We start from the raw sequence: 56,451 nt of genomic DNA, 5'->3' as shown, positions 1-56,451 counted from the left end.
CCTCAAAGGCCTGATCGGTGAGTTTTGAGATTACCTCGTCATTCAGGGCAATCATGCGGCGCGCGTAGGCCAGCAGCTGCTCACCGGATGCGGTCAGGGCAATTGTCCTGCCGCTTCGGTCCAGCAACTCCAGGCCCAGCAGCTCCTCCAGCCGCTTCAGCTGCATGGACACCGCAGACTGCGTCAGGTGCAGAAATCCGGCGGCGCGGGTTACACCGCCCTGATCCGCCACCGCCACAAAGGATCGCAGGGTTGTAATGTCCAGATTTCGCATCTTCACGATTCCTTATGCGTTCCATCAAAAATATTCGTTTTTAAAATGTGTCACACTCACCCATATCAATCAAGGAAATTGATAACAGCCAGCAAAACCATCGAGAATACAGAAAGGACAAGCTATGACGCAACTCGCAATCCATAATCCCTGCAAACCGGCCAAACGTTCCCTGGTGTCCCTGATCTCTCAAGCGTTCGAACTGTCCAGACAGCGGCGAAATCTGGCACAACTGGATGCTGCCGTGCTGGACGACATCGGAGTCACCCGCGAGGAAGCATCCGCAGAAGCAAAACGCTTTTTCTGGGACGCACCTCAATTCTGGAAAAGGTGAATGTGACTCTCATATTTTTATGGCGATGGGCGACCTTGAGTCGCCTGTTGGCATTTTTGTTGCGTGTTTTAGTCGGTTTTCGCTCGGAATCTCTTGAAACACAGCCCCTTGTTGCCGATATTTAGATGGAAAACCGCCCCGCTCTGCCGGGGCGCTCTAACTTGACGACTAGGGAGACCCTTTGATGGCACAATTCGACACGATCCGGACGGCATCCGGCGCGCGCGCCGCCGAGATTGATCAGGGCCTGCGCGCCCACATGAACAAAGTCTACGGCACCATGTCCGTCGGCATGCTGATCACGGCACTGGCGGCATGGGCTATTGCCGGTCTGGCAGTAACCAGCGATCCAAGCAACGCGGTTGCACAGATCGGCGCTGACCGCTATCTGACGAGCTTGGGCGGCGCGCTGTTCCTGTCGCCGCTGAAATGGGTGGTCATGTTCGCTCCGCTGGCCTTCATCTTGTTTGGATGGGGTGCCCTGATGCGCCGTGGCTCAGCCGCGACAGTTCAGCTTGGCTTCTTCGTCTTTGCCGCCGTGATGGGCATCTCGATGAGCTCGATCTTTTTGGTCTTCACGCCCTACTCGATTACCCAGACCTTCCTGGTGACGTCGATCGCCTTTGCTGGCCTCAGCCTTTATGGCTACACCACAAAGCGGAACCTCAGCGGAATGGGCACTTTCCTGATGATGGGCGTGATCGGTCTGCTGGTTGCGATGATCATCAACCTGTTCCTGCAATCCGGCGTAATGATGCTGGCCATCTCGGCCATTGGCATCCTGATCTTTGCCGGTCTGACCGCGTTCTATACGCAGGACATCAAGAACACTTACGTCGCCCACGCTGCACATGGCGATCAGGAATGGCTGGACAAAGCCGCCTTCGACGGCGCGCTGAGCCTGTATATTTCGTTCCTGAACATGTTCCAGTTCCTGCTGATGTTCATGGGTCAGCAAGAATAAGCCTTGCCGACAACCGAATTGGTTCAGGGCCGGTCCACGACCGGCCCTTTTCTTTTGCGCGACGGATTTCTTTTGCCCGGAAATGAAAAACCCCGCCGTCGAGGCGGGGCTTTGAGATACTGGAACGTAATCGGGATCAGCTACAGTTCAGCGGTATGGCGAAGCCGGAACTTTTCTCGGAGGTTCCTTTGCGGAATACACCGCCAGCTGGCAGACAGCCGGTAAAACGCTCTGTTTCTTCCGCAAAGCCTACACCGATCGAATTGTCGACCTTCACACTGTTCGAACTCGTGCGCAGCACACCAAATATGGTGCCGTTGACACTGACAGTGCTGAGGAACAAGTTTGTGTCGCTTCCTTGCAGTTGAACAGCAGTGTTTGGCGTCTGCCCGCCATTGTCTATTGCAACCGAAGCCACCTTGGACGGCTCAACCTCATCACTCAAAAGCGTGACTGTCCGCAGTTCCGCCAGCTCTGCCGGAACGTTGGTCGCGTCTGGCAGAAAGGCGACGGCACCGGGTACGTCCGAAATCGTGCGCGGTTCGCCATCGATTCCAGTAAACCCGACACCTTCGCGGTTAAACGGGTCTTCACAGGCCGCTAGGGTCAGAACGGCAATTGTGGATAACAAGATTTTTTTCATGGCGGTCAACATTTTGTGGCGGTTTGCTGAAGCGTACTTGCAGGTTCCCATAAAAAGCAAGCCGCAGGGGATGCGATTGTCCCAAACGCTGATGCGCCACTGCAACGGACTGCCGCAGCTTGCCATCCGCTGAAATCAGGAAACCGGAACTGAAAAAGGGCTCTGTGCAACAGAGCCCTTTTCCGGAATTTCCATATGGAATGGCAGATTACTTGATCTTGCCTTCCTTGTACTCGACATGCTTGCGAACGACCGGGTCGTATTTACGAATGGTCATTTTCTCAGTCATGGTGCGCGCGTTCTTCTTGGTCACATAGAAGTGGCCCGTGCCCGCGGTCGAGTTCAGACGGATCTTGATTGTCGTCGGCTTCGCCATGGTTATCTCCTGCGTCCGAAAAGGCAGGGGCCTTTCGGTTGAATTCCTATGAGCGTGCGCTTTTACGCGCTGCACCGCCTATGTCAAGGCCAATCGGATCATACAGGCACAGGAATCTGGTGCAGGTTCAACTAGGCAGGGTTGGCGCGCCCATATACGTGTGAATCTGGTCTCTTTCCGCGTCGGAAAGACCCAGAGCGGTGGACAATTGCCGCAGGTAAGATGCCTCGCGCGCGTTGTCCAGACGGATCGCAGCCAGGGAAGTTGCATAGATCTGCGTCTTGAGCGGCGCACCAGAATCAGCCGCCAATCCCATGACGTCAATCGGTGCGTTCAGCTGCTCTTGCACGAATGCGCGCTCTTCCTCGCTGACATCATCGCCCAATTCACCCAGGATGATTTCCTTTTCCTGTTCGTCCAGTTCACCATCTGCCTTGGCAGCCTGAATCATTGCGCGCAGCATGAGTTTTGCCTGCTCTTCCATCGCTGCACCCGCGGGCGTGCCGCCGAACACGGTTTCCATCATGTCACCTGTGTGTTGATTGGCAGTTTTGGCGGCCCCTTGCATGGCGTTCAACAACCCACCCAAACCAGCGGCTCCGGCTGTGCTGCCGCCAACCCCCATCTTGCTCATCATGTCCTGCAAGCCTGACGCGCCACCGGGCAGGCCAAATTGTTCTGCCATTTTGCCCAGCTGATCCGCGCCAAAACCACCGCCGGCGCCTTGCATCATGTCTTGCAGCCTAGCCATGCCGCCCATCTTCTGATATTTTTCCATACCCTTGGCCGCAGCAAAACCAATGGCTACGGACGCCAGTGTTTTCATAAAGCTCATAATCAACCTCCCATATCTTCAAATTGGTTCCGAAAGTCTAACAGCCGAATGCAATCCCGAATACCGTGCTCAACCTGAACGCGACCGGCCCATAGCCCGGCACATGATAAAGCTCAAAGATGGCATGTAATTTGCGGTCTTGTTTGTACATATCACGGATTCGTGATAGGTTCGCCCATCCAAGAAGCCGAATTCAGGCTCGAAGGCCGAGGCAGCGTGAATGGGTTCAACCCGCAACGAGCAGAGTTGTTTTATGCGACTTTTCTTGGGGGGCTATCATGACAGAATGGGCTATTCAGGCCGAAGAACTGGCCAATTGCAATTGCAACTTTGGTTGCCCGTGTCAGTTCAGCGTACTTCCGTCACACGGCAATTGCGAGGCGGTTGTGGTCTTTGACATTCAAAGCGGTCACTACGGTGACACTGATCTGGGCGGTCTTCGGGCGGCAGGTGTCTATTATTGGCCGGGACCAATTCATGAAGGTAACGGTCAGATGCAGCTGATCATTGATGAAAGCGCAACAGCTGAACAGCGTGCCGCGTTGCAAGCGATCATGACCGGTCAGGATACGGATGAAATGGCCACGTTCTGGTATGTCTTCAGCGCCATGGCGCCTTTGAAACATGAAACGCTGTTTGTTCCGATTGAACTGGACTGGAACCGTGACGAGCGCAGCGGATACGCCAAGGTTGCCGGAGTTTTCGATGTTGAGGTCAATCCGATCCCTCATATCGTATCGGGCGCACCTCACCGCGCGTCGATACAGTTGCCGAACGGCTTTGAATACCGCCACGCCGAGGCGGCATCGGGCAGTGCGACTACAACGGGTGGTCAGATCCGGCTGACCTTTGACGCAACCCATGCTCATCTGGCGCATCTGAACATCTCGGGCCATGGCGTCTTGGGCGCATAAGCAGAGAACACCCATGACCAAGCAGAACGCATCGCCCCGGGGCGGGACGGTTGAGTGGTTGCTGAGACAGGACAGCGCGATTGTTCTGGGAAGCGTTCTTCTGATCATCCTCGGTGCAACCTGGTACACGATAGCTGGCGTCGGGATGAACATGTCCGCGGTCGAGATGACCCGGATGGCCGGCCCTGTCGGAGATCCCATGCAAATGGGCCCGGCAGCAGCGTGGAGCGCAAGCTATGCCTTGCTGATTTTTCTGATGTGGTGGGTCATGATGATCGCCATGATGACCCCAAGCGCTGCGCCTGCCGTTCTTCTGTTCATCGCGGTCAAGCGGACAGGGCCTGAAAAGCACCGGACGGTTGCGTTCAGCCTGTGGTTTTTATCCGGCTATCTGGTGGCCTGGGGGGCGTTCAGCCTGATTGCAACCGCATTGCAATGGGGGTTGGAACAAATCGGGTTGTCCGACGGGCCGATGATGACGATCAGTTCGGGTGTCTTCGCAGGCAGCGTTCTGCTGGCGGCTGGCGCCTATCAGTTTTCAGCTTTGAAAAACGCATGCCTGCGCCACTGTCAGAGCCCCGCACGTTTCCTGGCCAATCACAACCGGCCCGGAACACTCGGTGCATTCCGAACCGGTATCCTGCACGGCACGTATTGTCTGGGATGCTGCTGGGCACTGATGCTGCTGCTTTTCGTCGGAGGGATCATGAACCTCTACTGGATTGTCGGAATTGCCGCCTATGTCGCGCTGGAAAAACTCCTGCCCGGGGCCCGGTGGCTTGTGCCGGTGACAGGTTCTGCGCTGATCGGTGCGGGCCTCTGGTTCATCACGGCGCCGTTGTTTTCTGGCACCTGATTTTCGACGGCCCGGGGTCGGCTGACTTGAAGACCCAAAAACGATTTGATGTAACAGGAGGTATCCATGCCCATTTTCATTACTTACGCATCTTACTCGCAAGCCGGTGTCAAAGGCATGTTGCAAAAGCCCGAGAACCGCACCGGTCCGGTGAAAGCTCTGCTGGAAAAAGTAGGCGGCAGGCTGCTGTCCTTCTACATGACAACCGGCAGCAACGACGTGGTTGTGATCAGCGAAGCCCCAGATGGGACAGACGCCGTGGCCGTTGGCATGGCTGTCGCCGCGTCGGGTGCAGTGACGAACATCGAAACCGTTCGCGCCTGGACCGCAGACGAGTTCACGTCGATAACAGAGAAAGCGGCGGCGCTGACCGGTTCCTACACGCCGCCCGGAGGATAGGAGGATACGCGCGGAGGGCCTGTAAGCCGGATCTTGTTCCGGGGTTGCCCCCTTCGATGACCATTCCTCTAGGCCGTGCATTGCTGCGCGGCTCAAGCTGCCAACCCGGTCCCTCTCGGCCAAGACGCGCTTAGCGGCGGTATCGGCTTGCGCCGACCGGCCCGCGCGGGGACCCTATTTGGCATTGCTCCCGGTGGGGCTTGCCGTGCCGCCCCTGTTGCCAGGGGCGCGGTGGGCTCTTACCCCACCGTTTCACCCTTACCCTGAACCAAAGTTCCGGGCGGTCTGATTTCTGTGGCGCTTTCCGTCGGGTTGCCCCGCCCGGGCGTTACCCGGCACCGTTGTCTTGTGGAGTCCGGACTTTCCTCTCGGGCCTTGCGACCCCAGCGGCCATCCGGCCCTCCGCGCGTGGGTTGGGTAGGCTCTGCGGTCGGCGGCGTCAAGGGTGGATGGTTCAGAGAAGGGGCCAGCCCCTTCTTGGCCTGCGGCCAATTCAACCCCGGGATATTTTCAGCCAGATGAAGGGCGGATCAGGAGTGCGGGATCAACGGTGCAAGGTCGGCTTGCTGCAAAGGCCCCCTGCCCCATGGGCGGTATCGAAGGCGGACGGCATGCAACAGCGTATCATCGTCTACATCAGCGCTGAAACCGGCAGCCTGAGCCAGATTTCGGAACTGGCCCTTTGATGCAGTTTGCGGACCAGCGGCATATCCGCGGGGCGTGGCCAGCAAGTTGCGCTCGAGCCGCAACCAGTCAAATCGCGGACCGGGGTCAAATTTGCGCCCAGGCGCCATGTCCGAATGGCCGATAACACCGTTTGGCAAGATGGCCCAACGGTGCATTATCTGGCGCAACAGCTGTTCCAGCCGATGCATCTGGGGTTCGGGGAACGGATGCTTGCCGGCGTTGTCCAGCTCGATGCCTATGGAACGAGAGTTGATGTCGGTCTGACCGTGCCATTCTCCGGCACCCGCGTGCCAAGCCCGGTCTTCTTCGCGCACCATCTGCCACAGCGTGCCATCATTGCCGATCAGGTAATGGGCCGAGACCTCGGCCTTTGGGTCGCACAGACGATCCAAAGCCGCCTGCGCGCTGTCCATCGCCGTGTAATGGATCACGATCAAGGATGGTGTCAGACCATCTCGGCGCTCACCAAAATTGGGTGACGGATGCCAGATCGGGTTCAGGGGGTCAGTTGCTGACGGCACTGCGGAACGGGCTCGGGTCCCAGCCACACGCATAGCCATCCCCATCCGGGTCCAGACCTTTGCGGTCGCGCTGGGGGCCGCCATTGGACAGAAACTCGATCTGAGCCTGATCAGGGGATGGGAATTGCGCGCAGTTCCTCTGAGCCTTGGCCTGAAGGTTGAAACCGGACCGGCTGTAAAGTTGCACACCTACCGGATTGGACGTGCTCAGCGCGTATTGCACAATGTTTGTCTGGCCGCTCGCCGTGCGCTCGGGCACTGCCGTCGGGGCCACGAGTTCATACGTCTGGCGGTTCTGCTCGATCCGGGCGGCGTCGGATTCGATGCTACGGCGTTCGGACACGGCGGCAAAATCCTGTTCATCCGAAATCGCGCCAGTGTTCGCCACGGGAACCGCCGTAACCGCGGCTGAGTTTTGGCCAGATGTGCTGGCCAATGCCGCCGCGGCCTGGTTGGCGATATCCGCGTTTTCACCCGTGGCAACAGGCGCCGTACCCGGGGCGCCCAGCGGTTGTTGTGAAACTTCGACCGGGGCCAGCAGAGGGTTGCCGGCCACGCCCTGACCTGCCAATTGAGCCTCGCGCTGCGCCTGGTATTCAGGCGTGTTGAAACCCGTACTGGTCAGCGGCGCGACATCCGTGCACGCAGCTGCCAGTGCAAGAGCGGGGACCAAAAGCAAAACGCGCATTGTTTGGCTCCGTGTCTAGTGCTTCAGTTGCCCGAGGCTTACCACCATTTCCCGGGCTTGGCCACAAAACCGGCCGCGTTTTCCAGCGCATAGGCGGTATTGAGCAGGTCGCCTTCTTCCCAGGGACGCCCGATCAGCTGCAATCCCAGCGGAAGACCTTGTGTGTCCAGCCCTGCGGGGACCGAGATACCGGGCAGTCCGGCCAGGTTCACGGTCACGGTGAAGACATCGTTCAAATACATTTGAACAGGATCTGCTTCGGTCATTTCGCCCAGACCGAAGGCCGCCGATGGGGTTGCCGGGGTCAGTATGGCGTCGACACCGGCCGCGAACACGTCTTCGAAGTCTTTCTTGATCAGCGTGCGCACCTTGCGGGCACGATTGTAATAGGCGTCGTAGAAACCAGCCGACAGAACATAGGTGCCGACCATGACCCGGCGCTGCACTTCGTGGCCAAAGCCCTCGGCGCGGGTCTTTTCGTACATCTCGGTGATGCCATCCCCCTGCGCCAACTGTGCACGATGCCCATAGCGGACACCGTCATAGCGGGCGAGGTTCGAGGACGCCTCGGCCGGGGCGATCACATAGTAGGCAGGCAGCGCATACTTGGTGTGCGGCAGCGAGATATCGACGATCTCGGCCCCCGCATCCTTCAGCATCGCGGCACCATCGGCCCAGAGCTTTTCGATCTCGGCGGGCATGCCGTCCATGCGGTATTCCTTGGGGATACCGATCTTCTTGCCCTTGATGTCGCCAGTCAGCATCGCTTCGAAATTCGGAACGGCCAGATCCGCACTGGTCGAATCCTTGGCGTCATGGCCGCACATGGTTTCCAGCATGATCGCGGCGTCGCGGACATTCTTGGTCATCGGACCGGCCTGATCCAGCGAGGACGCAAACGCCACAATGCCCCAGCGCGAGCAACGACCATAGGTCGGCTTGATGCCGGTGATCCCGACTAAAGCCGCGGGCTGCCGGATGGAACCGCCGGTATCGGTACCCGTTGCTGCAAGGCACAGATCGGCAGCAACGGCGGCCGCAGATCCGCCCGACGAACCGCCCGGCGTCAGCTGCGCATCATCGTTGCCACGACGCCACGGGCTGACCGCGTTGCCATAGACCGATGTTTCGTTGGACGAGCCCATGGCGAATTCGTCCATGTTCAGCTTGCCCAGCATCACCGCGCCTGCGTCGGCCAGTTGCTGTGACACGGTGGATTCGTATTCCGGCTTGAAGCCTTCAAGAATGCCCGACGCGGCTTGCGACGGCACGCCCTTGGTGCAGAACAGGTCCTTGATGCCGATCGGCAGGCCACACATTGACGGAGCGTCCCCACCCTTGATCCGTTCATCCGCGGCCTTGGCGCGCTCCATCGCGATCTCGGGCGTCTTGTGGACGAATGCGTTCAGCGCATCTGCTTCATCAATGGCTTTCAAGCAGGCTTCTGTCAGCTCAACAGAGGTGACGTCGCCGGCTCGCAACGCGTCGCGGGCCTCGGCCAGGCCCAATTTGTTCAGATCGCTCATGTCTTACTCCACCACTTTGGGGACTGCGAAGAACCCTTCGCGGGCGTCGGGGGCGTTGGCCAGAATCTTGTTCTGCTGATTGCCATCGGTGACTTCGTCCTGACGACGCTTGAGGCGCATGGGTGTAACCGAAACCATCGGCTCGACACCTTCCACATCCACTTCGTTCAGCTGTTCGATGAACCCAAGGATGGTGTTGAACTCGGATGCCAGCGCCGGCAGCGCGTCATCCTCGACCTTGATCCGGGCCAGTTTGGCCACTTTGGCGGCGGTGCTTTGGTCAATCGACATCGGCTTCCCTCATCTACGTTAGGGGGCGTTTACCCGTCTGTAGCGGCAGTCGCAAGACCGGGGTGCCTTGGGCAGGTCCGAGTTTGGAACTCCCCCCTCTTCTGAGGCCATTCAAAACTGAATGACTGGTATGCAAAAAAGTAAACCGAATAGTTCATTATCGATCTTGAAAACTAAACTGTACTGTTCATTTTATTTATGCGACATAACGCAAACCGGAGAAAAAACATGAAACCCCTGATAACAGCCGCAGTCTTGTCCGCCACGATTTTGGCCGCACCGGCCATGGCTTTGGGTATCGACACAAGCAACCTGACACGCACGTTGACCTTCCCGTCCCCTATCGCGGAACCGGTCACGCAGGATCAGGTTAAACCTGCCAAATAACGCGCAGGTCCTAGCCGGGTCAGATATCCCCTCTCTGACCCGGCCGTTTTTCATTTTCGAGGATGCACATCCCAGGGCAAGCCGTTAGCATAACGTCGAATACAGAACAGAACTGCGCCGAGGTTTCGTAGTTCAGGCAAGCCAGTGGAGCAGATGATGAGCGCGCAAAAACAAGCGGTTCTGGACGCAATCGACGCAGCCAATGCAAATGACCCCAACCAAGACGATGGCCGCCCCGCGGCACTGTTGTATGGCGAACGCATGAGTGCCGAGCTGGGCCGCCTGTTTCCGGACGCTTCCGACGCCCTTCAAATCGCCGCGCGCGGGCAGCATGTGGAACGTTGGAAACTTGCCCGCAGTGAATATCCCGAAGGCCGGGTTGGATATCTGTCATGGCGCAAGGCGCAGGGCGAACACCATGCCGACGTGGTCATGGGGTTGATGACCCGCGAAGGTTACGATTCACAACAGGTCGAGGCCGCAGGGCGCATGTTGCGCAAACAGGGCATCAAGCGGGACGCGGAAGTGCAGGCGTTGGAAGACGTGATCTGCTTTGTGTTTCTGAAATGGTATTTCCAGCCCTTTGCCGCAAAACACTCGGCCGAGAAAATCCAGAGCATCGTTGAAAAAACAGCCCGCAAGATGTCGCCCGAAGGCCGCGCTCGGGTGTTGAACGAATTTGATCTGCCCGACCATCTGGCCGCAGCCTTTCAGAACTAGGAGCGGACCAGGGCGGTTTCGTTGACCTACTTGTCACGAGGCTCGGAGGACACAAGCGATCCTCCCGCGCCTCAAGGCGCCGGGCCTTTATCGAAACGGCCCCTGACAAGAGCTGCGCGATACACCTCGATCATCCATCCCAGCATGATGGCATTCAGGATATGCCACATGAAATGCGTCCCCATTGGCCATTGCCTGCAAATTGGCAAATCCAGCGCCCGGAACGTGATCGACAGAATCAGGATCAAGGCCCCGATTGTCATCCCTTTGGCCAAGATCATGTCTTGGCCCCGCAGCAGGAACGCATAGATCAGGATCAACAAAGGGACCGGCGCATAAGCCGCCGACCCACCAATCCCCGGCACAAGCTGGAACAGGGGCGCAACGGCCGCCGCATAGGGAAGAAACAGAAGCGTACCGCAGATCGCCAATCCAGACGACATGCGACAGATGTCGCGGTTCACCGCATATATATAGACCAATATGAACAGCAGGATCGGCGCCACATCCGCCAAAGCCGCCCAAACCCGGGCATGGGTGTGAAACAGATAGCTTCCGATCCCGATCATGGCCAAAATCACGACCAGACCCTTGGCCAGCGGCATGTCCTGATCGCGCACGCGCCGCCACATGATCCATGCGGCAATCAGAAAAGCAGCGTTCGTGATCGCATTGATCGGCTCGGCCCAATAGTCCGCCGACACGCGTTCGCAATAGCCATCAATTTCTCGAATCCAGTCCATGGAATTTTACATAGCCGATGCTAGGCTGCTGCCAAGAGACCTTATGGGAGGAAAACCGGAATGAACATTATCTGGCTGGGCCATGGCAGTTTTCGCATTGAAACGCAGGGGCAGGTTCTGTTGATCGACCCGTGGCTGACCGGCAACCCGGTCTTGCCCGAAGATCGGCATGATGCCGTGCTGGAAGGGGCGACCCACATTCTTTTGACCCACACGCATTTTGACCACGTGGCCGATGTACTTCCCCTGGCAAAGCACCTGAAAATCCCCGTTGTCGGACAGTATGACCTGATGGGATACTGGAGCGAAGCGGAAGGAATCGAGACCATTGGTTTCAACAAAGGCGGCACCGTTGACCTGAACGGCGTCATGGTGACAATGGTACCGGCCTCTCACAGCTCGACTTTTTCAACACCGGACGGTCTGCGCACCGGCGGCAGTGAAGTCGGCTTCATGATCGCGGCCGAGGGGCGTATGCTCTACGTCTCGGGCGATACCGACATCATGGCCGACATGGAATGGATGGGGGATTACTACAAGCCCGATATCGGCATCCTTTCGGCCGGCGGGCATTTCACTATGGATATGAAAGCCGCCGCCTATGCCGCGAAACGGTTCTTTGACTTCAAGACGGTCATCCCATGTCACTACAAGACGTTCCCCATTCTGGAACAATCCGCACAGGCATTGATCGACGGGTTGCCCGGGGTCGACGTGATCGAACCTGAGGTTATGAAAGCCATCACCGTCTGACGACAGCGCAGCGCGTCAGCACGGCTTGTCCTGGCGGCGCGCTTCGAAGAAGGCCTTCAAAAGCGCGGCAGCCTCTTCGCCTGCAATCCCGTCATAGACTTCGGGCACGTGATGCGCCTGTGCATGCGAAAACACGCGCGCGCCATGCGCCACGCCCCCGGATTTGGGGTCTGCCGCACCGTAATAGATCCGCCGGATGCGCGCGGCCGCCAAGGCCGCGGCGCACATCGCGCAAGGCTCCAACGTGACGTAGAGATCATGATCCGGCAGCCGTTCAGAGCCCGCCAGCGCACAGGCTGCACGCAAGGCCATGATTTCCGCATGGGCCGTGGGGTCATTCAACTCGCGCGTCCGGTTTCCGGCCACGGCCACGACCGCTCCGTCCGGTCCGACGACAACGGCCCCCACGGGCACCTCGCCGCGGTCAGCGGCTGCGCGCGCCTCGGCCAGGGCCTGTTGCATATGCGATTTGAATACCATGCCCCCTGACTGCCGCAGAAACCCGCCTTTCGCAAGCGCCCGGGATGCGGTATGGCCCTGACATGAACACGACCCCACCCCCCGGCGATCGGATCGCCAAAGTCCTGGCCCGCGCTGGCGTAGCGTCCCGGCGCGAGGCTGAACGCATGATAGAAGCGGGCCGAGTGGCAGTGAATGGCAAGACCATCGACAGCCCCGCCCTGAACGTGACCGCGAAAGACAAGATCGCAGTCGACGGCAGGCCGGTCTCGGAACCGGAACCGTCGCGTCTGTGGCTGTATCACAAACCCGCCGGGTTGGTGACGACGACCCGCGACGAAAAAGGACGAGAGACAATATTCGACAAGCTGCCCGACGACATGCCACGGGTAATGAGCGTCGGTCGGTTGGATCTGAATTCCGAAGGATTGCTGCTGTTGACCAACGATGGCGGCATCAAGCGCAAGCTGGAACTGCCCTCGACCGGCTGGTTGCGGAAGTACCGCGTACGGGTGAACGGTCGCCCGAAGGACGAAGATTTCGAACCGCTGCGCAAGGGGCTGGTAATCGAGGGAGAACGGTTCCAGCCAATGACCGTCTCATTGGATCGCCAGCAGGGCGCAAATGCCTGGCTGACGATCGGTTTGCGCGAAGGCAAGAACCGCGAAATCCGCCGCGCGATGGAAGATATCGGTTTTACCGTGAATCGTCTGTTGCGGGTGTCCTACGGCCCCTTCCAGCTTGGGACGTTGAAACAGGGCGAGGTCGAAGAAGTCCGTCGCAGGGTGATGCGGGACCAGCTGGGTCTGGACGCCGAAGACAAGCCCGGCAACCCGCCCAAACGCCCGTCACGGCCCAAAAGAAAACGGCCTCTGGTCGGCAAGAATCCCCGTAAGTGATGTGGGTTCGGCAACCTTCCCCCTAGCGCTAAGCCCGCGCATACCCTAAATTTTCAGTGAAAGCTGCTATTTGGGGGGCGTGATGTCCGGAAGCGGAGTGCAAAAACTGGCCTACGCTGTGCTGTTGGTGCTGTTGTTTGGCGTCTGCACTGGTTTGCTCGGAGGTCTGTAAGCCATGGCAAAGCGGTTTGGCGGCAAATACAGCCCACAGGGGGATGAATCGGAAAACACCCCACTGCCGAGGGGTCAGTTTGACGGCGCACGGGTCGAGCCCGCTGGCGCACGTGCGAATATTCTGTTTCTACCCGCCATTCCTTTGGTGTTTCTGTCCTTGAACGACGGCGCGATTGGTATGACGCTGGGGCTGGTCGCCGCTGGTTTTCTGACGGCGGCCGCATTCTTGCTGCGAGAAGGTCTGAGAGCCGAAGCCGCGTACAATGCCCGCAAAACCGCCCGACGCCCTGCTTTTCCGCGGAAGATATTTGCCAGTGTTCTCACCGGTCTTGGTGCTGGCCTTGCGTCTTACAGGTCCGAGTTTCTGGACGCTGAAGCGGCAGCGCAGGTCAGCCTGTTAGCCCCCGTGCTGTTTGGTGTCGCAGCGACCGCTCTGCATTCTGTCTCATTCGGGCTTGATCCGATGAAGAACAAGGGCATGGAGGGGGTCGACACCTTTCAGCAAGACCGAGTGGCGCGCGTGGTCGATGATGCCGAGAAACACTTGTCGGAAATGACGGATGCCATAAAACGCGCGGGCGATCGACGTGTCGAAGCCCGAGTCGAGCGATTTCAGGACACCGCACGTGACCTGTTCCGCACGGTCGAGGAAGACCCCCGCGATCTGGCCGGCGCAAGAAAATATCTGACTGTGTATCTACAGGGCGCGCGTGATGCGACTGTCAAATTTGCTGATGTCTATGCGCGCACCCGCGACGCGCAGGCACTGGCCGACTATTCCGCCCTTCTGGACGATCTGGAACAGAATTTTGCCGCGCGTACGCGGAAAATGCTATTGGATGACCGCAGTGATCTGACGGTCGAAATCGGCGTGTTGCGTGAAAGATTGCAGCGCGAAGGCGTCCGGCTGGACTGACCGGCCATATTTGAGCGAGGAACATACCCATGTCCGATGAGATCAAGAACAAGGCAGTTCAGGCCGAGACTCTGGTACAGGAAGTCACCGCAGTTGCCCTACCCGAACCGCAAGCCGAAGTCGTGTCGTTGGAGGAAGCCGACGAACCCGTCAGCGCCGAAATTCGCAAGCGGATGAATGAAATCGACATGGACAACACCAATTCGATTGTCGCGTTTGGCTCGTCCGCTCAGGCCGAGCTGCAGGAAATCAGCCAGGCCATGCTTGCGGATGTGCGCAACAAGGATGTCGGCCCGGCCGGAGACAGCCTGCGTAATATCGTGACCACAATCCGCGGTTTCTCGGTCAGTGAACTTGACGTGCGGCGCGAGCGCAGCTGGTGGGAGAAACTGTTGGGCAGGGCTGCACCGTTTGCAAAATTCACAGCGCAATACGAAGAGGTTCAAGGCCAGATCGATCGCATTACCGACGATCTTCTGGGGCATGAGCATACGCTGCTCAAGGATATCAAATCTCTGGATCTGCTTTATGAGAAGACCTTGGGCTTTTATGACGAACTGGCGCTGTACATCGCTGCGGGCGAAGAGAAGCTGACCGAGCTGGACAGCCACGACATCCCTGAAAAGGAAGCCGAAGTTCAGGCCGCTCCGGAAGACCAGCAAGTGATGAAGGCACAGGAACTGCGTGACATCCGTGCGGCGCGTGACGACCTAGAACGCCGGGTTCATGACCTGAAACTGACACGACAGGTCACGATGCAGTCGCTGCCGTCGATCCGTTTGGTTCAAGAAAACGACAAATCGCTGGTCACCAAGATCAACTCGACGCTGGTGAACACGGTCCCGCTGTGGGAAACACAGCTGGCCCAGGCGGTTACGATACAACGCAGCGCCGAAGCCGCCGCCGCGGTGCGGGATGCCAACGATCTGACGAACGAGCTTTTGACTTCGAATGCAGCCAACCTGCGCGAATCGAACAAGATGATCCGCCAAGAGATGGAGCGTGGCGTGTTCGACATCGAAGCGGTCAAGCAGGCCAATGCCGACCTGATTGGCACCATCAACGAAAGCCTTGCCATTGCGGACGAAGGCAAGGCCAAACGCGCCGCAGCCGAAGCTGAGTTGCAGAAGATGGAAAAGGAACTGCGCGACACTTTGGCGGCCGCCAAAGCGCGCCGCGACGGAACCGGCGACAATGCCGGTACGGCGGTTCCCGGCTAAGGGCTGGATCGGCGTGCGGGCCTTGGTTTACTTGAAAGGGACCTTGGGGATGGTATCGCTTTTGGCTCTGGCCAATTGCGATGAGACCCTGACGTCATCCGTTGTTCCGCAACCTCGCCCGACACCCGCCCCCGTGGCAGCCAATGCCTATGTGCCGCCGTCGGCCGCAAGTCAGGATCTGGCGCGTTTTTATCAGCGGGTTGAACGGGATTTGCTGGTGCGGGGGCTTTTGCGCACCGATGGGGGTGGCCCGGACACTCCCTATGATGCCGACGATCTGGCGCGAAATTTCGAAGCGATTGCGTTCTACAGCGAGTATCCGACACGAAGCGTCGCGGTTGGCTCGCGTCAGACGGACGGGCAACTCAGCCGATGGTCCGGCTCTGTCCGCATACAGACCGAGTTCGGGCCCTCCGTGCTTCCCTCTGCACGGCAGAAAGATGCAGATCAGGTGCGGTCCTTTGCAACCCGACTGGCCAGATTGACCGATCATCCGGTTTCCGTTGTCTCCCGCAACGCCAATTTCCATGTCTTTTTTGCAGGCAAGGATGACAGCGCCTATGTCGTGTCCCGCCTGAAACAGCTGATCCCGAATATCAGTCAGGACTCGCTGAATCTGGTGGCCAATCCACGTGCTAATTTCGACTGTCTGGTGTTTGCATCGGCAACGACTTCATCACCACACAGGTACGTACGTGCCGTGTCCCTCATTCGGGCCGAACTGACGGATCTGGGTCGCCAAAGCTGCATTCACGAAGAAATTGCTCAGGGTCTTGGTTTGTCCAATGACAGCCCGGCAGCGCGACCTTCGATTTTCAACGATGATGACGAATTTGCCTTGCTGACCAGTCACGACGAAAAGCTGCTGACGATGTTGTATGACCCACGGTTGCAGCCCGGCGTAGGCGTTGATGAAGCGCGGCCCATCGTACGAATTATCGCACATGAATTGATGGGGCAGTCGCTCTGACCCCAAGGACAGGAGAACCCAAATGGGAATATTCGATTTTCTGACCGGAGAATTCATTGATGTCATTCATTGGGTGGACGACACCCGTGACACGATGGTCTGGCGGTTCGAACGTGAGGGCCACGAGATCAAGTATGGCGCCAAGCTGACCGTGCGCGAGGGCCAGGCGGCCGTATTCGTGCACGAAGGCCAGCAGGCCGACGTGTTCACGCCGGGCCTCTACATGCTTGAAACCAACAACATGCCGATCATGACGACGCTGCAACATTGGGATCACGGGTTCCAGTCGCCGTTCAAGTCCGAGATCTATTTCGTCAACACGACCCGGTTCAACGATCTGAAATGGGGCACCAAGAACCCGATAATGCTGCGCGATCCCGAATTCGGCCCCACCCGGATCCGCGCCTATGGCACCTACACGATCCGGGTGAAGGACCCGGCCAAATTTCTGGTCGAGATCGTGGGCACCGACGGTGAATTCACGATGGACGAGATCAGCTTTCAAATCCGCAACATCATCGTGCAGGAATTCAGCCGGGTGATCGCGGGCTCGGGCATCCCGGTTCTGGACATGGCTGCAAACACCGCCGATCTGGGCAAGCTGATCGCGGCCGAGGTCTCGCCCGTGCTCGACGGTTATGGGCTGGAAATGCCGGAATTCTACATCGAAAACATCTCACTGCCGCCGGCGGTCGAGGCGGCGCTGGACAAGCGCACCTCGATGGGGCTGGCGGGGGATTTGGGCAAGTTCACCCAGTATTCCGCGGCCGAGGCGATGACGGCGGCAGCCAGCAACCCAAGCGGTGGCGGCGGCATGGGCGCTGGCCTTGGTATGGGAATGGGCATGGCGATGGCGAACCAGATGTCGAACATGGCAGCGGGTCAGTCGTCAGGCCCGTGGGGCGCGCCCGCGCCCGCTGCCCCGCAACCATCCGCGCATGTGGCCCCGCCGCCTCCGCCGCCGGTGGAGCATGTGTGGCATATCGCGGTGGACGGACAGACCAGCGGCCCGTTCTCGAAGGCCAAGATGGGTCGCATGGCCAGTGAGGGCGAGATCACACGCGACACCTACGTGTGGACGCCCGGTCAGGACGGCTGGAAGAAGGCGGGTGAGGTGCAGGAACTGGCGCAGCTGTTCACGATCCTGCCGCCGCCCCCGCCCGGCGCATGAGGGCACCGCATGGCCGGCCTTGGAAAGCGTTCGAAAAAGGGCAGGCGCAGAACGCGGCCCGAACCGCATTTCGTCTGCCCCTGCTGCGACTATGTCACCCTTTCGGAACGTGGAAAGTACCTGATCTGCCCGATATGTTTCTGGGAGGATGAGAACATCCGATATGACACGAACCTGCGCGAGCCTTCGGCGGCCAATCACGGCCTGACATTGGCTGAGGGGCGTAAAAACTTCAAGACGATTGGGGCCTGCGAGGCCGCGATGCTGCCGCATGTCCTGCCCGAGGAAGACCGCGCGGACTATCTCTACTTCCCTCTCAAAGACTGAGCGTATCATGACGGATACCCCTACCCCATTGCCTGATTTCGCGGAACATCGTTTCCCGTGTGACCAGTGCGGCGCGGATTATCGATTCGACCCGCTATCCGGCACTCTGACCTGTGACCATTGCGGCCATTCCGAACCGATCGGTGCCGGCCCCTGGGGCGGCGCCAGCCTGCGCGAGCTGGATTTCGACGCTGCCATCGCCGACCGCCTGCCCGACAGCGAAATCGAAGAGACGCGGGTTCTGTCCTGCCCGAACTGTGCAGCGCAGGTTGAATTTGATCCCGACACCCATGCTGCGGAATGCCCGTTCTGCGCCACCCCGGTCGTGACGGACACCGGGGTGAACCGGCATATCAAACCGAAAGGCGTTCTGCCCTTTGCGCTGGACGAACGCGCCGCCCACAAGGCCATGAGCAACTGGCTGGGAAGGTTGTGGTTCGCGCCGAACGGGTTGAAAGATTATGCCCGCAAGGGTCGCAGGATGCAGGGCATCTATGTGCCCTACTGGACCTTCGACGCCGATACGAAGTCGGCCTATCGCGGAGAGCGCGGCATAGTCTACTATGAAACCCGCACCGTCATGCGGGATGGCAAACGGGTACAACAACAGGTGCCCAAGGTCCGCTGGACGCCCAAGTCCGGCCGGGTGGCGCGGTTTTTTGACGACGTGTTGGTGTTGGCCTCAAAGTCCCTGCCCAAGGCTTACACGGATGCTCTGGAGCCTTGGGATCTCCCGGCTCTGGAACCTTACCAGCCAGAGTACCTCGCCGGTTTTCGGGCCGAGGCCTATACGGTCGAGCTGAAAGATGGATATGCCGAAGCACGCGCATATATGGCCCGCGTGATCGAGCGGGACGTGCGTTTTGATATTGGGGGCGACAGGCAACGCATCCATGCAGTGGACACCGATGTGCGCGATGTCACGTTCAAACATATCCTGCTGCCGATCTGGTTGGCGGCGTACAAGTATCGCGGTCAGACGTATCGTTTCGTGGTGAACGGCCGGACCGGCCGGGTTCAGGGAGAACGCCCCTGGTCGGCAATCAAGATCACGATCGCCGTTGTGCTTGGCCTGCTGGTTGCCGCAGGCATCGGATACCTGATGGCGACCGGACAGCAATGACCTTCAGGGGCTCTAGCCGAAAACTCTGCGGCGGAACCCCTTGAACATCCCCGGCTTCTCACCCATCCTGCCGCCGGCTGCCCCGGAGGAGAAGACGACGTGACCCTGGCCGACCTGAACACGCTTCTGACCGCGCGCCATTCCTGCCGCGCCTTTCGGCCCGACCCGGTGCCACGTGGTGACATCGAACAGATCGTGGCCAGCGCGTCGCGGGTGCCAAGCTGGTGCAATGCGCAACCTTGGCAATTGGTCATTACCAGCAAAGACGAAACCGACAGGTTCCGCGACGCGATGTCAAACGAAGCCAGGAACGGCACGCCGGCCCCCGATCTTCCTTTTCCCGTTTCCTACTCCGGCGTGTATCAACACCGCCGCCGGACGTGCGGCTGGGCGCTCTACAACGCGGTTGGCGTAGAACGGGGGGACCGTAAAGGATCGGCGCAGCAAATGATGCAGAACTTCGCCCTTTTTGGCGCACCACATTGTGCCATCATCTCAAGCCCGGCAGAGCTGGGACCTTATGGTGCAATGGATTGCGGCGGCTTTGTCACGGCTTTTGCGCTCGCCGCTCAGGCATTGGGCGTGGCAACCATCCCGCAAGCGGCATTGGCGGCGTACAGCCCTTTTTTGCATCAGTATTTTCAGATCCCCGATGACCGGTTGATCCTGTGCGCAATTTCCTTTGGCTATTCGGATATGGATCATCCTGCAAACAGCTTCCGTACGGAACGCGCGGCATTGGGTGACTTTGTGGACTGGCGCGGCTAAACCGTCGCTCAGGCAGGGTCAACGTTTCGGGGGGAGGAACCAAGTGCGCGCATTGCTGCAAAGGGTGACACAGGCCAAAGTGTCGGTCGAAGGCACCGTCATCGGCAAAACTGGCCCCGGGCTCATGATTCTTGTCTGCGCCATGCAGGGCGACAGCAAGGCACAGGCAGAAAAACTGGCCGAAAAAACCGCGAAACTGCGGATTTTCAAGGATGACGCCGGCAAGATGAACCGCTCGCTTCTGGATGTTGAAGGCTCTGCTTTGGTGGTCAGCCAGTTCACACTGGCGGCGGACACCTCCAGCGGCAATCGCCCCGGATTTTCAAACGCAGCCCCGCCCGAGTTGGGAGAGCAATTGTACAAGGTCTTCGCAGAGCACCTTGCCGCGCAGGGTATCGCGGTGGAAACCGGGCAGTTCGGCGCGGACATGGCGGTTGAGCTTGTAAATGACGGGCCGGTCACGATCTGGGTGGAGAATTGATGGATATTGAAAAGCAAGCTGTCAGGTTGTGGCAGGCCGGTGTTGATGCCGTCGGCGGGTATAAGGCCACCCTGGCCGCCTTGCCTGATGTCCCGAAACCAGACCGTATTCTGGCCGTGGGCAAACCCGCCGCAGCCATGGCGCGGGCTGCGCTGGAGCATTTCGGCGCCATCCCCACGCTTGTGGTCACCAAAGACGGGCATGGCCACGACCTGCCGGCCGGGGTCGAGGTGATCGAGGCGTCACACCCCGTTCCGGACGACCGCAGCCTCGCGGGCGGACGGGCACTGCGCCTGGCCATGGAACAGATGGGGCCCGGATCACATGTTCTGCTGCTGGTCTCGGGTGGCGCGTCATCCCTGGCCGAGGACCTGCTTCCCGGAACATCGCTGGCGGATCTCGAGGCGTTGAACCGCGAACTGCTGTCCAAAGGGCTGGATATCCGCGCAATGAATGCCGAGCGGCGCAAGCTGTCACGTATCAAGGGCGGCGGCCTGCTATCCCATTTCGCCGGAGACCGCGCCACGGTTCTGGCGATTTCGGATGTGCCCGGAGACGATCTGAACGTCATCGGTTCCGGGATCGGAGCATTGCCCGACAAGCATTCCTTTGCCGCCAGCAACCGGATCGTCGCTTCGAACGCGCATGCCCGCAATGCCGCCGCCAAAGCAGCGGAAACAATGGGGCTGAGGATTTGGACCAATGATGAGGCCCTGCACGACGACTATTTGCAGGTCGCGGCGCGTCTTGGGCCCATGCTGCGTGGAATGGAAAAAGGCGTGATGATCTTTGGCGGAGAACCGACCGTGGTCTTGCCTGATTACCCGGGACGTGGTGGTAGAAATCAGGCCCTTGCGCTTGCCTTGGCAAAAGAGATCGCGGGGCAGACGGATCTTGCGGTGATCGTGGGCGGCACCGACGGCACGGATGGCCCGACAAATGCGGCGGGTGGAATCATAACCGGAGCAACCTGGGGTGAGGGCGCCGAACGCGCCCTTCAAGACGCCGATAGCGGGTCTTTCCTGGAAAAAGTCCAAGGCCTGCTGACAACCGGGCCAACCGGCACCAATGTCATGGATCTGGTTGTCGCGATACGTGGATGAATTGACGCTTCTCATGCCGCTTTGGCCCGCAATCGACCAGAAACTACCCGAAAATGCAGAATGTACCTGAACACCCACTCAGCAATTGCCGCACACCGGACAACAAAGCGAAGGCTTCGGCCTTCGGCATTTAGGAGAAATAACCTTGCCCGGTTCGCGGAAATAAGCCAACGTTGACTCATGCGTCAACAAAAAGTCCCCCAAGGGGCTGGAACCACTCAATAGGGAGAACACTCAATGAATGAACAAATAACGCATATGGCCGGTCAGGTCACAGCCGGGAAGATGACTCGCCGCGAATTCATGGGGAAAGCCGCGGCCTTGGGTGTTTCGGCGGCGGTGGCCAGCACGATGTTCGCAGACGCAGCACGCGCAGCAGGCCCGAAAAAAGGCGGTGACCTGAAGCTGGGCTTGCAAGGGGGTGAGTCAACAAACTCTTTGGATCCCGCGACTTATGCAAGTTCGGTTCCATACATGAACGGGCGCCACTTTGGCGACGGCTTGGTCGAAGTTGCTGCCGACGGAACAATCGAACCCAGATTAGCCGAAAGCGTCGAAGGCAGCGCGGATGCCAAGGTTTGGACCTTCAAACTGCGTCAGGGTGTCGAATTCCACAACGGCAAAACCATGACCAGCGAGGACGTGCTGAAGACAATGCAGCGCCACTCGAACGAAGACTCAAAGTCTGGTGCCCTTGGTATCATGAAGGGCATCGAGTCGATGAAAGCCGATGGCGACAATTTCCAGGTTACTCTGTCCGAGCCAAACGCTGACCTTCCGTACCTGATGGCCGACTACCACCTGATCATCCAGCCCGATGGCGGCATGGACAATCCCGGAGCAGGTATCGGAACCGGACCATACAAGGTGGAAGTAGACGAACCCGGTGTGCGTCACTTGTTTACAAAGTTTGCGAACTATTGGAATGATGACGGTCATTTTGACAGCGTCGAAAATATCGTAATCAATGACGCAACTGCGCGTACCGCAGCACTACAATCAGGACAGGTTCAACTGATCAACCGAGTAGAACCAAAAGTCGCCGATCTTCTCGGCCGGGCCCCAAACCTGACGGTCCATTCCACGCCCGGACGTGGCCACTATGTCTTTGTTATGCATGTGGATACTGCACCTTTTGACAATCACGATCTGAGGATGGCGCTGAAATACGCAATCAATCGCGAGGAAATGGTAGATAAGATTCTGCGTGGATATGGTTCGGTCGGGAACGATATGCCGATTAACGCAGCCTATCCTCTGTTTGACGAAACAATTCCTCAACGCGAGTTCGACCTTGAAAAGGCGGCAGAACACTACAAGAAGTCGGGACATGACGGATCGCCCATCGTTCTTCGGACATCCGACGTCGCGTTCCCAGGGGCGGTGGATGCGGCAGCTCTATTCCAGCAAACAGCCGCCCAAGCTGGTATTACCCTTGATATCAAGCGTGAACCCGGTGACGGCTATTGGAATGAAATCTGGAACGTTCAGCCGTTCTGCGCATCATATTGGAGTGGACGTCCTGTCCAGGATCAGATGTATGCCACGACCTACCTTTCCAGCTCAGACTGGAACGATACGCGCTTCAAGGTTCCAGCTTTTGATGATCTCTTGTTTGCGGCTCGTGCTGAATTGGATCCCGCAAAACGCAAGGAGCTGTACTCGCAGATGGGTATGATGATCAGGGATGATGGCGGCTTGATTTGCCCGATGTTTAACGACAGTGTCGAGGGCATGAGCAACCTGTTGGATGGATGGGAATCGAACCCGGGGCTTGAGTTGATGAATGGCCAAGTTTCGCGTCAATTGTGGTTCGTCTGATACAGGCATCGGATAATGCATCCTATCATAAAACTGGTTTCCCAGCGCCTCGCGCTGGGAATTCTATTGCTGTTCGGCGCTTCGGCCTTGATTTTTGGCCTGACCGAAGCTCTTCCCGGAGACGCCGCGCAAGCCGTCCTGGGGCAGTCCGCAACCCCCGAGGCCTTGGCCAACCTTCGCGAAGAAATGGGCCTGGATCGCCCGGCCCTGACCCGTTATTTTGAATGGCTGGGCGGCATCGTTCAGGGCGACCTTGGCCAATCGCTGACCAACAAGCTTGATATTGCCGAGAGCATCGGAAAACGCCTCGGGAATACGTTGTTCCTGGCTTGTGTCGCGGCAATCGTATCCGTCCCGCTTGCGATTTTCCTGGGGCTACTGGCCGTCCGGTACCGCAATCGCTGGCCCGACAAACTGATTTCCGCCGTCACGCTGACAACGGTTTCTATCCCCGAGTTCCTGATCGGCTACGTCGTGATCTACTACATCTCGGTCAAACTGGGATGGTTTTCCTCGCTGGCGATGATCAACGACTCGATGTCGTTCTGGCAAAAGCTGAACGCGATTGCGCTGCCTGCCTTCGTTCTGACACTGGTGGTCCTGGCGCAGATGATGCGGATGACCCGCGCTGCAATTCTGAACCTCATGCAATCAGCTTACATCGAAACCGCCGAACTCAAGGGCCTGAGCACGTTTCAGGTCATCGCGCGGCATGCCTTTCCCAACGCAATTTCGCCCATCGTGAACGTTGTCATGCTGAACCTCGCCTACCTCGTTGTCGGCGTCGTCGTGGTCGAAGTCGTGTTCGTCTATCCCGGCATGGGGCAGTACCTTGTGGACGCCGTGACCAAGCGTGACGTGCCGGTTGTTCTGGCCTGCGGCGTGGTGTTCGCGGCTGTTTACATCGGCCTGAACATGGTCGCGGATATCGTCTCGATCCTCGCCAACCCAAGACTGAGGCATCCGAAATGAAAAACATCCCTATTTCGGCTCTGATTGGCCTCATATTCACCGGCGCCTATTTCTTCGTGGCCATTGCTGCCCCGTTGATCGCGCCTTACGGGATGGCGGAAGTGGTCGGCGATGTATGGGAACCGGCCAGCGCCGAGCACCTGCTGGGCACCGACAATATCGGCCGCGACCTGCTGACCCGCATGATCTATGGCGGTCGCACGACGATCTTCATTGCCGCCGCAGCGACATTGCTCAGCTTCTTGACCGGTACATCGCTTGGTCTTCTGGCCGCCGTTCTGGGCGGTTGGGCGGATCAGGCCCTCAGCCGGACGGTCGATCTGATCATGTCGATCCCTACGCTGATCCTTGCGCTGGTCATTCTGGCCATCGTTCCGGTCACTGTTCCGATCCTGATCCTTGTCATGGGGCTTTTGGATGCGACACGCCCTTATCGCCTTTCGCGCTCCGTCGCCGTGGATATCAACGTGATGGACTATGTCGAAGCCGCCAAATTGCGTGGTGAGGGGCGGACATGGATCATCTTCCGGGAAATCCTGCCGAACGCATTGTCACCGCTGGTGGCCGAGTTCGGCCTGCGGTTCATTTTCATGGTGCTGTTCATCTCTACCCTGTCCTTCCTGGGTCTCGGCGTTCAACCGCCGCTGGCCGACTGGGGTGGCATCGTGAAGGAAAACAAGGACGGCATCGTGTATGGCATCGGCGCGGCCCTGTACCCCGCGGTGGCCATCGCGACGCTCGCAATCTCGGTCAACCTTGTGGCTGACTGGATCCTCAACCGTACTACATCGCTGAAAGGAGGTCGGGGATGAGTGATACCCTTCTCAAGGTCCGTGACCTCAAGATCGGTGCGACCGTTTACCCACCGGGTGAGAAACCCCATGACATCGAAATCGTGCACGGGGTTAGCTTTGACCTCGAGCGCGGCAAGGTATTGGGTCTGATCGGTGAGTCCGGCGCTGGGAAATCCACCATCGGTCTTGCCTCGATGGCCTATGGCCGGGGTGGCGTTGAAATCACCGGCGGCGAAGTCTGGGTCAACGGGCGCGACATCCTGAAATCATCGCATGGCGATATTCGGAATCTGCGCGGGGGTGAGGTTGCCTATGTCTCGCAATCTGCCGCCGCGTCGTTCAACCCGGCCAAGAAGATCATGGATCAGGTTGTCGAAGCGGCTGTCGAGCACAAGAAGTTTTCGCGCAAAGAGGCCGAGGCCCGCGCGCGTGAGCTGTTCGCAAAGCTGGGCTTGCCTGACCCTGACAACATCGGCAACCGTTATCCGCACCAGGTTTCGGGCGGTCAGTTGCAGCGTTGCATGACCGCATTGGCACTGTGTCCTGAACCCGATCTGGTGGTGTTCGACGAACCGACCACGGCGCTGGATGTTACCACCCAGATCGATGTTCTTATGGCGATCAAGGATGCCATACGCGATACCGGCGTTGCCGCTTTGTACATCACGCATGACCTGGCGGTTGTTGCGCAGGTCAGCGACGATATCATGGTTTTGCGGATGGGTGACACAGTCGAATACGGCAGCACCGATCAGATCATCAACAACCCGCAGGAAGAATATACTCAGGCTTTGGTCTCGGTGCGTTCGATCGAGCACGAAGAAAAGCAGCCCACACCTGAACCGCTGCTTACCGTTGACGGGATCACCGCGCGCTACAAGGGGCTGAACTTCGACGTGCTGCATAACGTCAATGTCGAGCTTCATCCGGGGCAGACGCTGGCGGTCGTGGGCGAATCCGGTTCGGGCAAATCCACGCTGGCCCGGGTGATCACCGGCCTGTTGCCGCCGCGCGATGGCGAGATCCGTTTTGCCGGTCGCACGCTGTCGCCGGACCTTGCGGGGCGTTCTCGCGAGGATCTGCGCGAGTTGCAGATGATCTATCAGATGGCGGACGTGGCAATGAACCCACGCCAGACCGTCGGCACCATCATCGGCCGCCCGTTGGAGTTCTATTTCAACATGCGTGGCGTTGAAAAGCGCAAGCGGATCATCGAGCTGTTGGATGAGATTGAGTTGGGCGAAAAGTTCATCGACCGCTATCCTGCGGAACTGTCCGGAGGTCAGAAACAGCGTGTCTGTATCGCCCGGTCACTGGCAGCCAAGCCCAAGATGATCATCTGTGACGAGGTCACTTCGGCTCTGGATCCGCTGGTGGCAGACGGGATCCTCAAGCTGCTGCTGGACCTGCAAAAGATCGAAGATGTGGCCTATCTGTTCATCACCCATGATCTGGCGACGGTCCGCGCGATCAGCGACAGCATCGCGGTGATGTATCAGGGTCGCGTGGCCCGTTATGGCTCGAAGAGCCAGGTGCTGAGCCCGCCCTTCGACGATTATACCGACCTGCTGCTCAGTTCGGTGCCTGAAATGCATCTGGGCTGGCTGGAAGAGGTTGTCGCCCATCGCAAGATGGAAAGCGCCGGCAACTGATCCGGTTCGTGAAATTTCGATGAAGGTTTGAAATCCCGGCACCTTGTGTGAAGACAGGTGTCGGGATTTTGCTATTGGGGGCGCAAAGTGGCAGCCCGAGGACGTCAAATCTCTTAGGGTCGCCGGAACGCAATGTCTCTCAAAGGGCCTCGACATGGACCGCAAGCTACTTCTCATCATTCTGGACGGTGTCCCCTATCGCAACTTTCGTCGCCTGTTCGGCAATCTCGAAGGCTGGGTCGACAGCGGAGAAGCACGGCTTTGGAAACTGCGCGCGGTGCTGCCTTCGACATCGGCCAGTTGCTATGCGTCGATCCACACGGGCGTGACGCCGCAAGAGCATGGCTGTACCGGAAATGGAAATGTCTTCCGGCTGAGCCACAAGGACGTATTCAGCCAGGTGCGTGAAGCCGGTGGGGTGACCGGGGCGGTGACACACAGTTATTGGTCGCAGTTCTTCAACCGTCATCCCTTCGACTACGTCCGCGACATCGAATATGACGAACCCGAAAGCGCGACGATCAACCATGGCCGTTTTCACAGCATGACGGGCTATGGCAAAGCCAATCAGATGACGCCATCCGATGTCGACCTGTATGCCACTCTGACCAATCTGTGCCTTCGTTTCGGGCTGGACTATGGCATTCTGCACACCTGCACGCTGGACAGTATGGGCCACCGTTTCTTCCACGATTGTGAAGAAATGGATCACGCTTGCTTTGTCGCCGACGAGATGCTGGCCCCTTTCATCCCCCGCTGGCGCCAGTTGGGATATGAAGTGATCGTCACCGCGGATCACGGCCAGGACGAGCGTGGGCACCACGGCGGGCGCGGCCCGCTGCAACAGGAAACGGCGCTGTATTATTTCGGCGACGCCGAAGGGCCGGACTCCGAAACCGTCATAAGCCAGTTGCAATTGGCCCCGACCATCCTGAGCCGAATGGGCGCCCCCATTGCTGAGACAATGAAGGCCGAACCGTTTCTGCGGTAATGCGCACGCAGCTTCGGGGCCGCTTATGCGGCCTTCGCAGCTACCACTGTCGCAAACACCTGATATCCATAAAGAGACCCGTTTCGAGCACGTCTTTCGTGCTCGGCCACAAGCCCTTCTGCCAGTTCTTTTCCGATATCACCCCGCTCGTACATTTGCTTGGTGGTCAGGGCGACCCAAGGCAACATCTGCTCGGCTGTCGAGACAACTCTGCTCTGCACGTCAAAATGTTGCACGGAAAGTCCGGCATCGGAAATCAATGACCTGAGTTTTGCGACGATAAAAGGATCGGTCACAAACTCGCGCACAAACTCCTTTGCGCATATATCCAGTGGATCATTTGGAAAGGCACTGAAGGTCGCTTTTGAGAAATCAGCGTCACAGACGATCAAGATCCCATCGGGTTTCAGCACTCTGAAGGCCTCGGCAACCAACGATTTGGGGTCTTCTACATGCGTGAGCACCGTGTGCATGATAACCGCATCGACGGCATCATCCTCCAGCGGAAGCGCGGCACCGTCGGCAACCTTGAAAGTCAGGTTCGAATATTCCTTGGCCCGCGTGCTGGCTTCCGAGACAAATCCTTTTGAAGGCTCGAAACCTATGACCTTCGCCGGGCGGCAGTGTGATGCGATGCGACGTGTGACGGCGCCTGCACCGGCGCCGACCTCGACAACCGTCGATGCATCCGTGACGTTCAGATGACCCAGATACGCGGCCACGATCCGCTCCATCGTCGGGTCCGCTTGCCGCTGGTCCATCGAATCCGCAAACAGCTTGATGAATTCAGGCCCTGCGGCATCGACGTTCTGAAAGGGGTCGGCCATTAGGTAAGATCTCCTCGGAAAATTTGAGTGAGCTTACCACAGCCAGCCGGTTTTCGGCATACAGGCCCCAAAAGGACCAGAGCCTTCAATTCACTGCATCAGTCGTAGGACCAGATCCCCTGCCCCAGCGCTTCTATCGCAACCGAGATACGCTCAAAACTGTCGGCCGCACGTTTCACCGAAGTTCGTGCGCGCAGATATCCGTGCACAAGACCGAATTCATTGATCCAGTGGGCCTGCCCGCCCGCCGCATTGATCCGACTGCAATAAATTTGCCCGTCGTCACGCAGCGGATCGCAATCAGCCGTTACAACCACGGTCGGTGGCAGGTTTGAATAGTCACTGTCCTGCAATGGCGCATAGGTCGGATCGCCCTGGGGCGGATCGCCCGCGCATCGGACGGTTTCATAGAACCTGATTTCATCCAACGTCAGCAAGGGGGCCTGGGCATGTTCCTGGTAGGACCCCTGACTGCGGTCCCCTCCGAGGCCCGGATAGATCAGCACCTGCCCCAGGATCCCGTCCAAACGCCCGCGCGCGTAGTGGGATACGGCAGCAGCCAGATTTCCACCGGCGCTGTCGCCGGCCAAAATCAAAGGGTCTCCGAATTCGTTTGCGGCCCAGTTCGCAGCGCTCCAACAGTCGTCAAACTGTGCCGGGTGCACATGTTCAGGGCACAGCCGGTAATCGACGGCAACGACCCGGTACCCGGTTTGGGCGCATAATTCAGCGCAAACATCGTCGTGACTTTCCAGACCACCAACAACGAAACCGCCACCATGAAAATAGATGACGGTTCGGGTTGGTTGCCCGGCAGAGTAAATTCGAACCGGAACACCATCGGCCGCCCGGTCCTGAGTTTCCACGCCAGCCGGGCGTGGTTGGCGAAAGTCCTGACACATGGTGTCATAGACACGGCGCTGATCCTCGATCGACAGCTCGACCGCGTCATCGGGATAGCTTTCAGCCGTGCGACGTATGAACGCCCAGGTTTCTTCGTCGATCAGGCGTTCATAGTCCATTGTCCCTCCGGCTTATTCAGACCACTCCCATGGCCGGGTGTATACGCCCAGCACTTTTGCGACATCGTCTTCCGAAGATCCGTTCGCGTCAAGCTGCGCAACGAGGCCGCGTTTCTTGTCATCAATGACGGAAACCACCCGCGCCGCCAAACCGGCATCCTCGAGGGCGCCGTTGTAGATACGAGTGATGGCCTGTTTCCGAAGTTCAGGCTTGAACACCTTGCCAACGGCCGTTTTGGGCAGTTCATCCAGAATGGTCATGTGCTTGGGTTGCGCCGCGCGTTCATGCACGTGAACCTTGCAGTAATCCATCAGCTCTTTTTCGGTGACAGACGCACCCTCGACCAGTTCGACAAAGGCGCAGGGAACTTCACCGGAATGCGCATCCGGCTGGCCGATGGCACCGGCAAAAGCAACGGCCTCGTGACCCAGCAAAGCCTCTTCGATCTCGGCAGGGTCGATGTTGTGACCGCCACGAATGATCAGGTCCTTGGCGCGACCAGTGATCCATAGATATCCATCTTCGTCGAAGCGCCCCAGATCGCCCGTGCGCAGGTACTTGTCGAAGTGATACAGGTTAACGTTTTTGTCGGCCTCGGTATAGGTATTGCCCGCATAGACACCCGGGTTCGAGATGCAGATCTCACCGATTTGATCAGTTTCGCACTCGGTCGGTCCGTCTGGCCCATCCTGCAAGATCTTGACGTCTGTATAGGGGAACGGAATACCGATCGATCCGATCTTTTTCTCACCATCCACCGGGTTGCACGAAACCAGACATGTGGCCTCTGTCAGACCGTACCCTTCGACAATGGTGACGCCAGTCGCTTCTTCAAAGCGGCGGAACAGTTCCACCGGCAGCGGGGCCGAGCCCGAGAAGGCCGTTTTTACGCTTGAGATATCGGCATCGACTGGGCGCTGCATCTTGGCTGAAATCGCGGTTGGCACGGTGATGATGAAGCTCACCTTCCAACGCTCGATCAGCTTCCAGAAATTGTCGAACACCCCGTCGCCGCGATATCCCTGTGGCGTCGGGAAAACCACATGGGCACCGGATGATACGGCCGCCATCACAATCACATGCACCGCAAAAACGTGGAACATGGGCAGCGGGCACATGATGACGTCGTTTTCGTCAAACAGAAGCGTGTTCCCCAACCAGCCGTTGTAGATCAGGCCGGAATACTTGTGCTGCGCCACCTTCGGCATACCCGTGGTACCGCCGGTATGGAAATAACAGGCGACACGATCTTCCTTGCTGTCTTCAAACGTCAGCGTCGTCGGTTGCTTGGCCAGTTCCGTGTGGAAGTTCTTGTAATCCGCATGGGCAAGCTTTTCCTTGTCGCCCATCTTGGGGCGCAGAAACGGCACCAGCCATGATTTGGGCGGGGTCAGATACCGGTTCAGATCGATTTCCAGAATGGTATTGACCTTGGGTGCGTGGCGCACCGCCTCTTCGACCTTCTGCGCGACATCTGTTTTCGGGAAAGATTTCAGCGTCACCACGACCTTGGCGCCGGTCTCGCGCAGGATCGCGGCAATCTGTTCCGGTTCAAGCAAGGGGTTGATCGGGTTCACGATCCCCGCAACCGCGCCGCCCATCATCGTGACCAGTGTTTCGTTGCAGTTGGGCAGCACATAGGCGACCACGTCTTTTTCACCCACACCCAGCGAGCGGAACAGGTTTGCTGCCTGGTTGACCTGACCCAGAAGTTGCGACCAGGTCAGGGTCTCGGCCTTGTCCTTCGGGCCCGAGAACAGTTGGAAGCTCATGGCATTGTGGTTGGGGAACTTCCCTGCGGTGCGCGACAAAAGCTGATGGAAGGTGACGGGCAAATCCCGATCCTCCCACGGCATTTCCTGTTCCATGCGCTTCTTGTCTTCCAAACCCACAAAGGCCATGTGGTTCCTCCCGTATTATTCTCCCGCGTTTTGCGCGGGCTTGTTGTTCGCAACCAAGATGGAAGCAAAACGAACCTCGCGCAAGCGAGGCCTTAGCCTTCAGGGGGAGTAAAATGTAGAATGACGCTACGGCGAATTCGCAAGTGCCGGAGCGTCACTCTTATTCTGCGGCGACACCATCGGTGAACTGCAACCGGGCAAGGCGTGCATACAGCCCGTCCTGAGACACCAGATCCTCGTGGCGGCCTTGTGCCACGATGCGGCCTTCCTCTAGCACGACGATGCGGTCGGCTTTCTTAACAGTCGCCAATCTGTGCGCGACGATCAGGGTCGTGCGGCCGGCACGCATCTTGTCCACCGCGCCCTGCACTGCGCGTTCGCTTTCCGCATCCAGCGCCGAAGTCGCCTCGTCCAGCAGCAGAACCGGCGCGTCGCGCAGGATTGCGCGGGCAATGGCAATACGCTGCTTCTGCCCGCCAGACAGCATGACACCGCGTTCGCCGACAAAGCTGTCATATCCTTGGGGCAAGGCCGTAATAAAATCATGCGCGGCAGCGGCCCGGGCGGCGGCCTCGACTTCTGCATCCGAGGCGTCCAGACGACCAAAGCGGATGTTTTCCCGCGCGGATGCAGCAAAGATCACGGGATCCTGAGGCACCAGAGCCATGTGGCGGCGGAAGTCCGACCGGTTGATGTCGCGCAGATTAAGACCGTCCAGCGTCACGCGGCCCGAGTTCGGATCATAGAACCGCTGGATCAGTTGGATCACGGTTGTTTTTCCCGCCCCCGATGGCCCGACGAATGCGACCGTCTCGCCGGGTTTCACCAGAAGTGACAGATGATCCAGTGCAACCGTATCGGGTCGCGCGGGATAGCGGAAGCTGACATCTTCAAACCGGATTTCGCCCTGAATGTTCTTGGGAAGCGCTTTGGGATTGGCAGGGTCGGTCACGGTATCTTCTGCATGCAGCAGCTCGACCAGACGTTCGGTGGCCCCCGCGGCACGCTGAAGTTCGCTCCAGATTTCGGACAGGGCCGCGACCGAACCCGCCATAATGATCGAATAGATGACGAACTGGATCAGAACGCCTTCGGTCATCACGCCATTTCGCACGTCATTGGCACCCATCCACAGAACGCCCACGATACCCGAGAAAACCAGGAAGATCACGATCACCGTCAGCACCGCGCGGGTCTGTATGCGGCGCAGCGAGACGCTGTAGGATGTCTCGGTCATCTCACTGAATTGCTGGCGGCTGGCCTGTTCATGGGAAAATGCCTGAACGGTCTGTACCGCACCCAATGCCTCACCCGCGTTGCCGGACGAGGCCGCGATCCAGTCCTGATTCTCGCGGCTGATCACGCGCAGACGGCGACCAAGTACAAGGATCGGCACGATGACCACCGGGATCAGCAACAATACCAGCCCGGTCAGCTTGGCGGATGTCAGCAGCATCAGAACCAGCCCACCGACGAACATCAGTATGTTTCGCAGGGCAATAGACACGGACGAGCCGAGAACAGATTGGATCAGCGTCGTGTCAGTGGTGATCCGGCTTAGCACCTCACCGGTCATGATTCGCTCATAGAATTCCGGGCTCATACCGATGACGCGATCAAACACCGCCTTGCGGATATCGGCTACCACCCGTTCGCCCAGACGGGTCACAAGCGCATACCGAATACCGGTACCCACGGCCAGAACGGCAGCGATGACCAGCGCGGCCAGAAAATACCAATCCAGAAGCTCTCCATCCTGAATTCGGAAATTGTCGACCACGCGCCGCACCGCCAATGGCAGCGTGAGGGTCATGCTGGCCGTCAGAATCAACGCCAGCGTCGCGCCGATCATCAGGAATTTGTAAGGTTTCATGAACGGCCAAAGCGAGGCCAGAACCCCAATCTTCTTTGAACGGGCGCGTTCCTCGGAGGCTCCGGGCGCGGCGGTATGCGTTGGCTTGCTGGCGGCTTGTCTTGCCATGTCTGGCCCTTGTATCCTGAACCGTACTGAGTGACCGCTTTCTTGGAGGTAGCGGCAGGTATGGTCAAGCATCACAACCGCAATCGGCAGGTCGAAAGGGCCATTTGACGCAGAATTTCAAGGAAGGCATGGAGCGGGTAGACGGAATCGAACCGACATAGCCTGCTTGGAAGGCAGGGGCTTTACCATTAAGCTATACCCGCAAATGGTTTGCGCTGGTTAAGTCATGCTTTCGGGATCGTCAAGCCGGAAGTGGCAAATTTAGTGGCGCAATTTTTCCGACACTGCTCGGCCCGTCAGTCCTGATTGCGAAATATCCGGGTCGAGGAAAAGAACCGCTCCAGTTCTTCGATCCGCTCCTTGCTTTCTTCCCAACGTGCCTCCTGCACTTCGGCAATCAGCGTTTCCGAGATCAACTGCAAGGCAATGGTCGAATCCCAACTGGAGGGCGCCTCGACCAATGCGTGGAAGGAATAATTGGCGGTCTTTCCGATCGGCGAACCCCATTGGTCCGTAAACAGAACAACGGTGACGCCGCGGCCCGAGGCAACCTGTGCCAGCTTCTCCAGATGCGCCTCGTAACGGCGGATGTCGAAGATCACCAGAACGGATGATTCATCCATATCCAGAAGGTATTGCGGCCAGACATTCGCCGAATTGCCCAGCATCGTCACGTTGGGCCGGATGATCTGCATGTGATTGAACAGATAATCCGCATTTGACCGCGTGATGCGACCACCTACGACGTAAAGATGACGCTCTGTCTCGGCCAAAAGACGCGCGACGGCATCGAACATCTCTTTGTCCAGACGTTCCAGCGTGTGGCGCATGTTGGTCCATACGGCCTGGGCAAAACGCGTCGTCGGATGTTCTGCCTCATCATCCACAACCCAGGCGTCCCGTTTCGAGATCGGCTTTTTGATCTGCGCCGCAACCTCTTCGCGCAGCGCATCCTGCAAGTCGGGGAACCCGTCAAACCCAAGCTTGCGCGCCATGCGAATAACGGTCGGGGTCGAAACCTGCGCCGCAGCGGCCAGCTTGGTGATCGATTGCAAACCGGCCATCGGATAATCCTGCAACAGGACCGAGGCCAATTGACGTTCAGACCGTGTCAGATCGTCCAGCTCATCCTGAATCCTCTGTTTGACAAGTTTGGCAACGGTGGCCATCGGCGCCCTCGTTTCTTGAATTTGTTACAGAATATGTTCGTTTGAAATTTTGTCTACAGAAATTTTCTTGACAGGTGAGAAGTTGCTGTAACAAATGCTACCTATGTGTCACGAGACCGAGTCATCATTGCTTTTGCCGACCGAAGCCCCGGCAGCCCGCGTGCTCAATGCGCACGGTCGCGCGCCTGCCGTGCTGATATGCGAACATGCAAGCCGGTTTATTCCGGCCGCGCTGGATGGACTGGGGCTGGATGAGGCGGCGGCCAGCTCTCACGCGGCCTGGGACATCGGCGCGCTGGACCTGTCGGTGGAGCTGATGGGCGCTTTGGATGCGCCGCTGGTCCACTCGCGCGTCAGTCGCCTTGTTTATGACTGCAACCGCCCGCCCGAACGCGAAGATGCCATGCCGCAGGTCAGCGAAGTGTTTTCCATTCCCGGCAACATGAACCTGACAGATGCTCAGCGCGCCCAGCGGGTACGCGACGTGTATGAACCTTTCAAAACGCTGGTTTCATCCACTTTGGACGAACGGCCTGAACCTCCGGTTGTCATCACGATCCACAGCTTCACGCCCGTCTACAAGGGAACCCCCCGAACGGTAGAGCTGGGGATTCTTCATGACGAAGACGACCGCGCCGCGCAGCTGATGCTGAGCCACGCGGAAAGCTCGGGATTGCGCGTGGCTTTGAACGAACCTTACTCGGCGACGGATGGCGTCACGCACACGTTGCGCGAACACGCGGTCCGGCGCGGGCTTCCAAATGTCATGATCGAGGTTCGAAACGATCTGATCGACACAGCAGACGGCGTGAACCGCATTGCGGGATTGCTTACGCCAATTCTGCAATCGGTCATCCAAGACTTATCGCACGCAGAGGCGAAACCATGAGAGCAGAGGTATCGGGATGAATTTCATGCGGGGATATGTGGCGGTCATTGACCGCACGAACCGCTGGGTCGGACGCTTCGTCATGTACGGCATCTTCGTCATGATGGGCATCCTGCTCTGGTCCTCGATTTCAAAAACCTTTTTCCTGCCATCGCTGTGGACCCTGGAAATGGCCCAGTTCGCAATGGTCGCCTACTACATTCTGGGCGGACCCTATTCGATCCAGATGGGATCCAACGTCCGCATGGACCTTCTGTACGGCGAATGGTCCGACCGTCGTCGCGCGTGGACGGATGCGATCACCGTCCTTTTCCTGATCATCTACCTGGGCGTGATGATCTACGGCGGATACGACTCGCTTAGCTATTCGCTGCAGTATGGCGAACGCAGCCCGACCGCGTGGCGTCCATACCTGTGGCCAATCAAGGTCATCATGGTCGTGGGCCTGTTCCTGATGTTGCTTCAGGCGATCTCGGAACTGTTCAAAGATATTCTGCGCCTCAGGGGCGATGACATCCCGCGCGAGGTGATCTGATGTCGTACGAATTGATCGCCATCCTGATGTTTTCGACCATGATGCTGATGCTGCTGACCGGGCAGCGCGTTTTTGGCGCGATTGGTTTTGTCGCCGTGATGGCCGCCCTGTTTCTGTGGGGGGATCGCGGCGGCTATGACATTGGCTTTTCGGCCGCCATGAAGCTGATGAAATGGTATCCGCTGCTGACCCTGCCGATGTTCATCTTCATGGGCTATGTTCTGGCCGAATCCAAAATTGCAGACGATCTGTACAAGATGTTCCACGTTTGGATGGGCGGCCTGAACGGTGGGCTCGCAATCGGCACGATCGGTCTTATGGTGCTGATTTCGGCCATGAACGGGCTGAGTGTCGCGGGCATGGCCATCGGCGCGACCATTGCGCTGCCGGAACTGCTGAAACGTGGCTATGACAAGAAAATGGTGACCGGGGTGATACAAGCCGGATCGTCACTGGGTATCCTTGTGCCACCCTCCGTCGTGCTGGTTCTTTACGCGATGATCGCGCGCCAGCCGGTTGGCCAACTTTGGTTGGCTGGATTGCTGCCGGGCTTGATGATGGCCGCCATGTTCATCCTTTACATCGTGATCCGCTGCCGCATCAACCCGGCCTTGGGGCCCGCCTTGTCAGCCGAGGAGCGCGACGTGCCCATGACAGAGAAACTGCGCCTGTTGCGCGCGGGCCTGCTGCCCTTGGGCATTTTTGCCGCGATGATGGTGCCCTTCGTCAACGGCTGGACCTCGCTGGTCGAAAGCTCGGCCATCGGTGCGTTGACGGCGTTCGCCGCGGCCATCCTCAAGGGCCGTATGACACGTGAGGTTTTCGAGACGTCTGTACGGTCGACGCTGGGCATCACCTGTATGTTCATGTGGATCATCCTGGCTGCGCTTGCCTTTGGCGCTGTTTTCGACGGCTTGGGCGCCGTTCGGGCAATCGAGAACCTGTTTACCGAGCGGCTGGGCCTCAACCCTTGGGTGATCCTGATCTTGATGCAGCTCAGCTTTATTCTGATGGGCACGTTTCTGGACGATACGGCCATGCTGGTGATCGTCGCGCCTTTGTACGTGCCGCTCGTGGGTGCATTGGGGTTCGACCTGATCTGGTATGGGGTTCTGTACACGATCACCACCCAGATCGCCTATATGACGCCGCCCTTCGGCTACAACCTGTTCCTGATGCGCGCGATGGCGCCGCCAGAGATATCGCTGCGCGACATTTACGGTTCGATCCTGCCCTTCGTGATGGTGATGACACTGGCGCTGGCGATCATCATGACATTCCCGCAGATCGCACTGTGGCTGCCTGAATACATCTACAACAAATGATCCCGGATCAAACCGGGGCTTCGCGGGCAATCCCTGCACAATCGAAACTGACCAACGGAGAGAGAGAATGACGAACAGACGTACATTTCTGAAAGGTGCTGCGGCCGCTCCCGCCGCTGCTCTGGCGACGCCTGCACTGGCGCAATCGACCATCAGATGGCGGATGCAGACCTACGCCGGCCCGGCGCTGGCCGAACACGTGATCGACCCGGCCATCAAGATGTTCAACACGATCGCCGGCGACCGGATGCAGATCGAGCTGTTCTATGCCGACCAGCTGGTTCCGACGGGCGAGCTGTTCCGTGCCATGCAGCGCGGCACAATTGATGCCGTGCAGTCGGATGATGACTCGATGGCGTCGCCCACCGAGGTCACCGTGTTCGGCGGCTATTTCCCCTTTGCCTCGCGCTATTCGCTGGACGTGCCGGTTCTGTTCAACCAGTACGGGCTGAACGAGATCTGGGACGAGGAATACTCGAAAGTCGGCGTCAAGCACATCTCGGCCGGCGCCTGGGACCCGTGCCACTTTGCAACGAAGGACCCGATCAACAGCCTGGCGGACCTTCAGGGCAAACGTGTGTTTACCTTCCCGACCGCGGGCCGCTTCCTGTCTCAGTTCGGCGTTGTGCCGGTCACCCTGCCCTGGGAAGACATCGAAGTCGCGGTTCAAACCGGAGAACTGGACGGTATCGCGTGGTCCGGCATCACCGAAGACTACACCGTCGGCTGGGCGGATGTAACCAACTACTTCCTGACCAACAACATCTCGGGTGCCTGGGCCGGTTCGTTCTTTGCCAACATGGATCGCTGGAACGAGCTGCCCGAAGATTTGCAGACCCTGTTCCGCGTCTGCACCGATCAGTCCCACTATTATCGTCAATGGTGGTACTGGGGCGGCGAAGCCAGCCTGCGCGTCAACGGAGACAAGATGCAGCTGACCTCGATTCCGGACGAAGAATGGGCAACCGTCGAAGCCGCGGCCGTTGCCTTCTGGGACGAGATCGCAGCCGAATCCGAAACCAAGGCGAAGGTTGTTGAAATCTTCAAACAGTACAACGCCGACATGCTCAAGGCTGGACGGCCCTACCGCTACGGCTAAGACTTGGCCAAGCGACCCGCCCCTTGCATGGGGGCGGGTTTGATTGAACGAATGGCCGATGAAGGATTTCGGCAAAGACAAAGGTGGCACATGCTCACGTTCGAACAACTGAAAACGCAGGTATCCGAAGGTTCGGTTGATACGGTTCTGGTCTGCATGGTGGACATGCAGGGCCGGTTGATGGGCAAGCGTTTTCACGCGGGCCATTTCGTGGCAGGCGCGTGGGAAGAGACCCATTGCTGCAACTACCTGCTGGCCACCGATCTGGAGATGGCGACACCCGATGGTTATGCCTCGACCAGTTGGGAACGGGGCTATGGCGATTATGTCATGAAACCGGACCTCAGCACCCTGCGCCCGGTGCCGTGGCTTGAAGGCACGGTGATGGTGATGTGTGACGTGCTGGATCATCACACGCACGAGGAAGTGCCGCACGCGCCGCGTTCAATCCTGAAAAAGCAGGTCAGCCGTTTGAAAGCCATGGGCTATGACGCCATGACGGCGACCGAGCTTGAGTTTTTCCTGTTCGAGAAAAGCTTTGACCAGATCCGCAAGGAAGGATTCCGGGATCTGGAGCCGATCTCGGGCTATAACGAAGACTATCATATCCTTCAGACCACCAAGGAAGAGCATGTGATGCGTCCGATCCGCAACCATCTGTGGGATGCGGGCATTCCGGTTGAGAACTCCAAAGGTGAGGCCGAGACCGGGCAGGAAGAGCTGAACATCAAATACGCACCCGCGATGGAAACAGCCGAGTATCATTCGATCGCCAAGAACGCTGTGAAAGAGATCGCGTGGCAACATGGTCACGCAGCGACGTTCCTGCCGAAATGGCACCACGAGAAAGTTGGTAGCTCGTCCCATGTGCACCAGTCACTATGGGCGGATGGACAGCCTGCCTTCTATGACGCCGGGGACGATCTGGGCATGTCGGCGCTGATGAAAAGCTATATGGCTGGGCTGCTGAAATATGCCCCTGATTACACCTATTTCATGGCACCTTACATCAACAGTTATAAACGCTTCATGAAAGGCACCTTCGCGCCAACGCGGATCATCTGGTCCGTGGACAACCGCACCGCCGGGTTCCGCCTGTGCGGTGACGGTACCAAGGCCGTACGCGTCGAGTGCCGAATTCCGGGCTCAGATATGAACCCCTATCTGGCGATGGCCGGCATGCTGGCGGCAGGGATCGCGGGCATCGAGGAAGGGCTGGATCTGCAACCGCCGACCAAAGGCGACGTTTACCAAGGTGAGACTGCGATGATCCCGGGCAACCTTCGCGCCGCGCGAGATGCGTTGCACGGATCGGTCATGTTGCGCGCGGCCATGGGAGATGACGTCGTCGACCACTATACCCGTGCCGCAGAGGTCGAGATCGAGGAGTTCGAACGCGTGGTCACGGATTGGGAAATCGCCCGCGGATTCGAGCGGGCGTAAGGTCGGGACGCGCTGGGGGCTCTGCCCCCAGACCCCCGGGATATTTTGGGCCAGATGAAGCAGGGATCCTGTTTCTTTCGGAAATGGAGTGAAAATGGGGCAGATGTTGAAATGTGTCTCGCCGATCGATGGATCGGTTTATGCCGAACGTGAAGTGTTGTCGCGAGAAGCCGCGTTCGGGGCCGCGGCGCGTGCTCGGGCTGCTCAGGCGGAATGGGCAGCTCATCCGTTGCAGGAGCGGATCGATCTTGTGATGGCGGGTGTGGCCGCCGTTGGCGCCATGAACGATGAGATCGTGCCGGAACTGGCCCATATGATGGGTCGCCCAGTGCGTTATGGCGGCGAGTTCGGTGGATTCAACGAACGTGCCAGCCATATGGCGGAGATTGCCGAGACGTCCCTGGCAGATATCGCCGTCGGCGAAGACGAAACGTTCAAACGCTACATCAAGCGCATTCCTCATGGGGTGGTCTTTGTGGTGGCGCCCTGGAACTATCCCTACATGACGGCGATCAACACGGTCGCACCGGCGCTTATCGCGGGCAACACGGTCGTCCTGAAACACGCGACACAGACGTTGCTGGTGGGCGAGCGCATGGCAAAGGCGTTCCAGTCGGCAGGTGTGCCCGAGGACGTATTCCAGAATGTGTTCCTGAGCCATGACGTGACCAACGACCTGATCGCGGGTAATGCATTTGATTTCGTGAACTTCACCGGATCAGTCGGCGGCGGTCAGGCGATGGAACGTGCCGCGGCGGGCACGTTTACCGGCGTCGGCACCGAGCTGGGCGGCAAGGATCCCGGCTATGTCATGGACGACGCCGACCTGAATGCCGCGGTCGACACGCTGATTGACGGTGCGATGTTCAATTCGGGCCAGTGTTGTTGCGGAATCGAGCGGATCTATGTTCACGAGAGCCTTTATGATGACTTTGTCGCCAAGGCGGTGGACATCGTGAAGGGTTACAAGCTGGGCAACCCGCTGGATGCCGAGACGACGATTGGCCCGATGGCCAATGTGCGGTTTGCCGATGAGGTGCGAGCCCAGATCGCCGAGGCGGTTGCAGCCGGTGCGGTTGCGCATATCGACACCTTCGCTGAAGACGACGGTGGCGCGTACCTGACACCGCAAATCCTGACCAATGTCACTCATGACATGCGCGTGATGCGGGACGAAAGCTTTGGGCCCGTGGTGGGCATCATGAAAGTGTCCTCGGACGAGGAGGCCATCGCATTGATGAATGACAGTGAGTTTGGCCTGACTGCCAGCCTGTGGACCCGCGATGTGGATCGTGCGGCGCGGGTGGGTGAACGGATCGAAACGGGGACCGTGTTCATGAACCGCGCCGATTATCTGGACCCCGGCCTGTGCTGGACGGGCTGCAAGAATACCGGGCGCGGCGGCGGTCTGTCCGTCATCGGATATCACAACCTGACACGTCCCAAATCCTACCACCTCAAAAAGGTAACGGGCTAAGGACGACGGCCTGCTTCGGACCCACCCCCTCGCCGAAGCAGGCCTTATTTTGCAAAGGAAACCTGACATGACACTTGTTGGAAACTGGTCCTATCCGACCGCCATCAAATTCGGAGCCGGGCGCATCAGGGAATTGCCCGAAGCCTGCGCCGCCGCCGGAATGAAGAAACCATTGCTGGTCACGGACAAGGGGCTGGCCGATCTGCCCATCACCGGCTCGACACTGGACATCATGGAAGCCGCCGGACTGGGACGCGGCCTGTTCAGCGATGTGGACCCCAACCCCAATGAGAAGAACCTTGAAGCCGGAGTTGCGGCCTATAACGCAGGTGGCCATGATGGGGTGATCGCCTTTGGCGGCGGCTCGGGGCTGGATCTGGGCAAGATGGTCGCCTTCATGGCCGGTCAGACGCGCCCGGTTTGGGATTTCGAGGATATCGGCGACTGGTGGACACGAGCCGATGCCGACGTTATCGCGCCAATCATTGCCGTTCCGACCACCGCAGGGACAGGATCGGAAGTGGGCCGCGCGAGCGTCATCACCAATTCCGAGACCCATGCCAAGAAGATCATCTTTCATCCCAAGGTTCTGCCGACCGTGGTGATTTGCGACCCGGAGCTGACCGTCGGAATGCCCAGGTTCATCACGGCAGGAACAGGCCTGGACGCCTTTGCGCATTGCGTCGAAGCCTTCTCGAGCCCGCATTATCACCCGATGAGCCAGGGCATCGCGCTGGAAGGGATGCGGCTGGTGAAGGAGTACTTGCCGCGCGCTTATGCTGACGGCACCGATATCGAGGCCCGCGCCCAGATGATGAGCGCCGCTGCCATGGGTGCAACGGCTTTCCAGAAGGGTCTTGGCGCGATCCACGCGATGAGCCATCCAATTGGCGCGGTATTCAACACCCATCACGGCACCACAAACGCGGTCTGCATGCCCGCCGTGCTGAACTTCAACGCCCCCGCCATTGCAGACCGGTTCCAGCAAGCCGCGGCATATCTGGGCATCGACGGTGGCTTCGATGGTTTTTGCGCCTTCGTGCAGGATTTCAACGACAGCCTTGGCATCCCCCGCACTCTGTCCGACCTAGGTGTGACCGAAGTTTCAATCCCAGAGCTTGTCGAAGGCGCGATCATCGATCCTTCATGCGGTGGAAATCCGATTGAGTTGACGAAAGACAACCTGACTCAGCTGTTCAAAGCAGCGCTGTAAGAAACCAAAGGGCCCGGAGAAACCTGCCGGGCCCTTCGCGTTCGGATTGCCAAGATCAGATCAATGCCCGGTCAAAACCAGAGTGTTCACCGGCATCAGGATCAAACGCAGGCGCAGGCCCGCTGCATGCACCACGCCGATCGTGTCGACCACGTGCAGGAAGGCCGCCTCCCAAAAGCCCAGATCTTCGTGCTCCAACCGCTCGTGATTGTCTGTGTAGACATTGGCCAGACAATTGCTGCCCGGTGGAATGTCATCGGCCATACCTTTGTACAGCGGCTCCATATAAACCAGAATCGAGCCCGGATTATTGTTGGTCTGCACGTCCCGCAATTCGTCCGATGGGCGGATCTGGCCCGACGGGATGACATCCTGCACTTCGACCACCACGGTGGGTATCACGGTGAATGGCTTGGTCATGCAGCCCAATTCACCAATCATGCCCGGCTTGATCACCTGGGCAGACAGCTGGCTGAAAGCGGCCTGAAAGCGGTCATGTCCGGTGTGCGATGGCACTAGAACACCAGCAGGGCGCAACAGCGGGCTTACGTAATCACCGACCTGAAGGCCGAACTGTTCGACCCGCCCCGTGACGCCCGCTATGATTACGGTTTTGTCCAATTCGGTCTGCGCAGCATCCAGTTGCGCAATGGCACTTGCCAGCTGCGCGGGGATCAGTTCTTCAATCTGCTGCTCAACCGCGGCACGTTTGGATTCCGCTGCAAGAACCTGGGCCTCTCGCTCGGCGACAAGGTTTTCCAGCCTCTCAATCTCGGCCAGCCTTACGGCGCTTGAACCTTCATCTCGCAAGGTCGTGTTGCGTTCAAGATCCTCCAGAGACTGCGCAAGCGCAGCCTTGGCACCTGCAATTCCAGCTTCCGCCTCGGCCAAATCGGTTTCCGCAACCTTAAGCGAGGCCTGCACCTGTGCAATCTGCGCATTTGCCGCCTGAACTTGGGCAGTCTGGCTGAAATCCTCGATCCGGAAAATCGGTTGACCCGCGGTTAACAGTTCGTTGTTCTTGACGAAAACCTCGGAAACACGACCGCCCAATTGCGGCAGAATGGTCACCGTCCGGAAATAGGATGCCGCGGTTTTGCTGGCCGGATGAAAGTAAAACAGCGTGGTGATCACGGTCAGCGCCAGAATGGCACAGGTGGTCAAACCCCAGCGCAGTTCGTACCACATGGTGAACAAGGTAATCTCGTGACCGATCCGCTTGCCCTGTACAAAACGGCGGAACAGATAGTCGGGCAGCACCGTTATCAGGGCGCAGAGCATGGTCTCGATCATGTGGATTGCTCCTGCGGATCGCTGGGTCCAGGTTCTGGCGCAGCCGGCACCGTTGTTTCAGGCACTGGTTCCGGAACAGGTGACCGACCCAAAGAACGAATGGCATCGGCAATGTTTCGAAGCGGGGTGGCAAAATCCGGGAACTGGAACCCTGCGACCAATATAGCAGCAACCCAGAAAAGCCCATTATGTGTAAACAGCGCCAGCAGTGCCAGAATGCCCACCAACTGAAATTGCGGGTGATTGTTTTCGTGGGCCATTTTTTCGGGAACCGAATGCAGCGTCAGGTATCCGACACCGATCAGCACCACCAGAACGACGAAAAAAACGACCATGGCGGAGAAAAGGTAATCGCTTCCGTCAGCTGCGACAACATATCCTGGAATATGCCCTGTGGCCATTGGATGAAGGTCTGCTGCGGTCACCTTACCCTCCTGTATAATTTGATACTTCTTTGACCGGGTTGAAGCACAATTTCAAGGCTGCTTATAGTCCGGGAACCCAAACGCGTGGCGAACGAGGAGCTTTGGCACCAGCATGAAACTCAAGGAACCTGTAGCGTCTCTGCTCAGGATGGATCGCAAGTCATGATTGATTTCCTGATAATCGGAGGCGGCATCGCCGGGCTGAGCGCCGGTGCGCGCCTGTCGCAACACGGAAACGTGATGGTTCTGGAAGCGGAAGACGCCCTGGGCTATCACGCGTCGGGCCGGTCAGCGGCCTTGTTCGAAGAAAGCTATGGACCGCCTTCGGTCGTCGCACTGAACAAAGCGGGGGCTGCCTTTCTTCATACGCAGAATGGCGGTTACCTGACCCCGCGCGGATTGATGCTTGTCGGAGCAATTGACCAGCCCGACATGTTCGAAGCCGATTGCGCCGATCTGAACATGGTGAAAATACCGATGGAACAGGCGATATCGCGCGTTCCGATTCTGAACCCGGGCAAGGTCGGGTTTGCAGCCATCAGCGAAGCGGCCTTTGACATCGATACGGATCGCCTGTTGCACGATTTCGCCCGGACCGTCAGGCAAAACGGGGGAACGGTTTCGACGAAAAGCAAAGTCACCGGCATTCGAAAAGAAAAACACTGGGTGGTTGAGGCCGGTGAGATCATTGAAGCCCGCACTCTGATCAACGCAGCCGGGGCCTGGGTGGATGAGGTTGCACAGCTTGCAGGGCTGCCCGGTATCGGTATCACACCTCGCCGTCGGTCAATGGCGCGTCTTCCCGCCCCCGGAGGGCATGACGTTTCTGTCTGGCCGATGATGCTGGGCGCCGGCGAAACATGGTACGCCAAACCGGATGCGGGCAAGCTGCTGGTCTCACCATCCGAAGCCGATCCGGTTCCGCCACAGGATGCTTATGCCGATGATATGGTGCTGGCAGAGGGTCTGGCACGGTATGAGGAGTTGATGACCGAACCTGTCACAAGGGTTGAAACAAATTGGGCGGGCTTGCGCAGTTTTGCCCCGGACGGGACCTTGGTGATTGGGCGCGACCCGCTGGATCCTTCGTTTGTCTGGTGTGGCGGTCAGGGCGGGTATGGTTTTCAAACCTCACCGGCGGCCTCGCAACTGCTGTGCGACCTTGTTGTCGGAAACACACCCGAACTGGAACCTGACATAGTAGGCATGTTGACCCCTGACAGGCTGGAACGATGATCAAACGCAGCCTCCCCTCTTCTGCAAGCGTCGCCAATGCGTCTGTAGATGGCAAGCTGGTGGCCCCGGCAGCATCCCGGAACACCGACGCCCTGTGTGCAGTGTTGCAAGAATGGGGGCCGTCCCAGGGCCAGGCATTGGAAATCGCAAGCGGGACTGGTCAGCATATCAGGGTCTTTGCCGAAGTGCTTCCCGGGCTGACCTGGCAGCCTTCGGAAGTTGACCTTGAGCGGCGCGTGAGTATCGATGCCTATACCCGCAACCTACCAAATGTCGCGCCGGTCGCAGAACTGGATGCAGCGACATCAGGCTGGCACAGGCGGTTTTACGGCCAGGATCTGATCGTTCTGATAAACTTGATTCACTTGATCAGTTGGCAGGAAACCAAAACCATCATTTCGGAAGTCGCACAATCCCTGTCACCAAAGGGGCTGTTCATCTTGTACGGCCCGTTCAAACGTTCGGGCCAACTCATCAGTGACGGGGATGTCCGCTTTCATAAGGCTTTGATCCAGCAAGACCCGGAAATCGGCTACAAAAACGACGTGGACATTCTGAACCTGTTCGAAAACGTCGGCCTGCTCGCGTTGGCCTCGGTCGAAATGCCTGCCAACAATCTTGCGTTCATTGCCGAACGCCCTGAAGTCTGATCGAGATCAAAGTCAAACAACCGCGTCCCAATTCATATTCCGGTTTCTAGATATGAAGAAGGGCACTCAGCAATGGCATGGCAAGAAAAACTCTCGGCAACACGTAAGAGTTTGCGAAACCTGAACGGATCCATTCCCGATACGACACGCGCATTCGGAGCGCTTGGCAAAGCCGTCAAAGAGGGCGGGACGCTCGACTACAAGACCAAGGAATTCATTGCGTTGGGCATGTCAGTCACCCTGCGATGCGAACCCTGCATCACCCTGCACACCGAAGCTTTGATCAAGGCCGGTGCGACACGGGAAGAAGTGTCCGACGTGTTGGCCATGGCGATTCAGATGGGCGGCGGCCCAGCCATGATGTACGCGGCCAAGGCGCTGGAATGCTTCGACGAACTGTCTGGATGACAAAAAAGAAAAGGCCCCGAAGGTTTTCGGGGCCTTTCTTGGATCAACCGTCCTTGCGGATGGTTTCGTTTTTCGGGTCGTAGGGGCTGTCGCAGGTCACGACCGCATCCCACAGCTTGTCCTGCATCTTGACCTTCAGCTTTGTGCCTTCGACCGCCAGCTCGGGCTTCACATAGCCCATGCCGATAGATTTCTCGAAGGCCACGGAATACCCGCCCGAGGTCAATCGACCCACGCGTTCACCTTCCGGTGTGTACAATGCCTCGCGGCCCCATGGGTCGGCATCCTCCGGCCCGTCGATCAACAGGGTACAGCACTTCACGCGCACACCGGTCTCTTCCAGCTTGGCCTTGCCGTAAAAGTCTTTCGACAGGTCGACAAAACGTGGCAGGTCGGCCTCCAGCGGGGTCGCGTCACGGCCCAGTTCGGTGCCAAAGGCGCGATATGACTTTTCCTGCCGCAACCAGTTCTGAGCGCGCGCGCCGACCAGTTTCATGCCGTGTTTCTCGCCAGCCTTTTCCAACAGGTCGAACAGGTAGTTCTGCATTTCGATTGGGTGGTGCAGTTCCCAGCCCAGCTCACCGGTATAGGCCACGCGGATCGCGTTGACAGGGCACATGCCCAGTTCGATCTGACGCGCCGACAGCCACGGGAAGCGCTTGTTCGACAGGGCGGTTTCCGGATCGGCGTCCTTGATGACCTCTTTCAGAACGTCACGCGACTTGGGTCCGGCGATGGCGAAGACGCCCCATTGCGTGGTCACGTCCTGGATTTCGACATATCCGAACTCCTCCATCTTGTCCTCGGCCGCCTTGCGCAGATAGTCGGCGTCGTACTCGGTCCAGGCTCCGGCAGAGACGAGGTAATAGTTGTTCTCGCCATTGCGGACGATGGTGTATTCGGTACGGGTGGTGCCGTGCGAGGTCAGCGCATAGGTCAGGTTGATGCGACCGACCTTGGGCAGCTTGTTGCAGGTGAACCAATCCAGGAACTGGGTGGCACCGGGGCCTTTGACGACATGCTTGGTGAAGGCCGATGCGTCGATTAGGCCAACGCCTTCGCGGATCGCCTTGGCTTCTTCGACGGCATATTGCCACCAGCCGCCACGACGGAACGACCGGCTTTCCTTGTCGAAGTTCTCGGGCGCATCGACAGGGCCGAAATAGTTCGGACGTTCCCAGCCGTTGACCCAGCCGAACTGGGCACCGCGTGCTTTCTGCCGGTCGTATGCGGGAACGGTCCGCAGCGGGCGGCAGGCTTCACGCTCTTCGTCCGGGTGGTGCAAGATGTAGACGTGCTCATAGCACTCTTCGTTCTTGCGGGCCGCGAACTCGGTGGTCATCCAGTTGCTGGAATAGCGTTTGGGGTCCAGCGAGGCCATATCGATCTCGGCTTCGCCATCGACCATCATCTGCGCCAGATAGTAGCCGGTGCCGCCTGCCGCGGTGATGCCAAAGCTGAAACCTTCGGCCAGCCACATGTTGCGCAGGCCCGGCGCAGGGCCGACCAGCGGATTGCCGTCAGGCGTATAACAGATCGGGCCGTTGAAATCGTCTTTCAGGCCGGACTCGGCACAGGACGGCACGCGCTCGGCCATGGCCATGTACTGATCCGCGATCCGATCCAGATCCAGCGGGAACAGATCCGCGCGGAAGCTGTCCGGCACACCGTGCTCAAACCGGGCGGGGGCGCCATGTTCATAGATACCCAGGATCCAGCCGCCGCGTTCTTCACGGGCATAGGATTCGTTGTCGGCGTCGCGCACGACGGGGTGTTCCGGGTTACCTGCTTCGCGCCATTTGACCAACTCTGGGTCCTTGTCCATGACGATGAAAGTGTGTTCGACCGGGATCGCCGGCATCTTGATGCCCAGCATCTTGGCGGTGCGCTGTGCGTGGTTGCCCGATGCAGTGACAACATGTTCGGCAGTGATCACAACCTTTTCGTCGCTTTCGACAAGGTTGCCGCCTTTTTCCACCATCTTGGTGCAGGTGACTTCCCAATGGGTGCCGTTCCAGTGGAAGGCATCCGCCTGCATCTTGCGCACGATCTCGACGCCACGCTGACGGGCCCCCTTGGCCATCGCCTGCGTCACATCTGCCGGGTTAATATACCCGTCTTCGGTATGGTAGATCGCGCCCTTCAGATCCGATGTCTCGATCAGCGGCCAGCGTTCCTTGATCTGCTCGGGGGTCAGCCACTCATAGGCAACATCACAGGTTTCGGCGGTAGAGGCGTAGAGCATGTACTCGTCCATGCGCTCCTGCGTCTGTGCCATGCGCAGGTTGCCGACGACGGCAAAGCCCGCGTTCAGCCCGGTTTCTTCTTCCAGCGTCTTGTAGAAGTCGACCGAGTACTTGTGGATGTGCGTTGTCGCATAGGACATGTTGAACAATGGCAGCAGACCAGCCGCGTGCCAGGTGGACCCGGACGTCAGCTCGTCCCGTTCGATCAACATCACATCGTCCCAGCCTGCTTTGGCCAGATGATAGGCAATCGAGGTCCCAACGGCGCCGCCGCCAACAACCAGTGCTTTGACTTGGGTTTTCATAACCGGGCGTCTCCCCTTGAAATCAGTTGACACCATATGGCGCACTTGAGGGGGATCGCGCGACATTCATCCGACCAGTGATATGAAAAAAACGACCCGATCATCGAATGCGGTCGCAGATCGGACATGAAACCCGTGATCTCAACCGCTGGAGCGACAGCGCTTGCTTGTCCCGATCGTGGTGCAGACAAGTTTCCGAACTTCCTCTGACGGTGTCTTCGCCGCGGGGTCCTCGGACTGTGAAGGTTGGGCATCTGCTTCAAGCCGACGTTCCGAAATCCCGACACGCGCGGATACCGAGGCAACATAACCTTTGAAGCCCAGCCCGTTCTCGGATGCCTTGGCCTGCTGATAATAATCCAGCCCAACAATGGCGACCCCGCAGATCGCTGCAAACCCTGCCAGATATTTTGCGCTCATCTCGACCACCTGTTCCTAACCGAGTCGGTGAGACCAGAACATGTGGACGATTTGAAGGCGCAATGCGGGCCAGAACGCGAAAACCGCTAGGATTGGCCCGCCAAAACCTTGCCGGGATTCATGATGTTCTCGGGGTCCAATGCAGCCTTGATTGCAGCCATATACTGCGTGGCGGCGCCCAGTTCCTTGATAAGGTATGGCCGTTTGCCCTGACCGATTCCGTGTTCACCTGTACAGGTGCCTTCCATTGAAATTGCCAGGTCGTTCAACCATCCGACAAACTCTTCGGCTTTGGCAACTTCTTCGGTGTTCTGCATGTCGATCAAAATAAGCGTGTGAAAGTTCCCATCCCCCACATGCCCCACAATTGGCGCGAGCAAGCCAAGATCAGCTGCCTTCTGCTGAGTGCCGGTCACACATTCCGCCAGGCGCGAGATCGGCACGCAGACATCCGTTGAAATACCACGCGCGCCGGGGCGCAGTTGCAGACACGCCCAATACATATCATGGCGCGCCTGCCAAAGCTTGTTCCGTTCTTCGGTGGTCGAGGTCGCAGCAAAATCCGTACCGCCGAACTCCTCGGCGATCTGACCAAAGGTTTCAGCCTGTTCCGCCGCACCGCTTTCAGAGCCATGGAATTCAAGCAGCAGCAACGGCGTTTCCGGAAGACTCAGCCCGGAATAGGCGTTTGCCGCCTGAACCGACATTTCATCCAGCAACTCTATTCGGGCAACCGGAATGCCATACTGAATGGTCATCATCACCGCGCGGCACGCGGCATCGACCGAAGGAAAGGAACACCTGGCCGAACTGATCGCTTCGGGGATGCCCTGCAAGCGCAGAGTCAGCTCGGTGATGATACCCAACGTGCCTTCCGCCCCAATCAGAAGGCGTGCCAGATCATACCCGGCCGATGACTTCTTGGCCCGGTGACCGGTACGGATGATCTGGCCGTCCGGCATGACCGCTTCGAGGCTGAGAACGTTGTCCCGCATCGTTCCGTATCGCACCGCATTGGTGCCCGACGCGCGGGTCGCGGCCATACCGCCCAGAGATGCATTCGCCCCCGGGTCAATCGGAAAGAACAAACCCTGATCCCGCAAATGAGTATTCAGCGCCTCGCGCGTGACGCCGGGCTGCACGACACAATCCAGATCTTCGGCGTGGACAGCCAGCACCTTGTCCATCTGCATCAGATCGACCGAGATCCCCCCTGCTGGCGCATTCACATGCCCTTCCAGCGACGTTCCCGTGCCAAAGGGAATCACCGGCACCCGGTGCGCGGCACAGGTTTTGACAATTTCCGACACGTCCTGCGTAGTATGCGGGAAAACCACAGCATCCGGGCTCTGGTTCTCGATCCAGGTGGTGGTGTGCCCGTGCTGTTCACGAATCGCGGCACCCGTTTGCAACCTGTCGCCAAAACGTTGTTTCAGAACGCCTATGACGGTTTCGATACCTGTTTCATTCCGAGGCAAAGCGGTCGCCTGCATCATCGTCATCCTCCCCTGTCCCCGGCACGTCGCGGGCCCTTCTGTTCATGACTAAAGGGCCCGCAACGTGCGGGCAATCCCCACAAATACCAAGGCCCTATTCGCCCAGCGCAATACCCTCGCGACGGGGGTCGGCACCACCGCTCAGCCCGTCGCCGATTTCGATGGCGTGAAGGCCAGATGTCAGGTCACGCGGGTTTACCTCAAACCCAAACTGGGTCAGCCCGTCGGAAAAGCCTTCGGCAGATGTGCCGGCCTCGACATCATATGTCCCGAAACGATTGACAAGATGCGGCAGCGACACGGCTTGCTGCACATCCATACCCCAGTCGGCCCATGCGATAATCGATTTGGCCACATAGCCGATGATCCGACTGCCACCCGGCGAGCCAATCGCCAGAACCGGCGCGTCATCCTGCATCACGATGGTCGGGCTCATGGACGAACGCGGGCGTTTTCCGGGCTCCAGCCGGTTGGCGATCGGCACACCATCGCTGTGGGTCTTGAACGAAAAATCCGTCAGTTCGTTGTTCAGAAGGAACCCGTTCGTCATCAGGCGTGAGCCAAAGCCGTTTTCGATGGTCGTGGTCATCGACAGCACGTTGCCATAGCTGTCTACAATCGAGATATGCGAGGTCGAAGGCAGCTCCAGCGACACATCATCCGCCCAGTTCAGCGCGTGGTCGAATTCCGGCTGACCGGGCCCGACATCTGCCAACGCGCCTTCGTTGTTCAGCAATTCCGTTCGTTGCGACAGGTAGGCCGGATCAACCAGCCCTTTGGTCGGCATGGGCACGAAATCGCTGTCGGCCATGTACCGGCCGCGGTCCGCAAAGGCGAGGCGCGAAGCGTCTCCGATCAACCGCCAGGCCTCGGCGCTTTCCGGCCCCATAGCCGCCAGATCATAACTGTTCAGCATCCCCAGAATTTGCCCCACGGTCAGCGCACCCGACGACGGCGGGCCCATGCCGCAGACTTCATAGGCCCGGTATTCCGCGCAAACCGGCTCGCGCTCGATCACCTGATACAGCGCAAGATCCGCACCCGACAGAACACCGGGATTGCCCGGAGCGTTGCGAACCGTGCGCACGATATCCGCTGCAATCTCACCGCCATAGAAACCGGCCGCCCCATCGCGGGCCAGCACACGCAGAGTTTCGGCATAAGCTGGGTTCATCAGGCGCTGCCCCTGTTGCAGCGGTGCGCCCCCCGGCAGGAAATATTCAGCGGTTTCCGGGAAGCGTGACAGGCGCTCGGCATCGTTTTCAACAAGGCTGGCCAGACGTGGGGACACCAGGAACCCTTCATCCGCCAACCGGATTCCATCGGCAAACAATCCGGGCCACGAGGAACGCCCCCAGCGGCGATGTGCCTCTTCCAGCAAGGCAGGTGTGCCCGGCGTCCCCACGGACAGCCCACCGACAACCGCATCGAAGAATTTCAGCGGCTCACCGTTTTCGTCCTGAAACAGGGTCGGTGTGGCCGCCAGCGGCGCCGTTTCTCGCCCGTCCAGAGTTGTCATCCGACCGGTCGCTGCATCGTACCAGACCAGAAACGCACCGCCGCCCAAGCCCGAGGATTGCGGTTCGACCAGGCCCAGCACGACCTGCACCGCAACCATGGCGTCTGCGGCAGACCCACCTGCGCGCAATACTCTGGCGCCGGCCTCCACCGCCAGCGGGTTGGCCGCGGCAACCATCCAGTTCTGGGACGTGACCGGAACGCCATCCAGTTTGGCCTCAAGCGCCGAGATGACCTCGTCGGTCATGGCCTGTACCTGCCCTTCCGTCGCCGTTTCGGGTGCAACGGCATCGGTCGCTTCCTGAGCGAACCCCGGAGCTGCAAAACAAAATGCAGAAAACAGTAGAACTGAAACACGTCTCATCTGATCAAATCCTCCAATACATCCCTGACTATCAAAATTGCGCGCCGAACACGCTCTGAACAAGTCCAAGCTGCACGCCATCAACACATGGCCGACGTCCGCAGCACGCGTTAAGGCTTTGCGTCGCCTACCAATCGATCCTGATCATAGTGGGTCATACCGCGGAACTCGGGCAACCACGCTTCACGCCGGGTGACCCAGCTTTCATATGTTGGCGTCAACTGATCTGGCACATCAAGGCATCCAAGATGCACCTCCACTTCGGTTCCGCTGCGCGCAAAGACCGGAGAGCCGCAGACGGGGCAAAAGAACCTGTCAGCATAACCACGCGCTTCGCCGGAAACCTCTATTCTGTCTTCCGGGAAAACGGCCGCCGCATAGAACACTGCGCCATGATGCTTGCGGCAGTCCAGACAGTGACAGATTCCGACCCGCAATGGGCGACCCGAAGCCCAGATGCGCAGATTTCCACAACGGCACCCTCCTTCATAGACGTCCATTCCTGCTCCTTTCCAGAGCGCTACAGCATCGCTGGCACAACCTGATCCGGCGGGCGGTGGCCGTCTTCGAAGGTCTTGATGTTGATGATGACCTTCTCGCCCATCTCCACCCGGCCCTCGAGCGTGGCTGATCCCATATGAGGCAACAGAACCACATTGGGCAGCTGCCGCAGGCGCGGGTTCACGTCAGTGCCCTGTTCGTAGACATCCAGCCCCGCCCCCGCAATTTCACCTGCGCGGATCATCCGGGTCAGGGCGTTTTCGTCCACGACTTCACCACGTGACGTGTTGACGATCACTGCCGAAGGTTTCATCAGTTTCAGACGACGTGCGTTCATCAGATGGAAGGTCGACGGCGTTGAGGGGCAATTGACCGAGATCACATCCATCCGCGCGACCATCTGATCGAGGCTTTCCCAATATGTTGCCTCCAGCTCCTGCTCGGTCTCGGGGCGCAGCCTGCGACGGTTGTGATAATGGACCTGCATTCCAAACGCGTTCGCACGCCGCGCCACCGCCTGCCCGATCCGGCCCATGCCCAGAATGCCCAGACGACGACCTCCGATACGGCCTCCCAGAAAAGCGGTGGGCGCCCAGCCGGACCAATCTCCCTGCTGCATCACGCTCAGTCCTTCGGGAATGCGTCGGGTAACCGCCAGAATCAGGGCCATGGTCATATCGGCGGTGTCATCGGTCAGAACCCCAGGCGTGTTCGACACCAGAATCCCACGCTGGCGCGCGGTGGACACGTCAATATTGTCGACACCGGCACCGTAATTGGCGATGAGCTTAAGCCTTTCGCCCGCCTGCCCCAGCAGACCGCCATCAATCGCATCCGTTACCGTAGGCACCAGGACATCGGTGTCCTGCACTGCGGCCACCAGTTCTTCGCGCGTCATCGGAGTGTCATCGTCGCGCAAGCGCACATCAAACAACTCGCTCAAACGTGTTTCGACCGCTTCGGGCAACCGTCGCGTAACGACAACACTCAAACGTTCTCTTGGCACCTCGGCCCTCCCACTGCTTTGCAAACGGACGCGCGCCATGGCATCGTGGCGCAGGATAAGGCGGGGCACAAGAACCCCTTTGGCACTGAGTCGACCTTTTTTCGGAACCGGATCAACAGGCATAAGAGCAGGCAGTCAGTGAGTGGTATTCGACCGGTAAATTGCCGCTGTCTGGCGGCACTATCCGTATTTCTGATCATGTTAGGTGCATGGGCTGCTCATGCCGACGTGAAACGAGGATCCGTCACCAACCTCCCCCTGCCCCGTTATGTCTCGATGAAAGCAGCAGAAGGTAACGTGCGACGCGGACCTTCTTTGACACATCGAATCGACTGGGTGTTCAAACGACGCGGAATGCCGCTTCAAGTCACTGCCGAATACGGCAACTGGCGACGGGTTCAGGACCGCGACGGCGCTGGAGGCTGGGTTCACTACGCCCTGTTGTCGGGTGTTCGGACAGTACTGATTGAATCTGAAATGCTGCCTGTCTATGCCCGACCCGATCCGACCTCCCCCGTGAATGCGCATTTCGAATCCGGGGTTGTGGCCCGACTGGGAACCTGTTCGCTGGACTGGTGCCGGATCACCGCCGGCGGGTATCGGGGTTGGACCTTGAAGTCGAACCTTTGGGGGGTCGACCCGTCCGAGATTCGCGAATAACCACAGGGCCGACCTTCCCCTGCTTTGCGGACACGCAACAAGGTGTTTGAGTTTCCCGCCGATATGCTGTGAAACTCGACCAAAACGGAGGCGATCATGCGCGCAGTTACATATTCCACCTTCGGAGACCCCGCCGATGTCCTGCGGATACAGGACCTCCCTCCGGTCCCGCCGGGTCCGGGCGAGGTCACGGTAGAGCTGTCCTTTTCCGGAGTGAATCCTTCCGACGTCAAAGCCCGCGCCGGGACCAGACCGGGCGTGGCAGAACCCCCATTCCCCCTGATCATCCCGCACAGTGACGGCTCTGGCGTGATCTCGGCCGTTGGCGACGGAGTTTCCGCATCTCGGATCGGTCAGCGCGTGTGGATCTGGAACGGGCAATGGCAACGCCCTTTCGGCACCGCCGCCAGCCACATCACCCTTCCCGATGCCCAGGCCGTGGCTCTGCCGGATGCGGTGTCGTTGCGGACCGGCGCGATTCTGGGCATTCCCGGTCTTACCGCCTGCCACGCGGTGTTTTCAGGCGGCCGTCCCGATGGGCAAACGATCTTGATACACGGTGGCGCGGGCACCGTCGGCTTTCTGGCCGTTCAGCTTGCCAAATGGGCAGGCGCGCGCGTGATCGCGACGGCCAGCCCTCGCAACTTTGACCGGGTCCGGGAAGCCGGCGCAGATATCGTGATTGATTACGCCAGCGAGGATCTTTCCACCGAAATTCTCGATACAAATGAAGGAAAGACAATCGGCCGAATCATCGACGTCGAATTCGGCCGGAATATTCAAACAAACGCCACGGTCATCGCCGAGAACGGTCGCATCAACGCCTATGGCTCTGCCCAAGACATGACCCCCGTGTTTCCGTTCGGACCGATGATGTTCAAAGCCATGACGCTTGAGACCATTTTGATTTATCTTCTTCCTCCGGATCTTCGTACCAATGCCGTGAAGACCCTTCACAAGGCCTTGACGGATGGCGCTTTGACCTGCCCTGTTCAAAAGGTCTTTGCACTTGAGGAATGCGCGTCTGCGCATGCAATGGTGCAGGATGGAAACCGGACCGGAGCCGTGTTGATCGACACCAAATGACCGCCCTGAAAAAAATCTGTTCAACGTGAGTTTTTTTGACAAAACGCTCTTGATCCCTGCCAACAACAATCGTAGACAGCCGCTCACCGTTGGGGTGTAGCCAAGTGGTAAGGCAGCGGTTTTTGGTACCGTGTATCGTAGGTTCGAATCCTACCACCCCAGCCAGATCATCAGAACATCGTTACTCCGATACCTGTTGACAC

General features: G+C 58.6%; 58 protein-coding genes, 2 tRNA genes and 1 other RNA gene (1 of these 61 only partly in view). 36 read left to right on the top strand and 25 right to left on the bottom strand.

Annotation, left to right across the window (positions count from 1 at the left end; all coding sequences use genetic code 11):
• Positions 1-274, bottom strand: the 5' end (the start) of a protein-coding gene (locus GOW09_RS00305) for a LysR family transcriptional regulator (RefSeq protein WP_171114768.1). Its footprint begins 608 nt before the window's first position; only the first 274 of its 882 coding nucleotides appear in the window; it begins with the start codon at positions 272-274; its stop codon lies beyond the left edge, outside the window.
• A 175-nt stretch (positions 275-449) separates the two neighbouring features.
• Here GOW09_RS00305 and GOW09_RS00300 point away from each other — a divergent pair, with 175 nt between their 5' ends.
• On the top strand, positions 450-608 hold the full coding sequence (locus tag GOW09_RS00300; protein ID WP_254443802.1) for a DUF1127 domain-containing protein: 159 nt from the start codon (positions 450-452) through the stop codon (positions 606-608).
• A gap of 184 nt (positions 609-792) precedes the next feature.
• Positions 793-1,572 (top strand): Bax inhibitor-1/YccA family protein, encoded by a 780-nt coding sequence (locus tag GOW09_RS00295; protein WP_171114763.1) that lies wholly within the window; start codon positions 793-795, stop codon positions 1,570-1,572.
• 136 nt (positions 1,573-1,708) lie between these two features.
• Here GOW09_RS00295 and GOW09_RS00290 read toward each other — a convergent pair whose 3' ends face one another.
• The 3 genes from GOW09_RS00290 to GOW09_RS00280 all read right to left on the bottom strand — a co-directional run bounded on the left by GOW09_RS00290 (position 1,709) and on the right by GOW09_RS00280 (position 3,426).
• The gene (locus tag GOW09_RS00290; protein ID WP_171114761.1) at positions 1,709-2,215 is read right to left on the bottom strand and encodes a hypothetical protein; all 507 of its coding nucleotides are present in this window, start codon (positions 2,213-2,215) and stop codon (positions 1,709-1,711) included.
• Positions 2,216-2,423: 208 nt separating this feature from the next.
• On the bottom strand, positions 2,424-2,591 hold the full coding sequence (gene rpmG / locus GOW09_RS00285) for a 50S ribosomal protein L33 (protein WP_037309480.1): 168 nt from the start codon (positions 2,589-2,591) through the stop codon (positions 2,424-2,426).
• Positions 2,592-2,718: 127 nt separating this feature from the next.
• Entirely contained in the window at positions 2,719-3,426 is a 708-nt protein-coding gene (locus tag GOW09_RS00280) for a DUF533 domain-containing protein (protein ID WP_171114759.1), read from the bottom strand.
• Between the two features lie 278 nt (positions 3,427-3,704).
• On the opposite strand from GOW09_RS00280, the gene GOW09_RS00275 reads away from it, so the two are divergent.
• The 3 genes from GOW09_RS00275 to GOW09_RS00265 all read left to right on the top strand — a co-directional run bounded on the left by GOW09_RS00275 (position 3,705) and on the right by GOW09_RS00265 (position 5,595).
• Positions 3,705-4,340, top strand: a complete 636-nt coding sequence (locus tag GOW09_RS00275; protein WP_171114757.1) for a DUF1326 domain-containing protein — start codon at positions 3,705-3,707, stop codon at positions 4,338-4,340.
• A 13-nt stretch (positions 4,341-4,353) separates the two neighbouring features.
• Positions 4,354-5,196, top strand: coding sequence for a DUF2182 domain-containing protein (locus GOW09_RS00270; RefSeq protein ID WP_171114756.1), 843 nt, complete (start codon positions 4,354-4,356; stop codon positions 5,194-5,196).
• A 66-nt stretch (positions 5,197-5,262) separates the two neighbouring features.
• Positions 5,263-5,595 carry a GYD domain-containing protein gene (locus tag GOW09_RS00265; protein WP_152458759.1) on the top strand — a complete coding sequence of 111 codons (333 nt, stop codon included), beginning with the start codon at positions 5,263-5,265 and terminating at the stop codon, positions 5,593-5,595.
• Between the two features lie 6 nt (positions 5,596-5,601).
• Here GOW09_RS00265 and rnpB read toward each other — a convergent pair.
• The 5 genes from rnpB to gatC all read right to left on the bottom strand — a co-directional run bounded on the left by rnpB (position 5,602) and on the right by gatC (position 9,308).
• Positions 5,602-6,001: RNase P RNA component class A (rnpB, locus tag GOW09_RS00260), an RNA gene on the bottom strand.
• A 124-nt stretch (positions 6,002-6,125) separates the two neighbouring features.
• Positions 6,126-6,836 (bottom strand): N-acetylmuramoyl-L-alanine amidase, encoded by a 711-nt coding sequence (locus GOW09_RS00255; RefSeq protein ID WP_253283897.1) that lies wholly within the window; start codon positions 6,834-6,836, stop codon positions 6,126-6,128.
• The gene (locus GOW09_RS00250) at positions 6,787-7,491 is read right to left on the bottom strand and encodes a hypothetical protein (protein ID WP_171114754.1); all 705 of its coding nucleotides are present in this window, start codon (positions 7,489-7,491) and stop codon (positions 6,787-6,789) included. Before GOW09_RS00250 ends, GOW09_RS00255 begins: the two co-directional genes overlap by 50 nt.
• Positions 7,492-7,529: 38 nt before the next feature.
• The gene (gene gatA / locus GOW09_RS00245; RefSeq protein ID WP_171114752.1) at positions 7,530-9,017 is read right to left on the bottom strand and encodes an Asp-tRNA(Asn)/Glu-tRNA(Gln) amidotransferase subunit GatA; all 1,488 of its coding nucleotides are present in this window, start codon (positions 9,015-9,017) and stop codon (positions 7,530-7,532) included.
• 3 nt (positions 9,018-9,020) lie between these two features.
• Positions 9,021-9,308 (bottom strand): Asp-tRNA(Asn)/Glu-tRNA(Gln) amidotransferase subunit GatC, encoded by a 288-nt coding sequence (gene gatC / locus GOW09_RS00240; RefSeq protein WP_171114750.1) that lies wholly within the window; start codon positions 9,306-9,308, stop codon positions 9,021-9,023.
• Positions 9,309-9,536: 228 nt separating this feature from the next.
• Between gatC and GOW09_RS00235 the strand changes: the two genes are divergently transcribed.
• Together GOW09_RS00235 and GOW09_RS00230 are read left to right on the top strand one after the other, a co-directional pair.
• A complete protein-coding gene (locus tag GOW09_RS00235; protein ID WP_170343617.1) occupies positions 9,537-9,695 on the top strand; it encodes a hypothetical protein in 159 nt (52 codons plus the stop codon).
• A 156-nt stretch (positions 9,696-9,851) separates the two neighbouring features.
• Complete coding sequence (locus GOW09_RS00230) at positions 9,852-10,415, top strand: DUF4202 domain-containing protein (protein WP_171114748.1); 564 nt, start codon at positions 9,852-9,854, stop codon at positions 10,413-10,415.
• A 71-nt stretch (positions 10,416-10,486) separates the two neighbouring features.
• Here GOW09_RS00230 and GOW09_RS00225 read toward each other — a convergent pair whose 3' ends face one another.
• Entirely contained in the window at positions 10,487-11,158 is a 672-nt protein-coding gene (locus tag GOW09_RS00225) for a ceramidase domain-containing protein (RefSeq protein WP_171114746.1), read from the bottom strand.
• A gap of 60 nt (positions 11,159-11,218) precedes the next feature.
• On the opposite strand from GOW09_RS00225, the gene GOW09_RS00220 reads away from it, so the two are divergent.
• A complete protein-coding gene (locus tag GOW09_RS00220) occupies positions 11,219-11,911 on the top strand; it encodes a metal-dependent hydrolase (RefSeq protein ID WP_171114744.1) in 693 nt (230 codons plus the stop codon).
• Between the two features lie 15 nt (positions 11,912-11,926).
• Here GOW09_RS00220 and GOW09_RS00215 read toward each other — a convergent pair whose 3' ends face one another.
• A complete protein-coding gene (locus tag GOW09_RS00215; RefSeq protein ID WP_171114742.1) occupies positions 11,927-12,391 on the bottom strand; it encodes a nucleoside deaminase in 465 nt (154 codons plus the stop codon).
• Between the two features lie 62 nt (positions 12,392-12,453).
• On the opposite strand from GOW09_RS00215, the gene GOW09_RS00210 reads away from it, so the two are divergent.
• The 15 genes from GOW09_RS00210 (at position 12,454) to GOW09_RS00140 (ending at position 27,752) form a co-directional block, all read left to right on the top strand.
• A complete protein-coding gene (locus tag GOW09_RS00210) occupies positions 12,454-13,269 on the top strand; it encodes a pseudouridine synthase (protein WP_171114740.1) in 816 nt (271 codons plus the stop codon).
• 175 nt (positions 13,270-13,444) lie between these two features.
• Positions 13,445-14,359: a 5-bromo-4-chloroindolyl phosphate hydrolysis family protein gene (locus GOW09_RS00205; protein WP_171114738.1), complete on the top strand. Its 915-nt coding sequence runs from the start codon at positions 13,445-13,447 to the stop codon at positions 14,357-14,359.
• A 29-nt stretch (positions 14,360-14,388) separates the two neighbouring features.
• The gene (locus GOW09_RS00200; protein ID WP_171114736.1) at positions 14,389-15,579 is read left to right on the top strand and encodes a toxic anion resistance protein; all 1,191 of its coding nucleotides are present in this window, start codon (positions 14,389-14,391) and stop codon (positions 15,577-15,579) included.
• A 49-nt stretch (positions 15,580-15,628) separates the two neighbouring features.
• Positions 15,629-16,549: a DUF2927 domain-containing protein gene (locus GOW09_RS00195; RefSeq protein WP_171114734.1), complete on the top strand. Its 921-nt coding sequence runs from the start codon at positions 15,629-15,631 to the stop codon at positions 16,547-16,549.
• Positions 16,550-16,571: 22 nt separating this feature from the next.
• A complete protein-coding gene (locus GOW09_RS00190; RefSeq protein ID WP_171114732.1) occupies positions 16,572-17,720 on the top strand; it encodes an SPFH domain-containing protein in 1,149 nt (382 codons plus the stop codon).
• Positions 17,721-17,729: 9 nt separating this feature from the next.
• The gene (locus GOW09_RS00185) at positions 17,730-18,047 is read left to right on the top strand and encodes a CPCC family cysteine-rich protein (protein WP_171114730.1); all 318 of its coding nucleotides are present in this window, start codon (positions 17,730-17,732) and stop codon (positions 18,045-18,047) included.
• Between the two features lie 7 nt (positions 18,048-18,054).
• Entirely contained in the window at positions 18,055-19,170 is a 1,116-nt protein-coding gene (locus GOW09_RS00180) for a TFIIB-type zinc finger domain-containing protein (protein WP_171114729.1), read from the top strand.
• Positions 19,171-19,269: 99 nt separating this feature from the next.
• Positions 19,270-19,938, top strand: a complete 669-nt coding sequence (locus GOW09_RS00175; RefSeq protein WP_171114727.1) for a nitroreductase — start codon at positions 19,270-19,272, stop codon at positions 19,936-19,938.
• A 43-nt stretch (positions 19,939-19,981) separates the two neighbouring features.
• The gene (gene dtd / locus GOW09_RS00170; RefSeq protein ID WP_171114725.1) at positions 19,982-20,419 is read left to right on the top strand and encodes a D-aminoacyl-tRNA deacylase; all 438 of its coding nucleotides are present in this window, start codon (positions 19,982-19,984) and stop codon (positions 20,417-20,419) included.
• Positions 20,419-21,522 (top strand): glycerate kinase, encoded by a 1,104-nt coding sequence (locus GOW09_RS00165; RefSeq protein WP_171114723.1) that lies wholly within the window; start codon positions 20,419-20,421, stop codon positions 21,520-21,522. Before dtd ends, GOW09_RS00165 begins: the two co-directional genes overlap by 1 nt.
• Before the next feature lie 237 nt (positions 21,523-21,759).
• Positions 21,760-23,343, top strand: coding sequence for an ABC transporter substrate-binding protein (locus GOW09_RS00160; protein WP_171114721.1), 1,584 nt, complete (start codon positions 21,760-21,762; stop codon positions 23,341-23,343).
• A gap of 15 nt (positions 23,344-23,358) precedes the next feature.
• Positions 23,359-24,315 carry an ABC transporter permease gene (locus GOW09_RS00155; RefSeq protein WP_170343601.1) on the top strand — a complete coding sequence of 319 codons (957 nt, stop codon included), beginning with the start codon at positions 23,359-23,361 and terminating at the stop codon, positions 24,313-24,315.
• Positions 24,312-25,127, top strand: a complete 816-nt coding sequence (locus GOW09_RS00150) for an ABC transporter permease (protein ID WP_152458793.1) — start codon at positions 24,312-24,314, stop codon at positions 25,125-25,127. The genes GOW09_RS00155 and GOW09_RS00150 overlap by 4 nt, the downstream gene beginning before the upstream one ends.
• Positions 25,124-26,761, top strand: coding sequence for an ABC transporter ATP-binding protein (locus GOW09_RS00145; RefSeq protein ID WP_171114719.1), 1,638 nt, complete (start codon positions 25,124-25,126; stop codon positions 26,759-26,761). The genes GOW09_RS00150 and GOW09_RS00145 overlap by 4 nt, the downstream gene beginning before the upstream one ends.
• A 154-nt stretch (positions 26,762-26,915) precedes the next feature.
• Complete coding sequence (locus GOW09_RS00140) at positions 26,916-27,752, top strand: alkaline phosphatase family protein (protein ID WP_171114717.1); 837 nt, start codon at positions 26,916-26,918, stop codon at positions 27,750-27,752.
• Between the two features lie 23 nt (positions 27,753-27,775).
• Here GOW09_RS00140 and GOW09_RS00135 read toward each other — a convergent pair whose 3' ends face one another.
• The 6 genes from GOW09_RS00135 to GOW09_RS00110 form a co-directional block, all read right to left on the bottom strand.
• Positions 27,776-28,579: a class I SAM-dependent methyltransferase gene (locus GOW09_RS00135; RefSeq protein ID WP_171114715.1), complete on the bottom strand. Its 804-nt coding sequence runs from the start codon at positions 28,577-28,579 to the stop codon at positions 27,776-27,778.
• 98 nt (positions 28,580-28,677) lie between these two features.
• Positions 28,678-29,601 carry an alpha/beta hydrolase gene (locus GOW09_RS00130; RefSeq protein ID WP_171114712.1) on the bottom strand — a complete coding sequence of 308 codons (924 nt, stop codon included), beginning with the start codon at positions 29,599-29,601 and terminating at the stop codon, positions 28,678-28,680.
• A 12-nt stretch (positions 29,602-29,613) separates the two neighbouring features.
• Positions 29,614-31,503: an acyl-CoA synthetase gene (locus tag GOW09_RS00125; RefSeq protein WP_171114710.1), complete on the bottom strand. Its 1,890-nt coding sequence runs from the start codon at positions 31,501-31,503 to the stop codon at positions 29,614-29,616.
• 160 nt (positions 31,504-31,663) lie between these two features.
• Entirely contained in the window at positions 31,664-33,484 is a 1,821-nt protein-coding gene (locus tag GOW09_RS00120) for an ABC transporter transmembrane domain-containing protein (protein ID WP_171114708.1), read from the bottom strand.
• Between the two features lie 129 nt (positions 33,485-33,613).
• A tRNA-Gly gene (locus GOW09_RS00115) sits at positions 33,614-33,687 on the bottom strand.
• A 93-nt stretch (positions 33,688-33,780) separates the two neighbouring features.
• The gene (locus GOW09_RS00110; protein WP_171114706.1) at positions 33,781-34,653 is read right to left on the bottom strand and encodes a MurR/RpiR family transcriptional regulator; all 873 of its coding nucleotides are present in this window, start codon (positions 34,651-34,653) and stop codon (positions 33,781-33,783) included.
• A 103-nt stretch (positions 34,654-34,756) separates the two neighbouring features.
• Between GOW09_RS00110 and GOW09_RS00105 the strand changes: the two genes are divergently transcribed.
• The 7 genes from GOW09_RS00105 to GOW09_RS00075 all read left to right on the top strand — a co-directional run bounded on the left by GOW09_RS00105 (position 34,757) and on the right by GOW09_RS00075 (position 42,634).
• Positions 34,757-35,542, top strand: a complete 786-nt coding sequence (locus GOW09_RS00105; RefSeq protein ID WP_253284270.1) for an N-formylglutamate amidohydrolase — start codon at positions 34,757-34,759, stop codon at positions 35,540-35,542.
• A 16-nt stretch (positions 35,543-35,558) separates the two neighbouring features.
• The gene (locus GOW09_RS00100; protein WP_171114702.1) at positions 35,559-36,077 is read left to right on the top strand and encodes a TRAP transporter small permease subunit; all 519 of its coding nucleotides are present in this window, start codon (positions 35,559-35,561) and stop codon (positions 36,075-36,077) included.
• Entirely contained in the window at positions 36,077-37,402 is a 1,326-nt protein-coding gene (locus GOW09_RS00095; protein ID WP_171114700.1) for a TRAP transporter large permease subunit, read from the top strand. Before GOW09_RS00100 ends, GOW09_RS00095 begins: the two co-directional genes overlap by 1 nt.
• A gap of 67 nt (positions 37,403-37,469) precedes the next feature.
• Entirely contained in the window at positions 37,470-38,501 is a 1,032-nt protein-coding gene (locus GOW09_RS00090; RefSeq protein WP_170343589.1) for a TRAP transporter substrate-binding protein, read from the top strand.
• Positions 38,502-38,591: 90 nt separating this feature from the next.
• Positions 38,592-39,944, top strand: a complete 1,353-nt coding sequence (locus tag GOW09_RS00085; protein WP_171114698.1) for a glutamine synthetase family protein — start codon at positions 38,592-38,594, stop codon at positions 39,942-39,944.
• A 94-nt stretch (positions 39,945-40,038) separates the two neighbouring features.
• Positions 40,039-41,421 carry an aldehyde dehydrogenase family protein gene (locus tag GOW09_RS00080; protein ID WP_171114696.1) on the top strand — a complete coding sequence of 461 codons (1,383 nt, stop codon included), beginning with the start codon at positions 40,039-40,041 and terminating at the stop codon, positions 41,419-41,421.
• A 67-nt stretch (positions 41,422-41,488) separates the two neighbouring features.
• The gene (locus GOW09_RS00075; RefSeq protein ID WP_171114694.1) at positions 41,489-42,634 is read left to right on the top strand and encodes an iron-containing alcohol dehydrogenase; all 1,146 of its coding nucleotides are present in this window, start codon (positions 41,489-41,491) and stop codon (positions 42,632-42,634) included.
• A 60-nt stretch (positions 42,635-42,694) separates the two neighbouring features.
• On the opposite strand, the gene GOW09_RS00070 is transcribed toward GOW09_RS00075, so the two are convergent.
• Together GOW09_RS00070 and GOW09_RS00065 are read right to left on the bottom strand one after the other, a co-directional pair.
• A complete protein-coding gene (locus tag GOW09_RS00070) occupies positions 42,695-43,927 on the bottom strand; it encodes an HlyD family secretion protein (protein WP_171114692.1) in 1,233 nt (410 codons plus the stop codon).
• On the bottom strand, positions 43,924-44,328 hold the full coding sequence (locus tag GOW09_RS00065; protein WP_174829319.1) for a hypothetical protein: 405 nt from the start codon (positions 44,326-44,328) through the stop codon (positions 43,924-43,926). Before GOW09_RS00065 ends, GOW09_RS00070 begins: the two co-directional genes overlap by 4 nt.
• A gap of 186 nt (positions 44,329-44,514) precedes the next feature.
• Here GOW09_RS00065 and GOW09_RS00060 point away from each other — a divergent pair, with 186 nt between their 5' ends.
• From GOW09_RS00060 to GOW09_RS00050, 3 genes are all read left to right on the top strand, one after another.
• Entirely contained in the window at positions 44,515-45,588 is a 1,074-nt protein-coding gene (locus tag GOW09_RS00060) for an FAD-binding oxidoreductase (protein ID WP_171114688.1), read from the top strand.
• Positions 45,585-46,238: a DUF938 domain-containing protein gene (locus tag GOW09_RS00055; protein ID WP_171114686.1), complete on the top strand. Its 654-nt coding sequence runs from the start codon at positions 45,585-45,587 to the stop codon at positions 46,236-46,238. Before GOW09_RS00060 ends, GOW09_RS00055 begins: the two co-directional genes overlap by 4 nt.
• 72 nt (positions 46,239-46,310) lie before the next feature.
• A complete protein-coding gene (locus tag GOW09_RS00050; protein WP_152458825.1) occupies positions 46,311-46,646 on the top strand; it encodes a carboxymuconolactone decarboxylase family protein in 336 nt (111 codons plus the stop codon).
• A 43-nt stretch (positions 46,647-46,689) separates the two neighbouring features.
• Here the strand turns inward: GOW09_RS00050 and GOW09_RS00045 are convergent, their stop codons facing one another.
• From GOW09_RS00045 to GOW09_RS00020, 6 genes are all read right to left on the bottom strand, one after another.
• On the bottom strand, positions 46,690-49,197 hold the full coding sequence (locus GOW09_RS00045; RefSeq protein WP_171114684.1) for an FAD-dependent oxidoreductase: 2,508 nt from the start codon (positions 49,195-49,197) through the stop codon (positions 46,690-46,692).
• Between the two features lie 141 nt (positions 49,198-49,338).
• Positions 49,339-49,617, bottom strand: a complete 279-nt coding sequence (locus GOW09_RS00040; RefSeq protein ID WP_171114682.1) for a hypothetical protein — start codon at positions 49,615-49,617, stop codon at positions 49,339-49,341.
• An 86-nt stretch (positions 49,618-49,703) separates the two neighbouring features.
• Positions 49,704-51,113: an FAD-binding oxidoreductase gene (locus GOW09_RS00035; RefSeq protein WP_171114680.1), complete on the bottom strand. Its 1,410-nt coding sequence runs from the start codon at positions 51,111-51,113 to the stop codon at positions 49,704-49,706.
• A 94-nt stretch (positions 51,114-51,207) separates the two neighbouring features.
• Entirely contained in the window at positions 51,208-52,995 is a 1,788-nt protein-coding gene (gene ggt, locus GOW09_RS00030) for a gamma-glutamyltransferase (protein WP_171114679.1), read from the bottom strand.
• Between the two features lie 110 nt (positions 52,996-53,105).
• Positions 53,106-53,495 (bottom strand): GFA family protein, encoded by a 390-nt coding sequence (locus GOW09_RS00025; RefSeq protein ID WP_171114677.1) that lies wholly within the window; start codon positions 53,493-53,495, stop codon positions 53,106-53,108.
• A 20-nt stretch (positions 53,496-53,515) separates the two neighbouring features.
• Positions 53,516-54,502 (bottom strand): D-glycerate dehydrogenase, encoded by a 987-nt coding sequence (locus tag GOW09_RS00020; protein WP_171116459.1) that lies wholly within the window; start codon positions 54,500-54,502, stop codon positions 53,516-53,518.
• A gap of 198 nt (positions 54,503-54,700) precedes the next feature.
• On the opposite strand from GOW09_RS00020, the gene GOW09_RS00015 reads away from it, so the two are divergent.
• From GOW09_RS00015 to GOW09_RS00005, 3 genes are all read left to right on the top strand, one after another.
• On the top strand, positions 54,701-55,162 hold the full coding sequence (locus GOW09_RS00015) for an SH3 domain-containing protein (protein WP_152459907.1): 462 nt from the start codon (positions 54,701-54,703) through the stop codon (positions 55,160-55,162).
• 96 nt (positions 55,163-55,258) lie between these two features.
• Positions 55,259-56,248 carry an NADPH:quinone reductase gene (locus GOW09_RS00010; RefSeq protein ID WP_171114674.1) on the top strand — a complete coding sequence of 330 codons (990 nt, stop codon included), beginning with the start codon at positions 55,259-55,261 and terminating at the stop codon, positions 56,246-56,248.
• A 90-nt stretch (positions 56,249-56,338) separates the two neighbouring features.
• Positions 56,339-56,413: transfer RNA gene (locus tag GOW09_RS00005), tRNA-Gln, on the top strand.
• The last annotated feature ends 38 nt before the right edge of the window (positions 56,414-56,451 follow it).

It is taken from the genome of Ruegeria sp. HKCCA5463 (assembly GCF_013034175.1).
Classification (GTDB): domain Bacteria; phylum Pseudomonadota; class Alphaproteobacteria; order Rhodobacterales; family Rhodobacteraceae; genus Ruegeria.
Note: the sequence above shows the minus strand (reverse complement) of the source record. Positions and strands in the feature narration are given on the sequence as shown.

Coding starts and splice junctions, on each gene's coding strand:
- GOW09_RS00295 (WP_171114763.1), top strand. CDS start 793: ATGGCACAATTCGACACGATCCGGACGGCATCCGGCGCGCGCGCCGCC.
- GOW09_RS00290 (WP_171114761.1), bottom strand. CDS start 2,215: ATGAAAAAAATCTTGTTATCCACAATTGCCGTTCTGACCCTAGCGGCC.
- rpmG (WP_037309480.1), bottom strand. CDS start 2,591: ATGGCGAAGCCGACGACAATCAAGATCCGTCTGAACTCGACCGCGGGC.
- GOW09_RS00280 (WP_171114759.1), bottom strand. CDS start 3,426: ATGAGCTTTATGAAAACACTGGCGTCCGTAGCCATTGGTTTTGCTGCG.
- GOW09_RS00275 (WP_171114757.1), top strand. CDS start 3,705: ATGACAGAATGGGCTATTCAGGCCGAAGAACTGGCCAATTGCAATTGC.
- GOW09_RS00270 (WP_171114756.1), top strand. CDS start 4,354: ATGACCAAGCAGAACGCATCGCCCCGGGGCGGGACGGTTGAGTGGTTG.
- GOW09_RS00265 (WP_152458759.1), top strand. CDS start 5,263: ATGCCCATTTTCATTACTTACGCATCTTACTCGCAAGCCGGTGTCAAA.
- GOW09_RS00255 (WP_253283897.1), bottom strand. CDS start 6,836: ATGCGTGTGGCTGGGACCCGAGCCCGTTCCGCAGTGCCGTCAGCAACT.
- GOW09_RS00250 (WP_171114754.1), bottom strand. CDS start 7,491: ATGCGCGTTTTGCTTTTGGTCCCCGCTCTTGCACTGGCAGCTGCGTGC.
- gatA (WP_171114752.1), bottom strand. CDS start 9,017: ATGAGCGATCTGAACAAATTGGGCCTGGCCGAGGCCCGCGACGCGTTG.
- gatC (WP_171114750.1), bottom strand. CDS start 9,308: ATGTCGATTGACCAAAGCACCGCCGCCAAAGTGGCCAAACTGGCCCGG.
- GOW09_RS00235 (WP_170343617.1), top strand. CDS start 9,537: ATGAAACCCCTGATAACAGCCGCAGTCTTGTCCGCCACGATTTTGGCC.
- GOW09_RS00230 (WP_171114748.1), top strand. CDS start 9,852: ATGAGCGCGCAAAAACAAGCGGTTCTGGACGCAATCGACGCAGCCAAT.
- GOW09_RS00225 (WP_171114746.1), bottom strand. CDS start 11,158: ATGGACTGGATTCGAGAAATTGATGGCTATTGCGAACGCGTGTCGGCG.
- GOW09_RS00220 (WP_171114744.1), top strand. CDS start 11,219: ATGAACATTATCTGGCTGGGCCATGGCAGTTTTCGCATTGAAACGCAG.
- GOW09_RS00215 (WP_171114742.1), bottom strand. CDS start 12,391: ATGGTATTCAAATCGCATATGCAACAGGCCCTGGCCGAGGCGCGCGCA.
- GOW09_RS00210 (WP_171114740.1), top strand. CDS start 12,454: ATGAACACGACCCCACCCCCCGGCGATCGGATCGCCAAAGTCCTGGCC.
- GOW09_RS00205 (WP_171114738.1), top strand. CDS start 13,445: ATGGCAAAGCGGTTTGGCGGCAAATACAGCCCACAGGGGGATGAATCG.
- GOW09_RS00200 (WP_171114736.1), top strand. CDS start 14,389: ATGTCCGATGAGATCAAGAACAAGGCAGTTCAGGCCGAGACTCTGGTA.
- GOW09_RS00195 (WP_171114734.1), top strand. CDS start 15,629: ATGGTATCGCTTTTGGCTCTGGCCAATTGCGATGAGACCCTGACGTCA.
- GOW09_RS00190 (WP_171114732.1), top strand. CDS start 16,572: ATGGGAATATTCGATTTTCTGACCGGAGAATTCATTGATGTCATTCAT.
- GOW09_RS00185 (WP_171114730.1), top strand. CDS start 17,730: ATGGCCGGCCTTGGAAAGCGTTCGAAAAAGGGCAGGCGCAGAACGCGG.
- GOW09_RS00180 (WP_171114729.1), top strand. CDS start 18,055: ATGACGGATACCCCTACCCCATTGCCTGATTTCGCGGAACATCGTTTC.
- GOW09_RS00165 (WP_171114723.1), top strand. CDS start 20,419: ATGGATATTGAAAAGCAAGCTGTCAGGTTGTGGCAGGCCGGTGTTGAT.
- GOW09_RS00160 (WP_171114721.1), top strand. CDS start 21,760: ATGAATGAACAAATAACGCATATGGCCGGTCAGGTCACAGCCGGGAAG.
- GOW09_RS00155 (WP_170343601.1), top strand. CDS start 23,359: ATGCATCCTATCATAAAACTGGTTTCCCAGCGCCTCGCGCTGGGAATT.
- GOW09_RS00150 (WP_152458793.1), top strand. CDS start 24,312: ATGAAAAACATCCCTATTTCGGCTCTGATTGGCCTCATATTCACCGGC.
- GOW09_RS00145 (WP_171114719.1), top strand. CDS start 25,124: ATGAGTGATACCCTTCTCAAGGTCCGTGACCTCAAGATCGGTGCGACC.
- GOW09_RS00140 (WP_171114717.1), top strand. CDS start 26,916: ATGGACCGCAAGCTACTTCTCATCATTCTGGACGGTGTCCCCTATCGC.
- GOW09_RS00135 (WP_171114715.1), bottom strand. CDS start 28,579: ATGGCCGACCCCTTTCAGAACGTCGATGCCGCAGGGCCTGAATTCATC.
- GOW09_RS00130 (WP_171114712.1), bottom strand. CDS start 29,601: ATGGACTATGAACGCCTGATCGACGAAGAAACCTGGGCGTTCATACGT.
- GOW09_RS00125 (WP_171114710.1), bottom strand. CDS start 31,503: ATGGCCTTTGTGGGTTTGGAAGACAAGAAGCGCATGGAACAGGAAATG.
- GOW09_RS00120 (WP_171114708.1), bottom strand. CDS start 33,484: ATGGCAAGACAAGCCGCCAGCAAGCCAACGCATACCGCCGCGCCCGGA.
- GOW09_RS00110 (WP_171114706.1), bottom strand. CDS start 34,653: ATGGCCACCGTTGCCAAACTTGTCAAACAGAGGATTCAGGATGAGCTG.
- GOW09_RS00105 (WP_253284270.1), top strand. CDS start 34,757: ATGTGTCACGAGACCGAGTCATCATTGCTTTTGCCGACCGAAGCCCCG.
- GOW09_RS00100 (WP_171114702.1), top strand. CDS start 35,559: ATGAATTTCATGCGGGGATATGTGGCGGTCATTGACCGCACGAACCGC.
- GOW09_RS00095 (WP_171114700.1), top strand. CDS start 36,077: ATGTCGTACGAATTGATCGCCATCCTGATGTTTTCGACCATGATGCTG.
- GOW09_RS00090 (WP_170343589.1), top strand. CDS start 37,470: ATGACGAACAGACGTACATTTCTGAAAGGTGCTGCGGCCGCTCCCGCC.
- GOW09_RS00085 (WP_171114698.1), top strand. CDS start 38,592: ATGCTCACGTTCGAACAACTGAAAACGCAGGTATCCGAAGGTTCGGTT.
- GOW09_RS00080 (WP_171114696.1), top strand. CDS start 40,039: ATGGGGCAGATGTTGAAATGTGTCTCGCCGATCGATGGATCGGTTTAT.
- GOW09_RS00075 (WP_171114694.1), top strand. CDS start 41,489: ATGACACTTGTTGGAAACTGGTCCTATCCGACCGCCATCAAATTCGGA.
- GOW09_RS00070 (WP_171114692.1), bottom strand. CDS start 43,927: ATGATCGAGACCATGCTCTGCGCCCTGATAACGGTGCTGCCCGACTAT.
- GOW09_RS00065 (WP_174829319.1), bottom strand. CDS start 44,328: ATGGCCACAGGGCATATTCCAGGATATGTTGTCGCAGCTGACGGAAGC.
- GOW09_RS00060 (WP_171114688.1), top strand. CDS start 44,515: ATGATTGATTTCCTGATAATCGGAGGCGGCATCGCCGGGCTGAGCGCC.
- GOW09_RS00055 (WP_171114686.1), top strand. CDS start 45,585: ATGATCAAACGCAGCCTCCCCTCTTCTGCAAGCGTCGCCAATGCGTCT.
- GOW09_RS00050 (WP_152458825.1), top strand. CDS start 46,311: ATGGCATGGCAAGAAAAACTCTCGGCAACACGTAAGAGTTTGCGAAAC.
- GOW09_RS00045 (WP_171114684.1), bottom strand. CDS start 49,197: ATGAAAACCCAAGTCAAAGCACTGGTTGTTGGCGGCGGCGCCGTTGGG.
- GOW09_RS00040 (WP_171114682.1), bottom strand. CDS start 49,617: ATGAGCGCAAAATATCTGGCAGGGTTTGCAGCGATCTGCGGGGTCGCC.
- GOW09_RS00035 (WP_171114680.1), bottom strand. CDS start 51,113: ATGATGCAGGCGACCGCTTTGCCTCGGAATGAAACAGGTATCGAAACC.
- ggt (WP_171114679.1), bottom strand. CDS start 52,995: ATGAGACGTGTTTCAGTTCTACTGTTTTCTGCATTTTGTTTTGCAGCT.
- GOW09_RS00025 (WP_171114677.1), bottom strand. CDS start 53,495: ATGGACGTCTATGAAGGAGGGTGCCGTTGTGGAAATCTGCGCATCTGG.
- GOW09_RS00015 (WP_152459907.1), top strand. CDS start 54,701: ATGTTAGGTGCATGGGCTGCTCATGCCGACGTGAAACGAGGATCCGTC.
- GOW09_RS00010 (WP_171114674.1), top strand. CDS start 55,259: ATGCGCGCAGTTACATATTCCACCTTCGGAGACCCCGCCGATGTCCTG.